56 protein-coding genes and 1 tRNA gene (2 of these 57 running past the window's edge) are annotated in these 56,325 nt (G+C 68.8%); 38 read left to right on the forward strand and 19 right to left on the reverse strand.

From position 1 onward, the window contains the following. Positions 1-4, forward strand: the 3' end of a protein-coding gene (locus CK500_RS03805; RefSeq protein WP_095635921.1) for a sugar porter family MFS transporter. It extends 1,394 nt beyond the left edge of the window; 4 of the gene's 1,398 nt are visible here — the last part of the coding sequence; its start codon lies off the left edge, out of view; it ends in the stop codon at positions 2-4. 79 nt (positions 5-83) lie between these two features. After that, positions 84-482 (forward strand): OsmC family protein, encoded by a 399-nt coding sequence (locus CK500_RS03810; protein WP_095635922.1) that lies wholly within the window; start codon positions 84-86, stop codon positions 480-482. A 103-nt stretch (positions 483-585) separates the two neighbouring features. On the opposite strand, the gene CK500_RS03815 is transcribed toward CK500_RS03810, so the two are convergent. Then, complete coding sequence (locus CK500_RS03815; RefSeq protein WP_095635923.1) at positions 586-3,270, reverse strand: response regulator; 2,685 nt, start codon at positions 3,268-3,270, stop codon at positions 586-588. A 62-nt stretch (positions 3,271-3,332) separates the two neighbouring features. Then, a complete protein-coding gene (locus CK500_RS03820) occupies positions 3,333-3,518 on the reverse strand; it encodes a hypothetical protein (RefSeq protein WP_095635924.1) in 186 nt (61 codons plus the stop codon). Positions 3,519-3,888: 370 nt separating this feature from the next. Between CK500_RS03820 and CK500_RS03825 the strand changes: the two genes are divergently transcribed. Then, positions 3,889-4,077, forward strand: coding sequence for a hypothetical protein (locus CK500_RS03825; RefSeq protein WP_095635925.1), 189 nt, complete (start codon positions 3,889-3,891; stop codon positions 4,075-4,077). Positions 4,078-4,134: 57 nt separating this feature from the next. Next, positions 4,135-4,695: a thioredoxin family protein gene (locus tag CK500_RS03830; protein ID WP_095635926.1), complete on the forward strand. Its 561-nt coding sequence runs from the start codon at positions 4,135-4,137 to the stop codon at positions 4,693-4,695. 128 nt (positions 4,696-4,823) lie between these two features. On the opposite strand, the gene CK500_RS03835 is transcribed toward CK500_RS03830, so the two are convergent. Next, on the reverse strand, positions 4,824-5,999 hold the full coding sequence (locus CK500_RS03835) for a sensor histidine kinase (protein ID WP_095635927.1): 1,176 nt from the start codon (positions 5,997-5,999) through the stop codon (positions 4,824-4,826). A 109-nt stretch (positions 6,000-6,108) separates the two neighbouring features. Next, complete coding sequence (locus tag CK500_RS03840) at positions 6,109-7,122, reverse strand: lysylphosphatidylglycerol synthase transmembrane domain-containing protein (protein ID WP_095635928.1); 1,014 nt, start codon at positions 7,120-7,122, stop codon at positions 6,109-6,111. A 189-nt stretch (positions 7,123-7,311) separates the two neighbouring features. Between CK500_RS03840 and CK500_RS03845 the strand changes: the two genes are divergently transcribed. Both CK500_RS03845 and CK500_RS03850 read left to right on the forward strand, forming a co-directional pair. Beyond that, positions 7,312-8,181 (forward strand): hypothetical protein, encoded by an 870-nt coding sequence (locus tag CK500_RS03845; RefSeq protein WP_095635929.1) that lies wholly within the window; start codon positions 7,312-7,314, stop codon positions 8,179-8,181. 37 nt (positions 8,182-8,218) lie between these two features. Beyond that, positions 8,219-9,211 carry a glycosyltransferase family 4 protein gene (locus CK500_RS03850; RefSeq protein WP_095635930.1) on the forward strand — a complete coding sequence of 331 codons (993 nt, stop codon included), beginning with the start codon at positions 8,219-8,221 and terminating at the stop codon, positions 9,209-9,211. A 10-nt stretch (positions 9,212-9,221) separates the two neighbouring features. On the opposite strand, the gene CK500_RS03855 is transcribed toward CK500_RS03850, so the two are convergent. Beyond that, complete coding sequence (locus tag CK500_RS03855; protein ID WP_095635931.1) at positions 9,222-9,926, reverse strand: hypothetical protein; 705 nt, start codon at positions 9,924-9,926, stop codon at positions 9,222-9,224. 113 nt (positions 9,927-10,039) lie between these two features. Here CK500_RS03855 and CK500_RS03860 point away from each other — a divergent pair, with 113 nt between their 5' ends. Beyond that, on the forward strand, positions 10,040-11,086 hold the full coding sequence (locus tag CK500_RS03860) for a sensor histidine kinase (RefSeq protein ID WP_095635932.1): 1,047 nt from the start codon (positions 10,040-10,042) through the stop codon (positions 11,084-11,086). Between the two features lie 645 nt (positions 11,087-11,731). Here the strand turns inward: CK500_RS03860 and CK500_RS03865 are convergent. Then, positions 11,732-12,544 (reverse strand): SDR family NAD(P)-dependent oxidoreductase, encoded by an 813-nt coding sequence (locus CK500_RS03865; RefSeq protein WP_095635933.1) that lies wholly within the window; start codon positions 12,542-12,544, stop codon positions 11,732-11,734. A gap of 139 nt (positions 12,545-12,683) precedes the next feature. Beyond that, positions 12,684-13,838, reverse strand: a complete 1,155-nt coding sequence (dgoD, locus tag CK500_RS03870) for a galactonate dehydratase (protein ID WP_095635934.1) — start codon at positions 13,836-13,838, stop codon at positions 12,684-12,686. Positions 13,839-14,113: 275 nt separating this feature from the next. Between dgoD and CK500_RS03875 the strand changes: the two genes are divergently transcribed. The 6 genes from CK500_RS03875 (at position 14,114) to CK500_RS03900 (ending at position 20,958) form a co-directional block, all read left to right on the forward strand. Continuing rightward, positions 14,114-14,755: a bifunctional 4-hydroxy-2-oxoglutarate aldolase/2-dehydro-3-deoxy-phosphogluconate aldolase gene (locus CK500_RS03875; protein ID WP_095635935.1), complete on the forward strand. Its 642-nt coding sequence runs from the start codon at positions 14,114-14,116 to the stop codon at positions 14,753-14,755. A 392-nt stretch (positions 14,756-15,147) separates the two neighbouring features. Continuing rightward, the gene (locus CK500_RS03880; protein WP_095635936.1) at positions 15,148-15,981 is read left to right on the forward strand and encodes an MBL fold metallo-hydrolase; all 834 of its coding nucleotides are present in this window, start codon (positions 15,148-15,150) and stop codon (positions 15,979-15,981) included. Positions 15,982-16,089: 108 nt separating this feature from the next. Further along, entirely contained in the window at positions 16,090-17,898 is a 1,809-nt protein-coding gene (locus CK500_RS03885; protein ID WP_095635937.1) for a hypothetical protein, read from the forward strand. 75 nt (positions 17,899-17,973) lie between these two features. Further along, a complete protein-coding gene (locus CK500_RS03890; protein ID WP_095635938.1) occupies positions 17,974-18,879 on the forward strand; it encodes a hypothetical protein in 906 nt (301 codons plus the stop codon). A gap of 671 nt (positions 18,880-19,550) precedes the next feature. Continuing rightward, positions 19,551-19,931, forward strand: a complete 381-nt coding sequence (locus CK500_RS03895; RefSeq protein ID WP_095635939.1) for a DUF5805 domain-containing protein — start codon at positions 19,551-19,553, stop codon at positions 19,929-19,931. Beyond that, a complete protein-coding gene (locus tag CK500_RS03900; protein WP_095635940.1) occupies positions 19,924-20,958 on the forward strand; it encodes a tyrosine-type recombinase/integrase in 1,035 nt (344 codons plus the stop codon). Before CK500_RS03895 ends, CK500_RS03900 begins: the two co-directional genes overlap by 8 nt. A gap of 297 nt (positions 20,959-21,255) precedes the next feature. On the opposite strand, the gene arsB is transcribed toward CK500_RS03900, so the two are convergent. The 3 genes from arsB to CK500_RS03915 all read right to left on the reverse strand — a co-directional run bounded on the left by arsB (position 21,256) and on the right by CK500_RS03915 (position 23,542). After that, a complete protein-coding gene (arsB, locus tag CK500_RS03905) occupies positions 21,256-22,431 on the reverse strand; it encodes an ACR3 family arsenite efflux transporter (RefSeq protein ID WP_095635941.1) in 1,176 nt (391 codons plus the stop codon). A 97-nt stretch (positions 22,432-22,528) separates the two neighbouring features. Continuing rightward, positions 22,529-22,984, reverse strand: a complete 456-nt coding sequence (locus tag CK500_RS03910; protein WP_095635942.1) for a RidA family protein — start codon at positions 22,982-22,984, stop codon at positions 22,529-22,531. Positions 22,985-23,146: 162 nt separating this feature from the next. Further along, a complete protein-coding gene (locus CK500_RS03915; protein WP_095635943.1) occupies positions 23,147-23,542 on the reverse strand; it encodes an ArsR/SmtB family transcription factor in 396 nt (131 codons plus the stop codon). Positions 23,543-23,862: 320 nt separating this feature from the next. On the opposite strand from CK500_RS03915, the gene arsD reads away from it, so the two are divergent. From arsD to hcsS, 4 genes are all read left to right on the forward strand, one after another. Then, positions 23,863-24,192, forward strand: coding sequence for an arsenite efflux transporter metallochaperone ArsD (arsD, locus tag CK500_RS03920; protein ID WP_095635944.1), 330 nt, complete (start codon positions 23,863-23,865; stop codon positions 24,190-24,192). Between the two features lie 3 nt (positions 24,193-24,195). Then, a complete protein-coding gene (arsA, locus tag CK500_RS03925) occupies positions 24,196-26,151 on the forward strand; it encodes an arsenical pump-driving ATPase (protein WP_095635945.1) in 1,956 nt (651 codons plus the stop codon). A 77-nt stretch (positions 26,152-26,228) separates the two neighbouring features. Continuing rightward, positions 26,229-26,579, forward strand: a complete 351-nt coding sequence (gene hcsL, locus CK500_RS03930; RefSeq protein WP_095636243.1) for a halo-CC-star protein HcsL — start codon at positions 26,229-26,231, stop codon at positions 26,577-26,579. Continuing rightward, positions 26,570-26,794, forward strand: coding sequence for a halo-CC-star protein HcsS (hcsS, locus tag CK500_RS03935; RefSeq protein WP_095635946.1), 225 nt, complete (start codon positions 26,570-26,572; stop codon positions 26,792-26,794). Before hcsL ends, hcsS begins: the two co-directional genes overlap by 10 nt. Before the next feature lie 84 nt (positions 26,795-26,878). On the opposite strand, the gene CK500_RS03940 is transcribed toward hcsS, so the two are convergent. Continuing rightward, on the reverse strand, positions 26,879-27,334 hold the full coding sequence (locus CK500_RS03940; RefSeq protein WP_095635947.1) for an arsenate reductase ArsC: 456 nt from the start codon (positions 27,332-27,334) through the stop codon (positions 26,879-26,881). 263 nt (positions 27,335-27,597) lie between these two features. Next, complete coding sequence (locus tag CK500_RS03945) at positions 27,598-28,026, reverse strand: universal stress protein (protein WP_095635948.1); 429 nt, start codon at positions 28,024-28,026, stop codon at positions 27,598-27,600. 152 nt (positions 28,027-28,178) lie between these two features. Here CK500_RS03945 and CK500_RS03950 point away from each other — a divergent pair, with 152 nt between their 5' ends. Both CK500_RS03950 and CK500_RS03955 read left to right on the forward strand, forming a co-directional pair. Continuing rightward, positions 28,179-29,255 carry a radical SAM protein gene (locus CK500_RS03950; protein ID WP_095635949.1) on the forward strand — a complete coding sequence of 359 codons (1,077 nt, stop codon included), beginning with the start codon at positions 28,179-28,181 and terminating at the stop codon, positions 29,253-29,255. A gap of 441 nt (positions 29,256-29,696) precedes the next feature. Then, positions 29,697-30,446 carry a CbiX/SirB N-terminal domain-containing protein gene (locus tag CK500_RS03955; RefSeq protein WP_095635950.1) on the forward strand — a complete coding sequence of 250 codons (750 nt, stop codon included), beginning with the start codon at positions 29,697-29,699 and terminating at the stop codon, positions 30,444-30,446. 62 nt (positions 30,447-30,508) lie between these two features. Here the strand turns inward: CK500_RS03955 and CK500_RS03960 are convergent, their stop codons facing one another. The 3 genes from CK500_RS03960 to cobN are packed head-to-tail and all read right to left on the reverse strand — an operon-like array spanning position 30,509 to position 35,989. Next, on the reverse strand, positions 30,509-31,291 hold the full coding sequence (locus tag CK500_RS03960; protein WP_095635951.1) for a cobalt-precorrin-7 (C(5))-methyltransferase: 783 nt from the start codon (positions 31,289-31,291) through the stop codon (positions 30,509-30,511). Then, the gene (locus tag CK500_RS03965; RefSeq protein ID WP_095635952.1) at positions 31,288-32,082 is read right to left on the reverse strand and encodes a precorrin-8X methylmutase; all 795 of its coding nucleotides are present in this window, start codon (positions 32,080-32,082) and stop codon (positions 31,288-31,290) included. The genes CK500_RS03960 and CK500_RS03965 overlap by 4 nt, the downstream gene beginning before the upstream one ends. Further along, positions 32,072-35,989 (reverse strand): cobaltochelatase subunit CobN, encoded by a 3,918-nt coding sequence (gene cobN, locus CK500_RS03970; RefSeq protein WP_095635953.1) that lies wholly within the window; start codon positions 35,987-35,989, stop codon positions 32,072-32,074. Before cobN ends, CK500_RS03965 begins: the two co-directional genes overlap by 11 nt. Before the next feature lie 33 nt (positions 35,990-36,022). On the opposite strand from cobN, the gene CK500_RS03975 reads away from it, so the two are divergent. From CK500_RS03975 to CK500_RS03990, 4 genes are read left to right on the forward strand one after another with little or no spacing between them, the layout of a single operon-like run. Next, a complete protein-coding gene (locus CK500_RS03975; RefSeq protein WP_095635954.1) occupies positions 36,023-38,245 on the forward strand; it encodes a VWA domain-containing protein in 2,223 nt (740 codons plus the stop codon). Positions 38,246-38,301: 56 nt separating this feature from the next. Continuing rightward, on the forward strand, positions 38,302-38,490 hold the full coding sequence (locus tag CK500_RS03980; protein WP_095635955.1) for a CbtB domain-containing protein: 189 nt from the start codon (positions 38,302-38,304) through the stop codon (positions 38,488-38,490). Next, on the forward strand, positions 38,490-39,212 hold the full coding sequence (locus tag CK500_RS03985) for a CbtA family protein (protein ID WP_095635956.1): 723 nt from the start codon (positions 38,490-38,492) through the stop codon (positions 39,210-39,212). The genes CK500_RS03980 and CK500_RS03985 overlap by 1 nt, the downstream gene beginning before the upstream one ends. Beyond that, the gene (locus CK500_RS03990) at positions 39,212-39,559 is read left to right on the forward strand and encodes a (2Fe-2S) ferredoxin domain-containing protein (protein ID WP_095635957.1); all 348 of its coding nucleotides are present in this window, start codon (positions 39,212-39,214) and stop codon (positions 39,557-39,559) included. Before CK500_RS03985 ends, CK500_RS03990 begins: the two co-directional genes overlap by 1 nt. Before the next feature lie 15 nt (positions 39,560-39,574). Here the strand turns inward: CK500_RS03990 and CK500_RS03995 are convergent, their stop codons facing one another. Then, the gene (locus tag CK500_RS03995) at positions 39,575-40,378 is read right to left on the reverse strand and encodes a DUF7839 domain-containing protein (RefSeq protein WP_095635958.1); all 804 of its coding nucleotides are present in this window, start codon (positions 40,376-40,378) and stop codon (positions 39,575-39,577) included. 150 nt (positions 40,379-40,528) lie between these two features. Between CK500_RS03995 and cbiT the strand changes: the two genes are divergently transcribed. Genes cbiT through CK500_RS04045 form a run of 10 tightly spaced genes read left to right on the forward strand, consistent with a single transcriptional unit; the run spans position 40,529 to position 48,456 of the window. Then, entirely contained in the window at positions 40,529-41,098 is a 570-nt protein-coding gene (gene cbiT, locus CK500_RS04000) for a precorrin-6Y C5,15-methyltransferase (decarboxylating) subunit CbiT (protein WP_095635959.1), read from the forward strand. Between the two features lie 28 nt (positions 41,099-41,126). Next, on the forward strand, positions 41,127-41,870 hold the full coding sequence (locus CK500_RS04005) for a cobalt-factor II C(20)-methyltransferase (RefSeq protein WP_095635960.1): 744 nt from the start codon (positions 41,127-41,129) through the stop codon (positions 41,868-41,870). Next, positions 41,863-42,804: a cobalt-precorrin-4/precorrin-4 C(11)-methyltransferase gene (locus CK500_RS04010; RefSeq protein ID WP_095635961.1), complete on the forward strand. Its 942-nt coding sequence runs from the start codon at positions 41,863-41,865 to the stop codon at positions 42,802-42,804. Before CK500_RS04005 ends, CK500_RS04010 begins: the two co-directional genes overlap by 8 nt. After that, positions 42,804-43,814, forward strand: a complete 1,011-nt coding sequence (gene cbiG, locus CK500_RS04015; protein WP_095635962.1) for a cobalt-precorrin 5A hydrolase — start codon at positions 42,804-42,806, stop codon at positions 43,812-43,814. Before CK500_RS04010 ends, cbiG begins: the two co-directional genes overlap by 1 nt. Next, positions 43,811-44,764 carry a precorrin-3B C(17)-methyltransferase gene (locus CK500_RS04020; RefSeq protein WP_095635963.1) on the forward strand — a complete coding sequence of 318 codons (954 nt, stop codon included), beginning with the start codon at positions 43,811-43,813 and terminating at the stop codon, positions 44,762-44,764. The genes cbiG and CK500_RS04020 overlap by 4 nt, the downstream gene beginning before the upstream one ends. A 2-nt stretch (positions 44,765-44,766) precedes the next feature. After that, on the forward strand, positions 44,767-45,843 hold the full coding sequence (gene cobJ, locus CK500_RS04025) for a precorrin-3B C(17)-methyltransferase (protein ID WP_095635964.1): 1,077 nt from the start codon (positions 44,767-44,769) through the stop codon (positions 45,841-45,843). Further along, the gene (locus tag CK500_RS04030) at positions 45,833-46,132 is read left to right on the forward strand and encodes a ferredoxin (RefSeq protein ID WP_095635965.1); all 300 of its coding nucleotides are present in this window, start codon (positions 45,833-45,835) and stop codon (positions 46,130-46,132) included. The genes cobJ and CK500_RS04030 overlap by 11 nt, the downstream gene beginning before the upstream one ends. Then, the gene (locus CK500_RS04035) at positions 46,129-46,842 is read left to right on the forward strand and encodes a cobalamin biosynthesis protein (protein ID WP_095635966.1); all 714 of its coding nucleotides are present in this window, start codon (positions 46,129-46,131) and stop codon (positions 46,840-46,842) included. Before CK500_RS04030 ends, CK500_RS04035 begins: the two co-directional genes overlap by 4 nt. After that, the gene (locus CK500_RS04040; RefSeq protein WP_095635967.1) at positions 46,839-48,056 is read left to right on the forward strand and encodes a CbiX/SirB N-terminal domain-containing protein; all 1,218 of its coding nucleotides are present in this window, start codon (positions 46,839-46,841) and stop codon (positions 48,054-48,056) included. Before CK500_RS04035 ends, CK500_RS04040 begins: the two co-directional genes overlap by 4 nt. Before the next feature lie 22 nt (positions 48,057-48,078). Then, positions 48,079-48,456, forward strand: coding sequence for a DUF3209 family protein (locus tag CK500_RS04045; protein WP_095635968.1), 378 nt, complete (start codon positions 48,079-48,081; stop codon positions 48,454-48,456). A 425-nt stretch (positions 48,457-48,881) separates the two neighbouring features. On the opposite strand, the gene CK500_RS04050 is transcribed toward CK500_RS04045, so the two are convergent. Beyond that, positions 48,882-48,956: transfer RNA gene (locus tag CK500_RS04050), tRNA-Arg, on the reverse strand. 214 nt (positions 48,957-49,170) lie between these two features. Between CK500_RS04050 and CK500_RS04055 the strand changes: the two genes are divergently transcribed. Further along, complete coding sequence (locus CK500_RS04055; protein WP_095635969.1) at positions 49,171-49,773, forward strand: RAD55 family ATPase; 603 nt, start codon at positions 49,171-49,173, stop codon at positions 49,771-49,773. Positions 49,774-49,835: 62 nt separating this feature from the next. Next, complete coding sequence (locus tag CK500_RS04060) at positions 49,836-50,255, forward strand: CoA-binding protein (protein WP_095635970.1); 420 nt, start codon at positions 49,836-49,838, stop codon at positions 50,253-50,255. Between the two features lie 64 nt (positions 50,256-50,319). On the opposite strand, the gene CK500_RS16775 is transcribed toward CK500_RS04060, so the two are convergent. Together CK500_RS16775 and CK500_RS04070 are read right to left on the reverse strand one after the other, a co-directional pair. Further along, positions 50,320-51,171: a hypothetical protein gene (locus tag CK500_RS16775; protein ID WP_144049515.1), complete on the reverse strand. Its 852-nt coding sequence runs from the start codon at positions 51,169-51,171 to the stop codon at positions 50,320-50,322. Between the two features lie 107 nt (positions 51,172-51,278). Beyond that, positions 51,279-52,259, reverse strand: a complete 981-nt coding sequence (locus CK500_RS04070) for a PLP-dependent cysteine synthase family protein (protein ID WP_095635972.1) — start codon at positions 52,257-52,259, stop codon at positions 51,279-51,281. 111 nt (positions 52,260-52,370) lie between these two features. On the opposite strand from CK500_RS04070, the gene thrS reads away from it, so the two are divergent. From thrS to CK500_RS04085, 3 genes are all read left to right on the forward strand, one after another. Then, complete coding sequence (gene thrS / locus CK500_RS04075; protein ID WP_198951491.1) at positions 52,371-54,350, forward strand: threonine--tRNA ligase; 1,980 nt, start codon at positions 52,371-52,373, stop codon at positions 54,348-54,350. Positions 54,351-54,426: 76 nt separating this feature from the next. Then, positions 54,427-55,590, forward strand: coding sequence for a pyridoxal-phosphate-dependent aminotransferase family protein (locus CK500_RS04080; protein ID WP_095635974.1), 1,164 nt, complete (start codon positions 54,427-54,429; stop codon positions 55,588-55,590). A 90-nt stretch (positions 55,591-55,680) separates the two neighbouring features. Further along, positions 55,681-56,325 carry the 5' portion of a guanosine monophosphate reductase gene (locus tag CK500_RS04085; RefSeq protein WP_095635975.1) on the forward strand. The gene runs 465 nt beyond the window's last position, so only the first 645 of its 1,110 coding nucleotides appear in the window; its start codon is at positions 55,681-55,683; its stop codon lies beyond the right edge, outside the window.

Consider the following 56,325-nt stretch of genomic DNA (forward strand, 5'->3'; position numbering starts at 1 on the left):
CTGAGGGCGGCCGCGATCCGAGCCCCCGCCGCGGGGCGATGCCGGTAACCTTTATCCTCGGGAGACCGAACCAAAGAACGACCATGGCAGACATCGAGACATCCACCGTTTCCGAGGAAGGGTACGCCTGCACGAGCCAGGTCGGTGAGTTCGACCTGCAGATCGACGCGACCGACGAGACGGGGCCGAACCCGAACGCCGCGCTCGTCGCGACGTACGCCTCCTGTTACCTCCCCGCGTTCCGCGTCGGCGGGAGCCAGCGCGGCGAGGAGGAGCTCGGCAAGGTCCAGATCGACGCGAGCGCGGAGCTCGACGACGACGACGATCTGGAGTCCATCGCCTTCGACGTCCACGTCGAGGCCGACCTCGACGAGGAGACCGCGGCCGACATCGCCGAGCGCGCCGAGGGCATCTGTCACGTCCACAGCGCCCTTCGCGACGGCCTCCACGCCGACATCAGCGTCTACCCCGGCGCGTTCTGAGCCGGCGATCCGGCCGCTTCGACCGCTCGGCGAAGACGGCGACTCGAAAATTTTTCGCGACGACGACCGGACTCGGGAGCCGCGGGACCGCCCGAGGTGCTCCTCAGGGCCGATCGACGCCCGTGAACTCGAAGCGGGCGCCCCCGTCGTCGCCCTCGGTCAGCGTCACCTCCCAGCCGTGGGCCTCCGCGATGCGCTCGACGATCGCCAGCCCGAACCCGGTCCCCGACTCGGAGGTCGTGTGGCCGCTCTCGAACACCTCGTCGCGTCGGTCCTCCGGGATCCCGGGGCCGTCGTCGGCGACGTAGAACCCGTCCGGCAGGTCGCCGACGACGATGCGGTCTCCGCCGTGTTCGGCGGCGTTCCGGAAGAGGTTCTGCAGCAGGCGCTTGAGCCGGCCGGGATCCGCGAGCACGTCGTGCTCGGTCTCGACGGCGACTTCGATCGGCTCCGCCGATTCGTCGCCCTCGTCGCCGTCGATTGACCCGACCGCGTCCTTCGCGTAGCGGGTCGCCAGCTCGTCGAGGGGGACCGGATCGACCGATCCGACGGCGTCGCCCTGCCGGGCGAGGGTGAGCACGTCGTCGATCAGCCGCTCCATCTCGTCGAGCGCGGTGTCACAGCGGTCGAAGTACGAGTCGTTTCCCGTTTCTCGGGCGAGCCGGAGGTAGCCGGAGAGCACGTTGAGCGGGTTCCGGAGGTCGTGCGAGACGATGCTCGCGAACTCGTCGAGCCGCTCGTTCTCGCGCTCGATCCGGCGCTCGTACGCCTTCCGCTCCGAGATGTCGCGGCTGGTGGCGAGGAACCGGTCGTCCCCCTGCACGTCGACGCGGCGGACCTGCACCTCGACCGGGAAGGTGGTGCCGTCGGCCCGACGGAACGTCGTCTCCAGCCGGCGCGTCTCACCCATCTCGATGCTCTGCCAGAGGTCGATCCCGGTCTGTGGGTCCAGCTCCGTGTCGATCTCCCAGACGTCCATCCCCACGAGCTCCTCGCGGTCGTAGCCGAGTTCCGCCGCCATCACGGGGTTCGCGTCGACGATCTCGCCCGCCTTGTCGTGGATGTCGACCATGTCCGGGGAGTCCTCGAAGAGGGCCTCCAGCCGGGCCGAGGTGCGTTCGAGCGCCCGCTGGCGGCGGCGCTTCTCGGTCACGTCGCGGCTGACGGCGAGCACCCCGTCGAACTCGCCGTCGATGACGAGCCGCCGCAGGGTGAAGTCGATGATCGCGTCGGACCGCTCGGGGAGGTCCAGCTCGATCGTGCCGGACACCGCCTCCCGGTCGCCGGCGACCAGCGCCGCGAACGGGTCGTCCTCGCGGGTCTCTCGGAGCCGCCGTAACAGGGGACTCTTCCGACCGACGAGCTCCTCGGGGGTCGACTCGTACACCTCGGTCAGCCGGTCGTTGACCACCGCGAACCGACTGTCGGCGTCGTAGAGTGCCACCGGGTTCGGAAACTCGTCGACGAGTCGCCGGTAGCGCTCCAGGTCGCGCTCGCGCTCCTTCTCCTCGGTCACGTCGATGTGGATCCCGACGGCGCGGACCGGCTCGCCGTCGTCGTTGCGCTCGACGACGCGGCCGCGGTCGCGGATCCACTTCCACTCGCCCGACTTCGCCTCCATCCGGTGATCGCACCGGTAGTACTCCGTCTCGCCGGCGAAGTGCGCCTCCAGCGCCGCCCACACCTCGGCGAGGTCGTCGGGGTGGACGCGGTCTTCCCACTCCGAGAGCTCGAAGGCGATCTCGGATTTGTCGTATCCCAGCATGCCGGCCCACCGCTCGTCGAACCGCACCTCGTCGGTGCGGATGTCCCAGTCCCAGACCCCGACGTCGGCGCCCTCAACCGCGAGGCGGAACCGCTCGGAGAGTTCGCGGAGCTCGCGCTCGCGTTCGCGCTCGTCGGTCACGTCGCGGAAGTACACCGAGAGGCCGGTGTCGGAGGGGTAGGCGTCGATCGCGAAATCCAGGTCGGGACCCTCGAAGTGGTACTCGAAGGCGGTCGGCTCTCCGGAGGCCACGGCGTCGCGGAACTCCGTCTCGATCCGAGTCCCGCGGAGCGTCGGAAACCGGTCCCAGATCCGCTCGCCGAGCAGCTCTCCGGCGTCGCGTTCGAGCAGCTCACGCGCCCGCTCGTTGAGGTACGTGAGCCGCCAGGACTCGTCGATGCCGCAGAACGCGTCCGTCATCCGGTCGAGGTGCTCTGTCTCTTGGTGCTCGGTCCGCGACCGGGACACGGCGCGGTCGACGCGCTCCGCGAGCGCGGCGTAGGGGTCGGCGTCTGTCGGCTCGTCGTCCGGACGGTCGGTATCTGTCGTCTCGTCGTCCGGACGGTCGGTATCTGTCGTCTCGTCGTCCGGACGGTCGGTATCTGCCGGCTCGTCGTCGGCCGTCCCGTCCTCCGCGACCCCGTCGGCGTCACGCAGCGGGAGGTACTCGTCGACGCCCGCGGCCACCGCCCTGCTCGCGACCGCCTCCGACCCGCGGGCCGTGAACAGCACGAAGGGGAGGTCCCCGACCCGGTCCCGGACGGCGCGGAGGAACTCCATGCCGTCCATCCCGGGGAGGTCGTAACCGCTGACGACGCAGTCGACCTCGCCGGCGTCGACGGCGCCGAGCGCCTCGGCGGCGTCGTCCGCCGACGTCACCGCGAACCGCTCGCCGCGGTCCTCGATGGCCGCCGCCGCGCGGTCTCCGACTGACGGCCGCTCGGCGACGAGAAGCACTCGCACCGGGTCGGACCCCGCGTCGGCCGCGAGCGCCTCCGACTCGTACCGGTCCCGTGTCGTCATCCGTTCGTGTGTCGTTTCCCCGACATAGTAACTATTGGCATTTTGCTTGTCACGTCGCCGGGTCACGCCGACGCGTACGCCACGACGGCGCTGGACGCCGCGTACCCGATCGCCGCCAGGACGAGGGCCGCAACGAGCGCGACCGCGAACTCCCGGGCGACCGCGAACGCGAGCAGGAATCCGGCCATGCCGACCGCGTTCGCGCACAGCAGCCGGAGCGTTCGATACGACGGCTCTCGGGTGGACATACCCGCGGTACGAACCGTCGGACCAAAAAGCCACGAGTCGCCGGCAGATCGCGGGCCGTCGACGGAATTTGTCCCGTCGGGAGCCACGCGCCGCCGGTCGCGGTGCGGGACGGCTTCGGCCGAAACCGGGGAACGGTTTAGGGCCGATGCCGCGGCCACCCGCCCCATGCGACCGCGAGACGATCCGACTGATCGGGGGCGGCGCCCGGCGGAACGCGGGCGGTGCTCGGCGGAGCGGCGGCGGCCCCCGCCGGCGGAGAAACGGTCTCCGGCGGAGCGGCGGCGACTGAGGCCCCGAGCGGGTCTCCGCTTCCGGCGAGCGGCGGAACGGGACCGAAGCGTCTCCGCGCCGCGGTGGCTCGCGTCACCGATGCTCGTTCCGGGCGGAACCCTCGCCGCGCTCGTCGTCGCCTGGGGGTTCGCGGCGGTGCGGACGGTGAGCGCGGCTCTTCGGGAATGGTCCCTCGCGATCGCGGCGGTCATCGCCGCCGCGGGCTGTCTGCTGGCCGCCGTCGCCGTCGCGCACGCCGCGGCCGTGGTCGCCGCCGCCCGGGCCTGAACGGCCGACGGGGACGCCCCGCGGAACGGTTTTGGGGACGGCGCCGGAAGGCACGGTATGGTCGCGACTGAATCCGACTCGGAGCTCGACCGCGGCGACGCCGCGCCGCCGTTCGAGCTCCCGGGAACCGACGGCGAGACGTACGCCCTCGACGACTTCGACGCGGACGCCCTGCTCGTGGTGTTCACCTGTAACCACTGCCCGTACGCGCAGGCGAAGTTCGACCTCCTCAACGACCTGGCGGCCGAGTACGACGACCTGGCCGTCGTGGGGATCAACCCGAACGACGCCGAGGAGTACCCGGACGACTCCGTCGAGGCGATGCGCGACCGCGTCGCCGACGGGGCGATCGGGTACGACGCGTACCTCCGCGACGAGACCGCCGCGGTCGCGGACGCCTACGGCGCGGTCTGTACCCCCGACCCGTTCCTGTTCGGCCGCGACGGCGACGGGTTCCGGCTCCGGTACCACGGCCGCCTCGACGACGCGTTGAACCCGGACGACGAGCCCACCGAGTTCTACATCTGCGACGCCGTCGACGCCGTGCTCGCGGGCGAGGAAGTCGACGTTCCGGACCGCCCCTCGCGGGGCTGTTCGATCAAGTGGCCGGGGGAGTGAGTGCGGAGAGCGAGGGACGGCGCCGACGAATTCGTCGATCGCGCGGTAGCGCCCGCCGCCGAGTGCCTCGGTAGACCTGGTTCGGAGCGATTCGATGACCTCGAGCCGGAACCTCCCGAGACCCGGCGCTACGGAACGACCACGCCGGCCACCTCGAACCGCGCGCCGCCGGCGGCGCTCTCTTCGACCTCGACCGTCCACCCGTGGGCGTCGACGACCCCCTCGACGATCGAGAGGCCGAGCCCGATCCCGTCCGTGGCGGTCGTGTATCCCGATTCGAAGACGCGCTCGCGGTCTGCCTCCGGAATTCCGGGACCGTCGTCCTCCACGTAGAACCCGTCTCCGCCGTCGAGCGGTCCGACCCGGACGGACACGTCCGCGCCCCCGTGTTCCACGCTGTCGCCGGACTTCGTCCGGCTGCCAGTCGAGCCGTGCTCGACGCTGTTCCGGAACAGGTTCTCGAAGAGGTGCCGGACGCGGTCGGGGTCCGCCTTGAACTGCAGTTCCTCCGCGACGGCCACCGTCGCGCCGTCGGTGTCGGTCCCCTCCCAGCACTCCTCGACCATCGCACTGAGGGAGACGAGCTCCGTCTCCCCGATCTCGTGTCCCTGTCTGGCGACGGTGAGGACGTCGCCGATCAGGTTCTCCATCCGGTCCAGCGACCGCGAGACGATCTCTAAGTTGTCGCTGTCGCAGGTCGATCGCTCGAGGTTGACGCGTCCCTGTGCGACGTTCAGCGGGCTTCTGAGGTCGTGCGAGACGACGCTGGCGAACTGGTCGAGCCGGTCGATCTTCGCCTCCGTCCGCTCCGCTTGAAGCTCCGTCTCCAACATCCGCGCGATCAGCTCCGCGAACAGCGTCTCGGCGTCGTCGAACGGCTCGGCGCGCGGATCCGCGGAGACGAAACACAGCGTCCCGAAGAGCTCGTCGTCGACGGTGATCGCGCTGCCGTGGTAACAGTGGAGGCCGTGCCGCTGAAACGCGGGGTCGTCGTCCCATCCCTGGTTGGGCGCGTCGTGCAGTCTGACCGGAGCCTCTCCGCCGATCGTCCGCCGGCAGTACGTCTCTCCGAGGTCCAGCTGGAGCCCGACCGGGAACGCCCCGTCCGCCGGGTCCGTGCTGGCGATCGCCTTCCAGTAGTCGCTCTCGGGGTCGATCCGCGTCAGGTGTCCGTTCTCCACGTCCAGATACGCCTCTCCGACGGAGAGCGCCAGCGTCGCCTTCTCCTCGAACGGCAGGTCCCGGTCCATCACCTCGTAGAGCCGCTCCCGGGCCGCCGCCGCGCTGAGAGCCTCGCCACCCATGGGTAACGTCCGAGGTACCGACCCCACCGACAAAAGTGGCCCTGTTATCTGGGAGTAAATTCTCTACTTTTTACACTACTCGTGGCGTTCCGGCGGTACGAATGCGAAATCACCGGACCGTGCGGACTCCGAGCACCGAGGCCGACGCGCCGCCGATCGCCACCGGCATCCAGTAGACGCCGCCGCGGAAGACGAGCACCGCCGCGGTGACCGCTGACGCCGGGACCCCGGTCGTCGGGACGAGCAGGGCGACGAACGCCGCCTCGATCCCCCCGAGTCCGCCCGGGAGGGGCGTCGCGCCCGCGACGTACGCCAGCGGGACGGCGAAAAGCGGGATCACCGGCGAGATCCCGTGGCCGACGGCGGCGAACGCGACCGTGAGCGCGGCCGCTTGGAACACCCACCCGGCGAGCGAGAGCCCGACCGCGGCGGCCAGCCGCCCGGGGCTCGTCCCGACGCGCTCGATGTCCTCGAAGAAGTTCCGCAGCCTGTTGGCGATCCCGGCCTCGACCGTCTCGGCGTCGAACCGGTCCAGTCGGCCGGCCACCGCGCCGACCGCGCCGGGAAGCCGATCGACGACGACACGCCGGTACCGCCAGCCGAGCGCGATCCCCGAGACGATCGCCGCGATCAGCGCGACGGCGACGCCGACGGCGATTTCGAGGCGTTCGCCGACCGCGGCGCTCGTCGCGTAGTAGCCGACCCCGAGGAACACGAGCGAGATGGAGGGGACGACGTTGAGCACGTCGACGCTGGCGATCCCGACGAGCCCCGTCTCGTAGCGCGACCCGGAGACGCGGGAGATGAGCGCGGCGGCCACCGGCTCGCCGCCCGCTTGCCCGAACGGGGTGACGTTGTTCGCGAAGACGGCCCCGGCGTACACGAGGAACGCCGTGCCGACCGAGAGGGAGACGTCGAGCGACCCGAGGACGGTCCGGAGCATGAGGCTCCACGCGACCAGCCAGCAGAGCGCGAACCCGAACGTCGCCGCGACCAGGGTCGGGTCCGCCGAACGCAGCGTCCCGATCACGCGGTCCGCCCCAACGACGACGAAGAGGACGGCGAGGACCGCGAGCGCCGCGATCCCGCCGATGACCACTCCCCGCCGCTGGCTCCCGTCCATGGGGGGTATGACGCGCTGGCGGACTTGAAACGTCTGATCGGTTCTCGCTCCCCGTTTGGGGGCTCCCCCGATGCGAGGTCAGCGGAGAGAACGCCGAGAAGACGACGCTGAGGGCGTGTGTAGCCGAATTATGTCACGAGAGCGGCACCAACAAGAATACAACCGTCGGGGGGGTACGGGGGCGTACTTATGGACGATCAGCGGTTCCTCGAGTCGGAGTGGGACTACTGTCTGGTGTTGGACGCGTGCCGCTACGACGTGTTCGAGGACGTGTACGACGAGTACCTCGACGGCGACTTAGAGAAGCGCCGGAGCGTCGGATCGTCGACGCCGGAGTGGGCCTACCGGACGTTCACGGGCGACCACGACATCGCCTACTTCTCGGGGAACCCCTTCATCAACGACCTCGGCATTCCGCTGAACGAGCTGAAGTGGGGCGCGAGCTGCGACTACGACTGGACCGCCTCCGACCACATCAGCGACATCCACGACGTGTGGAAGACCGGCTGGGACGACGACCTGGGCACCGTCCCGCCGGAGGGGCTCGCCGAGGCGTACCGGAACAACCGCGACGCCGTCGAACGCGCCGACCGCACCGTCCTCCACTACATGCAGCCGCACGCTCCCTACCTCTCCCGCGGGAAGGGACAGAAGCTCAAGCAGATCCAGAAGGGGATCAAACGGCAGGAAGAGGAGGAGGCGAACGGCGGCGACGCGGGCGACGACGGCGGCCTCCTCTCGTCGCTCAGCGACTCGGTCCGACCGAAGATCGAGAGCCGGCTCGACGACAGCGAGTTCGCCCAGAAGGCGGGGCTGTGGCTGGAGCTCGACCCGAAGGACCTCGTGAAAGACGGCACCCGCGTCACCGCGTTGAGCATGTACGAGGAGAACCTCCGGATCGCCTTAGAATCCGTCGCGGATCTCGTCGAGGAGCTCGACGGGAAGGTGGTCGTCACCGCCGACCACGGCGAGGCGTTCGGCGAGGAGGGCGTGTGGGAACACCACATCGAGACGTACATCCCGCCGCTGATGGAGGTCCCGTGGCTGGAAGTGGAGTGACCGTCGCCGCTTCGCGTTCCAATTCCGAGACCGCGCCATGAAGGTCAGCCACTACTTCGAGTTCGAGGAGCGCGTCACCGGCGGCATCCGCGAGTCCGTCGTCCACCAGCGGAAGATGCTCGACCGCGAGGGGATCGCCTACACCACCGAGCCGACCCTCGACGCCGACGTGCTCCACTGCAACCTGATGGGGCCGCGCTCGGTGTGGTACGCGAAGCGAGCGAGCGACCGCGGGGTCCCCGTCGTCGCGCACACCCACGTCACCGCCGAGGACTTCGGCGACAGCTTCCGCTTCACCAACGCCCTGGCGAAGCCCCTCAAGCCCTACCTCAGCCGCGCGTACGGCCTCGCCGACGCGCTGGTCTGCCCCTCCGAGTACAACCGCGGCGTGATCGCGGAGTACGCCGACGCGCCGACGACCGTCATCTCGAACGGCGTCGACCGCGAGAAGCTGGCCGGCTTCGAGTCGCTGGAAGCCGAGTACCGCGACCGGTACGACCTCGACCCGCCGACCGTCTTCCTCGTCGGCCACGTGATCAAGCGGAAGGGGTTGGAGACGTTCGTCGACCTGGCCCGTGCGCTCCCCGACATCGACTTCGCGTGGTTCGGACCGCTCGACCTCTCCTTGAAGGGCCGCGAGACCACCCGGCTCATCGAGGAGTCGCCGGACAACTGCACGTTCACCGGCTTCGTCGACGACGTGCGGGGCGCGTTCGCCGCCGGCGACGTGTTCCTCTTCCCGACCCACGAGGAGAACGAGGGGATCGCGCTGCTGGAGGCGATGACCGCCGGGAAGGCCGTCGTCGTCCGCGACATCGAGACGTTCTCGTGGCTCGACGACGGCGAGGACTGCCTGAAGGTCGACCCCGCCGCCGGGGACGACGAGACCGCGGCGTTCGCCGACGCGATCCGGCGCCTCTCCGACCCCGCGCTCCGGGAGCGGCTCGGGTCGAACGCGGAGGCGCGCAGCGAGTCGTTCTCGCTCGACGCGATCGCGGAGCGGTACCGCGAGCTGTACGAGTCGCTGTGACCGCCGCCCCCTACTCGCTTCCGTCGTCGCCGCCGATCGTCGCCTCATCCCTCTCGACCGAGAGCGACCCGTCGTCGGCGAGCGCGAGCGCGAAGCCGAACGTCGCCTCGGACTCGGGGGCGTCGTCTCCGGGTCGTCCGCGGTGTACCGTCACGTCGTCGCCGAAGGCGTAGGTTCCGGCCGGGAGACACGACTCGTTCTGGTACCCGTACACGGCGTATCGCTGACGCAGCGCTTCTCCCGGAGCCACCGCCGTGTACGCCCCCATCTCTTCGATCACGGCGTCTCGCGTCGCGTTCCAACACCCGCTCTCGACCGTCTCGGAGATCCGGTCGGTCCCGTCGGACCACCCCAAGGGGCTCTCGTCGGCCGGGACCTCGGGAACGAGAACGAGTCGGTTCGCGTCCGGGTCGCCGTCGCTCAGGTAAGAGGTGAACGGCGGCGTCACGCCCGTGAAGACGGAGATCGGGTCGGCGGCGGTGTTCCGGAGCTCGGCCCGGATACGCGCGGGGTGATCCGCGGTGAACGGCTCCGTCGCGCTCGCCTCGAACGCGACGTCGTCAGCGGTCACCGGCGCCGGCGTCGACGTGTCGGTTCCGTTCGCGGAGCCGTTCGACTCCCCGGGCCCTCGGTTCGCGCCGCAGCCGGCGAGCGCGAGCGCGACGGACGACCCGACGACCCGAAGGGCGGTCCGCCGATCGAAGCGGGAGGGCATTCGCGATCCGCTTGCGGGGTCGGCGAGGTAAGCGTTCCGCCGATCCGCGGTCGGAAACTGCGACGTGCGGATCCACGACCGGCCTTTATCACTTTCGGCGTGGAAACGCCGGTATGACTCACGGCTCGCTCGGGAAACGGCGCGATTTCCGAGCCCTGTTCGACCACCTCGACGGCGTCGCGCTGTGGACGGCCACGCAGCCCGGCGAGTTCGACTACATCAGCGCCGGATTCGAGGACATCTGGGGAATCCCTCCCCAGGAGATCAAAGACGACGTGTCCCTGTTGATCGACAGCATCCACCCCGAGGACCGCGATCGGGTGCGAGAGAACATCGAGGCGGCGGCCCGAGGGACCAGAGACGAGGCGTACGAGGGTCGCGTCGTCCGGCCCGACGGATCGGTTCGCTGGGTGCTCACGCGACAGGTCGCGCTCCGAGACGAGGACGGCGAGATCGCGGAAGTCGTCGGTATCTGTACGGACATCACCGAACAACGCGGCCGGGAACAGGAGCTCGAACTGCTGAACCGGATCGTCCGCCACGACATCCGCAACGACATGGCGGTCGTTCTCGGCTGGATGGAGATGCTCGAGGACCACGTCGACGCCGAAGGGGAAGAGTACCTGCGGAAGATCCTCGCCAGCGCCGAACACGTCGTCGAACTGACCGAGGTCGCGCACGACTACGTCGAGGCGGTCGTCTCGAACGAGGACATCGCCGTCGAGCCGGTCTCGCTCCGCTCCGTTCTGACGACCGAGCTGTCGCTCCGCGAGGAGTCGTTCCCACAGGCGGAGTTCGTCGTCGAGGGGTCGATCCCCGAGGTCGCGGTGGCCGCCGACAGCATGCTCAGTTCGGTGTTCCGGAACCTCCTGAACAACGCCGTCCAACACAACGACAAGGACGCCCCGCTCGTCGAGGTGTCCTGCGAGGCGCGCGACGACGACGTCGAAGTCCGGATCGCCGACAACGGCCCCGGCATCCCGGACGACAAGAAGGACATCGTGTTCGGCAAAGGCGAGCGCGGTCTCGGGAGTCCCGGCACCGGAATCGGGCTGTACCTCGTGGAGACGCTGGTCTCCCAGTACGGCGGCCGCGTCTGGGTCGAGGACAACGAGCCGACGGGCGCCGTTTTCGTCGTCGAGCTTCCGCGCGTCGAGTGACGCCGACCGTTGGAACGACGCGTCTCCGTCGAAGGCGTCCGACGCTTGAGTGACCGGGGATCGGAGCCGTATCCGTCCCACTCGAATATACATAATAAATACTATCATTCAAGATTAACATACTATTTCTATCATAACATGAGTCGATCCCGAACCGGTCACCACCGAGATCGCGGTTTCTGCACTCTCTCGAAGGGACGTTGACCGATCGAATCGAGAGACGACGGACCGATCAGAGCGTTCACACCGCCCTCGTCTCGGCAGTTTGAGAGACTTCGGTCCGCGAAGACGGTCGAGCTCGTTTCGCCCGACATCGAATGAGACTGCCGTTTCGATTCGGGACCGGCGTGGGCCGGCGATCCTACTGCCATCCCCGATCCGAGTCGCGGTCGATGCGAACACCTCTCGGTTCGGAGTCGGCCCGACGGCGGCCGCCGACCCGTCCCTAGTCGAAAACGGCCGATCGATCGGAGTGGAAAATCATACCATATTTCAAAGATATATTTTAACCTGACACATGACGTCGAATTCGGTGCACATTCCCGTCGGCGGCGATGGTGTGACCTCTCCACAAACGCTGTGGCCCGGTCGGTTCTCCGGTCGCGGCAGCCCCACCGTTGGCCCGAGAGCCCCACCGCCGATCGATCACGCGTCGCGGCGGTAGTCGAGGTAGACCTCGTCTTGCATCACCTGCGAACGCCCGCCGTCGATCAGAATGCTCTCGCCGGTGATGAAGCTCGCGTCGTCGCTCGCGAGAAAGGCGGCGAGCCCGGCCACGTCGGCGGGCGTTCCGAGCCTCCCGACCGGGTGGATCTCCTCCGTGTACTCGTACTCGTCGCCCAGCTCAGCTTCGGTGCGGTCGATCTCGATCCAGCCGGGGTTGATCGTGTTCACCGTGAGCCCGTCCGGCCCGAGCTCCAGCGCCAGCGCGCGAGTCATCCCGTTGATCCCGGCCTTCACCGCGTTGTAGGGGAACAGCCCCGGCATCGTGAGGAACGCGTGGTTCGAGGAGGTGTTGAGGATCGTCCCGCCCTCAGGCATGTGGTCGGCGGCGTGTTTCGCGCACAGCCAGAAGGACCGGAAGTCGGTCTCGACGACGAACTCCCAGTCGTCGATCGTCGCCTCGCTCGCGGTCGTCTCCGTCTGGACGCCCGCGTTGTTCACTAACACGTCTATCCGCTCGTACTCCGCGACGGCGTGCTCGACGAGCGCCTCGATCTCCGCGGGCTCGCGCATGTCCGCCCGGACGAACGTCGCCTCGCCGCCCGCCGACTCGATCTCGTCGACCACCGCCTCGCCGCTGTCGGCGGAGCGACCGGTCACCACGACCGAAGCGCCCTCGGCGGCGAAGCGACGGGCGACGCCCTCGCCGATTCCCCGCGTCGATCCCGTGACGACGGCGACGGTGTCCGCGTGTCTGTTCGCGACGGCGTTCTCGGTCGGGTTGCCCGGCGACATACCCCTAACTGGTGATGCCCCCGGCAAATAATCACCGTCTGCGGGGCCGCCGTCGCCCGACTTGCTCGGCGGCGCTTGCGGTCCGGCGGTGCTCACCGTCCGGCGGCGCTTGCGGCCCGGCGATACTACCGGCCGGCGCTCACCACTCGGCGACGCTCCCGTCCGCGTGGCGCCACACGGGGTTGTGCCAGTCTACGTCCTTCTCGGCCTGCGCGCGCACGTGCTCCTCGTCGATCTCGATCCCGAGGCCGGGCGCGTCGGGGATCTGGACGGAGCCGTCCTCGTAGTCGAAGACGGAGGGGTCCGCGAGGTAGTCGAGCACGTCGCTCGTCTCGTTGTAGTGGATGTTGAGGCTCTGCTCCTGGATGAAGGCGTTCGGAGAGACGGCGTCGACCTGCAGGCAGGAGGCCAGCGCGATCGGCCCGAGCGGGCAGTGGGGCGCCATCGCCACGTCGTACGCCTCAGCCATCGCGGCGATCTTCTTCACCTCGGTGATCCCGCCGGCGTGCGACAGGTCCGGCTGGATCACGTCGACGGCGCCGTCCTCGAACACCTCCTTGAAGTCCCATCGGGAGTACATGCGCTCGCCGGTCGCGATCGGCGTCGTGGTGTGCTCGGCGATCTTCGGGAGGGCGTCGTTGTGGCCCGACAGAACCGGTTCCTCGACGAACATCGGGTCGTACGGTTCGAGCGCCTCGACGAGCCGCTTCGCCATCGGCTTGGAGACGCGCCCGTGGAAGTCGACGCCGATGCCGACCTCGTCGCCGACCGCCTCGCGGACCTCTCGCAGCCGCGTCGCGGCGGCGTCGACGGTGGCGGGGTCGTCGACCCGTTCGATCTCCTCGGTCGCGTTCATCTTCAGCGCCGTGAAGCCCGCGTCCACCTGTTCGCGCGCCTGCTCGGCCACGTCGGAGGGGCGGTCGCCGCCGATCCACTGGTACACCCGGATCCGCTCGCGCGCCGCGCCGCCGAGCAGCTCGTAGACGGGGACGCCGAGCTGTTTGCCCTTGATGTCCCAGAGGGCCTGATCGACCCCGGCGATGGCCGACATGAGAACCGGGCCGCCGCGGTAGAACCCGCCGCGGTACATCGTCTGCCAGTGGTCCTCGATCCGACCGGCGTCCTCCCCGAGGAGGTAGGTGTCGAACAGCTCCTCGACCGCGGTCCGCACCGTCTTCGATCGCCCCTCGACGACCGGCTCCCCCCACCCGACCGTGCCGTCCGCGGTCTCGACCCGCAGGAAGAGCCACCGCGGGGGCACTTCGAACAGCTCGTAGTCGACGATTTCGCTCATTCGTGAGCAACCTACCCCGTCGGCTCTGTTAGTCGTTACGGGACGGCGGGTTCAGAAGCGACGCCGTGTCGGCTCCGTCGGCGGAAATCGGTGTTCGCGCGTGTTCGATCTCGCGTCGAACCTGTCTCGGATTGGTCGCAAGTGCCGCTCCGCGTCCGTCGTGAGGCCGCGTATCCGTATCGCGTCCCGGAGAAACTCCATTACAGAATTATCTCTGTAAGTAATATCGTTCGCGAGCCGTCCAATTTATTACGGCCGCAGTTCCCGGTAGCCGTATGCATGCACGACGAGTCGATCAGATCCGGGAGGGCGGCGTCGTCGCGATCCTCCGCGGTGTGGGCCCCGAGTCCGCGATCGACGTGGCGGACGCCGTGGTCGACGGCGGCGTCACGGCGCTCGAAGTGACCGCGGACACGCCGCGGGTCACGGAGACCATCGGCGCGCTCTCCGACCGGTTCGACGACGTGCTCGTCGGCGCCGGGACGGTGCTGGACGCGGAGACCGCCCGGGCGGTACAGCTCGCGGGCGCCGAGTTCCTCGTCACGCCGACGGTCGACGCCGGCGTCATCGAGACCGGGAACCGCTACGGGACGCCGGTCGCGACCGGGGCGTTCACCCCGACGGAGGCCGTCCGCGCGTACGAGGCCGGCGCCGACCTCGTGAAGGTGTTCCCGGCGAAGACCGGTGGACCGGACCACGTCGCGGCCCTCGGCGGCCCGCTCCCGCAGATCCCGCTCGTCCCGACCGGCGGGGTCGGTCCGGAGAACGCCGGCGCGTACGTCGAGGCGGGCGCCGCGGCGGTCGGCGTCGGCAGCGCGATCGTCGACGACGACGCGGTCGCGAACGGAGACTACGAGGCGATCACCGAGAACGCGCGGCGAACGGTCGACGCGGTCGCGGCCGCGAGAGAGAACTAGCCCGACGGCCGGGCGACCGATTCTCCTCGGACCACGAACCGAAGCGGAGACGCCACTCCTCGGCCGCCAGACGTACGCATCGATGCCGCTCCCGGACCTTCCTGCTGGGGGTGGCCCCCGAGTTGCCGAACGATTTCGATCGGGCGCGGATTCTCACCTTCTGCTCGTCGCTGAAATACCGCCGTTGACCCGGTTGCTCTCGCCGGATCCAGTGCGTCGCTCGCTTTCGCGATCGCCTCCGATTTTGTATCGCGGTATATGATTTATCCGTCGTGCGTCGGACAGTTCAGAGTCGCCTCCGAAGCAACTGAATTCGCTCTCACTCTGAGGATAACGATCGAATTCCAGCCGAGAGCGGAACGATTACCCCGGACGCACGCCCAACGTCGGCCATGACCGATTCCGACTGGGGCGACTGGCTGCCGCGCGCGGTCGCGGACGCCGACCCCGACACGGTGGCGCTGTGGTACCTCGGCTGCAACGGCTTCGCGATCAAGGGGAGCGAGGGGACGGTGCTCTGGATCGACCCGTACGTCGGGACCGGCGACCCGCCGCGCACGGTCCGGATGATCCCGGTCCCGTTCGATCCCGAGGACGTCGACGAGGCGGACGCGGTGCTGGCGACTCACGAACACACCGATCACGTCCACGGCCCCTCGCAGGCGCCGATCCTCGCGAACACCGACGCCGACTTCGTCGCGCCAGACGACTCGCTCGCCGTCGCTCGCGAGGAGGAGCGCTGGACCGAGCACTGGGACGTGGCGGCGGAGGCGTTCCTCGAAGTGACCGAGGGCGACGAGCTGAAGATCGGCGAGTTCACGGTTCACGTCGTCGAAACGCAGGACTCCGACGCGACGCACCCGGTCGGGTACGTGATCGAACACGAGTCGGGCACGCTGTTCCACGCGGGCGACAGCAAGCCCTCGGCGTCGTTCTCGGGGCTCGGCGAGGAGTTCGACATCGACCTCGGAATCCTGGCGTTCGGGTCCGTCGGCCGGGTTCCGGACAAGGAGACGGGCGAGCCGGTGGAGACGAAGTGGTACAGCGACGAGAACGAGATCGCGGCTGCCGCCGAGGACCTCGCGCTCGATCGGCTCGTCCCCACCCACTGGGACATGTGGAAGGGGCTGACCGCGGACCCGACCGCGCTCCACGAGCACGTCCGGAGCCGATCGCACCCGAACCGGCTGGAGATAGTCGAGATCGGCGACCGGATCGACCTGTAGGTCGTCGGCCTCGAGAGGGCCGATTCCGCGTTTTTTCACCGATCGGTGGTTATCAGCGCCGAAAGGCGGCCCGTGGAATTTAAGCCCCTGCTCCGGGTGAGTCCCCGTATGAGCGAACGGACGGCAGAAGCGACGACGACCGTCGACGAGGACGGTATCCGCGTCGAGAAGTCCTTCACGGACGACGCGTTCCCCGTGCCCGCGGTGATGTACGAGCTCTCCTCGACCCGCGAGGACCCCGTGCGCGTGCGCATCGTCGACCGGATCCCCGAGTCGTTCCCGATGGACCGGATCGGGTTCCACCCGGAGTACGAGAGCGAGAACTGGACCGCCTACAAGGACCACCGCGTCGAGTTCGAACGCGTGATCGATCCCGACGAGGAGGTCGAGACCGTGTTCGGGATCCGCGACGACGACCCCGACCTCGACGGCTTCCTCGGGACGCCGGTGATAGAGCACGTCCCGGTCGGCGAGGAGATCGAAGACGTCCTCGGCGCCGGCGACACCGACGCCGTCAGAGAGGTGCTCTCCGGCGACCGCGCGACGCTTCCCGGGATGGAGGAGCCGCTCGCGTCCGACGACGAGCCCGCAGTCGACGACGAACCGGCGGCCGATACCGAAGCGGCGGACCCGGACGCGGCTGTCGAAGCGCCGGAGGTCGCCGAAAGCGACGACACAGACGATGTAGAAGCGCCGGAGGTCGCCGAAAGCGACGACACAGACGATGTAGAAGCGCCGGAGGTCGCCGAAAGCGACGACACAGACGATGTAGACGGCGAGGCCGCCACTCCCGAACCGCGGAAAGTCGCCGCGGGAACGGCGGCGGTCACCCCGCGAGACGGGGAGGAGACCGCGGAGGCCGACGCCGAGGAATCCGAGATCGGTGAGTCGGACGAGCCCGAACCGGAAGAATCCGAACCGGAAGCGGCCGATTCGGAGGCGGTCGAGTCGGAGGAGCCCGAACCCGAAGTGACCGAACCGGCGGCCGACGAGGCCGCAGAGCCGACCGAGGCCGCGGAAACCGCTCCCGCGTCCGCCTCCGGGGAGGGGCTCGCCGCGACGCTCGCCGCGGAGATCCGCGCGGGCGAGGTCGACGACGAGGACCTCGAGACCATTCGGTCCGAACTCGACGCGGGCGTCCCCCGGAGCGTCGACGTGCGGATCGGCCGGCTGCAGTCGAGCGTCGCCGACATCGAGGCGTACGCCGACGCGCTCGCGGAGTTCATCGACGGCGAGGGGACCGCCCGCGAGATCCTCGACGACCTCGACGAGAAGGTCGCCGCCGTCGAGTCCGAGATGGCCGCGATCGACGACCGGTTCGCGTCCGCCGACGCCGACCGGAACGACCTGCGCGAAGAGGTCTCGCAGGTCGACGAATCGGTGTCGGCCGTGACCGAGGACGTCGACGCCGTCACCGGGCGCGTCGAAGAGGTCGACGGGCGCGTCGACGGCGTCGAATCGGACGTATCGACCGTCGAGGAGTCGGTCGCTGACGTCGAAGAGACCGTCTCCGGCGTCGAAGAGTCGGTCGCAGACGTCGAGGAGACCGTGGACGGCGTCACGGACGACGTGTCGCGGCTCGACGACGAGACGACCGGACTCGACGAGGCGGTCGACGACCTGGGCGACGACGTGGAGACCTTATACGAGGAGGTCGACGACGCCGCCGCGGGGCTGGAGGCGACCGAGAACCGGATCGAGGACGTCGAGGCCCGCGTCGAGCGGTTCGACGAGGAGTTCGACGACCTCTGGGACGACCTCGCGGAGGTCGACACCCGGCTGACCGACATCGAGGACCGGCTCGGCGAGGACCTCGACGACGTGGCGGCGGAGCTCGACGCGATCGACGACCACCTCGAGGAGCTCGAAGCCTTCAGAAAGCGGCTCAACGAGGCCTTCGGTCCGGGCGGACAGTAGGCCGCGAGGAACCCCCCGAACTCACGCCGACCGAAAAGCGCAACCCGTTTTACCCGCGGCCACCCAAATCCGGCAATGAGCGAACCGGTACCGGTCGCCGTGCCGCGGAAAGGCCGACCCCTCGAAGCGGTCCTCGAACGGATCGCGGCCGTCGGCCCGGACGACCGGCTCGACGGGCTCGCGGACCGCGTGAGCAACACCCTCCGGTACGAGAAGGCCGTCACGAAGGGCCGCGTCGACGCCGAAGACGGCCCGTACGAGCGACTGACGGAGTACTCCGACCCAGACGACCCGCGCCGGCCAGAATTCACGCTGCTGCGCGACGACCGGGACGGGAAGCCCCGGCGGATCGTCTTCGACGCCGCCACCGTCGACCTCGGCGACGTGACGCTGAAGCTCGTCGGCCGCGAGGAGCCGTTCCGAGCCCTCCGAACCCACGAGTTCGCGCTCGGGTTCGACTCGGCCGACCTCGTCTTGGAGGAAGTCGTCGGGATCCGACCGGAGGGACTGGGACAGATCGCCGACATCAACGAGCGGATCGACCCCGTCGACACCGACGTGCGCGTGGTCAACGGGCTCGGAGACACCGTCTACCACACGCTGATGGGAAAGCTGGAGGGGACCGATCCCGGGACCGACCTCGATCGGCGCTTCGTCGCGGAGTACGAGGGACCGCTTTGCATCTCTCCGCGCTACGAGCGGCTCGTCACCGCCGTCCTGGGAACGGACGCGCTGGAGGGCGTCGAGTTCGTCTATCCGAACGCCGACGAGGAGGAGGAGGCCGCCATCGCCCGGACGGGGATCGGCGTCTACCTCACGGTCACCGGGTCGACGGCCCGCGAGCACGGGCTCGTCGTCGGCGAACACCTCTTCCCCAGCGAGACCGTGCTGATGCGGAACGCGGCCGAACACGACCCGCGCGTCGAGCGCGCGCTCGACGCGCTCGCGGTCGAGGAGTCGTCCTCGGAGATCCGGGTCTGATCCCAACACTTTCTATAGCGATATACAATATATACGTCGGCGATCGATCGTCCCCGCGTGTACTCGCAACGGCCGATCACGGGAGAAAAAGTCTGATTGCCCGGATATTTCGGTCGGAGACGGGGTAGTGTGGAGTCGTGAGGGGTTCGATGTCCCCTTTGTCCGTTTCTGGTACAGATTCCATCAGTGGCGCGAGAACGGCCACAACGGTCCGAGAGACACGCGGTGGGACAGACGGGACCATCGACCGGTTCGAACCGTAATCGACGTGACTCCGCCGAGGCGACCGAGCGTTCGCGATCGATAGGCTCGTCGATGGAGTCACGGGCGTGTCGACTGCGGTACACGCCAGGCCACCACGGTCGACGAGCCGGGTCGATGAACGCGCGAACCACGGGCGGCGCTCGACAGCAGCCACGGGCTCCTACCCATGTCGTCGTCCCGCCCCACAGGGGAGTCCCGCTTCGTCCCCGGCCGTCAACGAGCGCCGGCGACGATCGGGCGTCTGAATATCCGTGATTCTATGACTACACATTGAATCTTGTAGTACCACAAAGACAGATATTCAATATTCACCGGGCAAATAGTGGACATACAGTACTGTATAAGTGACCTTATCCGGGATTGTGGGATAGATTGAAGATGGCGGGCCGAAAAGGCTCGGACGAGAGATGAGCGACGACCGCCGCTCCGTGAAGACGTACGTCCCCAAGGATCAGAAGGCGATCTGGCAGGACCACGCCGACGAGTTGGGGATGTCCCAAAGCGAGTTCGTCAGAACGATGGTACAGGCCGGGAGACGCGGGTTCTCGATCGAGGGCGACGAAAATCCCGTCGAACCGGATCCGTCGGGGTCTGACCCTGGGGGTAACAACCTCGAAAGGCGAGTCGAGGCGGCCCTCGCCGACGGGGTCCTCTCGTGGGAGGAGCTCGTCGACGCCGTGTTCGACGACTTCGAGGGGCGGCTGGAGGACGCGCTCGACGCGCTCCAGGACCGCAACCGCGTCCGGTACAACGGGCGGGAAGGAGGGTACACGCTGATCGATGAGTAGCGCGCGCGCCCCCGCCGAGGTCGACGACCCGATCGGGTACTTCATCGAGGACCTCACCTATCACGGGAAGACCGAGCGGACCCGGGACTCCTACGAGCGCGTGCTCCGCCGGTTCGAGGCGTTTCTCGACGCCGAGACGACGCCGTCGTCGGCCACCCATCGCGACTGTATGGCGTTCGTCCACTCGCTGCGCGGCGACGTGGCCGACAGCACCGTGGCGACGTACGCGGCGTATCTGCACCGGTTCTACGGGTACATGACCGAAGTCGGCGTCTTCGAGGGGAACCCGATGACGCTCGTGATGGAGGAGATGGACGAGACGGTGGACAAGGACCCTGCGCGGCGAGACGTGTCGATCCCGGCGATGCGCGAGTTCGTCGCCGGGGTTCGCCATCCCCTCCACCGCGCGCTCGTCGTCACACTGTTGAAGACCGGAATGCGGGTCGGCGAACTCTGCAACCTCGATCTCCGCGATCTCGCCGTCGACGACGAGGAGGTCAGGGGGGCGTTCGCGCTCGGGACCCGGCCGGCCCTCGCGGACCGACCGAACTCGCTGTACGTCACGCCGGACGCGACGGTCGGAGAGGAGCTCAACGGCGAGGTCCGCACGGCGTCGAACAAGCGCAAGCGGGCGACCGTGATCCCGGTCGACGACGAGCTGGCGCGGACGCTGAAACGGTGGCTCGCGGTGCGGCCGGACAGCCCGTCCCCCGCGGATCCGCTGTTCGTCGGCACCGCGGAGGGATGGGGAGAGCGGCTCGACCCGCAGGCGGTCAGACACGTCGTCGAGCGCCACGCCCGCGACGCGGGGTGGTACCGCACGGGCGGCGGCGCCGCCGAGAACGTCACGCCCCACTACTTCCGGCACTTCTTCACGACGCATCTCCGGGACCGGACGGGCGACCGCGGCGTCGTCAAATACCTCCGCGGCGACGTCGCCGACGACGTGATCGACACGTACACCCACAACTGGGGCGATCAGGTCCGCGAGACGTACGAAGCGAACGTCTATCGGCTGTTGACGTGAGCTGACACTCGATCGGGCGTAGTCGTTGCAATTTTGTTGATAGTATTACAACCCAATTGAGACCGATTCCGATCAGATAAATCGCATGCCGCTATACCGAATTCACGGCACAGCTTCGCGACCGACCCGAGGATCGTCGCGAAGACGGCGGTGCCCCATATCACCCGTCCGGGGAAGGTACAGGAGCCGTTGGGTGTGAACACGTCTCGACGTTGATCGACCTGTGTCTACGGGATCCGTTCGAACCCCGGATCGACATCAAATGGCCGGCACGTCGGTGAGCAGTCCCGTGGGGAATCAGTCGTCGTCTAACGCGGGTTCGCTCGGCGATTCGTTCGCCGGTGCATCGAGGCGTCCGGTCGTGTACCCCTGCCAGTCGTACCGCTTCTGGAGCCACAGCGCCACCTTGACCAACGCGAGCAGGACGGGCACCTCGATGAGCGGACCGATCACGGTCGCGAACGCGACCCCGGAACCGACGCCGAACACCGCGACGGCGACGGCGATCGCGAGCTCGAAGTTATTTGAGGCCGCGGTGAAGCCGATGGCAGTCGTCGTCGAGTAGTCGGCGCCGATCCCGCGGCCCATCCCGAAGCTCACGAAGAACATCACGACGAAGTAGATCGTGAGCGGGACCGCGATCAGGAGGACGTCGCTCGGCTGCGCGACGATCCGCTCGCCCTGCATGGCGAACATCACGATCACCGTGAACAACAGCGCGACCAGGGTGAGCGGACTAATCGTCGGCTCGAACGTCTCCTCGTACCACTCGTCTCCCTTCGTTCGCGTCCCGACGAACCGCGAGACGACGCCCGCCGCGAAGGGAATCCCGAGGAAGATCGCGATCGCCTCGAACACCTGTCGCGGGCTGATCCCGAACTCGGAGATCCCCGCGACGAGCGACTCCATACCGAGCAGCGGCGGGAGGAACAGCGCGAAGAACCAGACGTACACGCCGTAGGTGAGGATCTGGAAGACGCTGTTGAACGCGACCAGCCCGGCGGCGTACTCGTTCGACCCCTCGGCGAGTTCGTTCCAGACGAGCACCATCGCGATACAGCGGGCCATCCCGATGAACACCAGTCCGAGGAAGAACTCGGGACGGGCCGGGAGTCCGGGAACGAGACCGCTGAAGAACACGATCGCGAGCCCGAACATGAGGGTCGGCCCGATGAGCCAGTTCTGGACGAGGCTCAGTCCAAGCACCTTCACGTTCTTGAAGACGGCGGGAAGCTGTCCGTAGTTGACCTTCGCCAGCGGCGGGTACATCATCACCACCAGTCCGATCTCCACGAGGTGGAGGTCCTGTATCGGCCCCGTGACCGAGGGTGCGACGTAGCCCAGACCGATTCCGACCGCCATTGCACCGAAGATCCAGACGGTGAGATACTTGTCGAGGAAGTCCATCGAACGCGGGTCGCCGCAGGCTTCGCAGTCGCAGTCCGGCCCGTGTTCGTGGGGAGCGTCGCTCACGACGGCCGCACCCCCGTAGCGACGAGCGAATCGACTGGCGGGCGATACCGGCGTGTAAGCGGATGAGCGTTCATAAGTGGTGTCTCGGACGAGGCGACTACTCTTCAGCCGCGATCACGTCGAGCTGTACGTCCGCACCGCCGGGCAGCGAGCAGACGCCGACGACGGTCCGCGGCGGAAGTTCGACATCGTCGAACCGCGACTCGTAAACGTGATCGATCGCCTCCGCAGCGCTCGGGTCCGTGAGCTGGATCTCGAGTTTCATCACGTCGCCGAACGTCGCGTTCCGGTTGTCGGCGAGCGCGGATTCGAGGTTGTCGAGCGCGGTCGAGAACTGCTCTTCGATTGAATGATTACTCAATACTTCTCCGTCAATTTCGGGGAGGATCCCCTCGAAAAAGCGCAGGTCTGACGACCCGGTTCGCTTCCCGAACGCTCCTGTATTGTCCGAACCGCAGCGCTGTCCCTTGCTCTCTTCGCTCAGCGTCGGATCGATGTTCATCTCGGTGTCGCGATTCTCGTCCGAGCCGACCTCCGTCGTGCGGTGCCCCATATCAAATGAACAAATGCTCAGATATTAAAATATTGTGAAAGCCCGGAGGTGCGTCTCTGAGTAACGTCGGCAGCTGGGAAACCTTCCGGCGGGCCGCCGGTTGAGAGCGCCCGCTCGCAACGCCGATCTACTCCGAACCGATCAGCTGCGGGATGACCCTTTCTACAGCGAGCGAGATCCGTCGAGTGCGACGAGGACAGCGTTCGCGCGCGGCGTGGCGCGGTACATCCGCCATTTCCCCTCCTTCCGGCGCGTGACGAGACCGGCGTCGGTGAGCTTCGAGAGGGCGTGGCTGATCGCGCTGTCGCTCACGTCCAGCAGCGGCGAGAGCTCGCAGACGCACAGCTCGTCGTCGTCGGCCGCGTGAAGCATTCGGACGATCTTGTACCGCGTCTCGTTTCCGAGCGCCGACAGCAGCTCGATGTCGGTCTCGAGGTCCGACCCGCCGATGCTCTCGTTCAGTTCCTCCAGCTCTGCGAGCCGCTCGGAGAGGTCCTCGTCGGTACAGGAGCCGCACTCGTCGGCGACGTACCGCTGGAGCCGATCGGTCGATGACATACTCACAATTGAATCGATGTGAGATTAAGCGTTATGGCCCATCACGCAATTGCAGTTACGATTCGACGAACAGTTTATCACTCCCTTATTCCTGACGCAGTCTCGTTTCGGGCGGCTCAAATGAGTAGGAGCGGAACCCTCGCTTTAACCCCGTTTAAATGCTTCACCACGATATTTTTTTGATGTGCGCAACGGACAGACCGATCGGAGGGTTTATATTTATCTGAGAAATTGTTCAATTGAATCGATCAGAAAGGGAACGCAGCGTTAGCCCTTGTCGCGACGGCGACTCAGGCGATCGACGACACTCCGACACCACCATGACCGAACTCACCCTCTACGAAGAAGCGATGTGTTGCTCCACCGGCGTCTGTGGCCCCGACCCCGACGACGAGCTCGTCGAGGTCAGCGCGGCGCTCGACCAGCTCGAGGACGCGTTCGACGACCTCGAGGTGACGCGGGCGAACATGCAGCACAACATCGACCAGTTCCTCGAGACACAGCGCATCTACGACCGCGTGCAGGAGAACGGCCCGTCTGTCCTCCCGATCACGGTCGTCGACGGCGAGGTCGTCGCCGAGGGGGAGTACCTCTCGTACGACGAACTGACAGCCGCCGTCGGCGGGGACGCCGCGACCCAGGAGGCCTGACAGATGGCACGGTCACAGTCGAACCAGTCGACGAGCGCGCGGGACATCGTGGAACCGAGCGGCGAGGAGACGGAGTTCGTCTTCTTCAGCGGGAAGGGCGGCGTCGGCAAGAGCACGGTGAGCTGTGCGACCGCGGCGTGGCTCGCCGACAACGACTACGAGACGCTCCTCGTCACGACCGACCCCGCGCCGAACCTCTCGGACATCTTCGGGCAGTCGATCGGCCACGAGGTCACCGCGATCGACGGGATCGAGAACCTCTCGGCGATCGAGATCGACCCGGACACCGCCGCCGAGGAGTACCGCCAAGAGACGATCGAGCCGATGCGGGAGCTGCTCGGCGACGAGGAGATCCGGACGGTCGAAGAGCAGCTCAACAGCCCCTGCGTCGAGGAGATCGCCGCCTTCGACAACTTCGTCGACTTCATGGACAGCCCGGAGTACGACGCCGTCGTCTTCGACACGGCGCCGACGGGCCACACCATCCGGCTGATGGAGCTCCCCTCCGACTGGAACGCCGAACTGGAGAAGGGCGGCTCGACCTGTATCGGCCCGGCCGCCTCGATGGAAGAGCGCAAGCGGGACTACGAGCGCGCGATCGACACGCTGCAGGACGACGAGCGCACCTCCTTCGCGTTCGTCGGCAAGCCCGAGGACTCCTCGATCGACGAGATCGAACGCAGCGCTGGCGACCTCGCCGAGCTCGGGATCGAGTCGCAACTCCTGATCCTCAACGGCTACCTCCCCGAGTCGGTGTGTGAGGATCCCTTCTTCGAGGCCAAGCGCGCGGACGAGCGGGCGGTCATCGAGCGCGCCCGCGAGGAGTTCGACGCGGACGCGACGGCGACGTACCCGCTCCAGCCCGGCGAGATCGCCGGCCTCGACCTGCTCGCCGACGTGGCCGGCGTCCTCTACGACGGCGACGAGGCGACGGTCGACATCGGCGCGGCGACCGACGTCGACGACGGGGGCCGCGGCGACGGGGCGGTCGACTTCGACGCGACCGCGGACGCCGACGCGGTCGTCGAACAGCTGACGCCCGGCGAGGAGACGCAGTACCTCTTTTTCACCGGCAAGGGCGGCGTCGGGAAGAGCACGGTCGCCTCGACGGCGGCGACGAAGCTCGCCGAGGCGGGCCACGAGACCCTCGTCGTTACGACCGACCCGGCCGCGCACCTGGAGGACATCTTCGGCGAGCCCGTCGGTCACGAGCCGACCTCGGTCGGGCAGGACAACCTCGACGCGGCGCGGATCGACCAGGAGGAGGCCCTCGCCGAGTACCGCGAGCAGGTCCTCGATCACGTCACGGAGATGTACGAGGAGAGGGAGGACACGCAGATCGACGTCGGCGCCGCGATCGCGAACGTCGAGGAGGAGCTGGAGTCGCCCTGCGCCGAGGAGATGGCGGCCTTAGAGAAGTTCGTGAGCTACTTCGACGAGGACGGCTACGACGTCGTCGTCTTCGACACGGCACCGACGGGCCACACCCTCAGACTGCTCGAACTCCCGTCCGACTGGAAGGGGTTCATGGACCTCGGCTCGCTGACGAAGGGCGCCGCCCCCGCGAAGGGCGACCAGTACGACGAGGTCATTGAGACGATGAAAGACCCCGAGCAGAGCACCTTCGCGTTCGTGATGTACCCCGAGTACACGCCGATGATGGAGGCGCACCGCGCGGCCGCCGATCTCAGAGATCAGGTCGGCATCGAGACCTCGCTGGTCGTCGCCAACTACCTCCTCCCCGAGGAGTACGGCGACAACGCCTTCTTCGCGAATCGCCGCGCGCAACAGGCGCAGTACTTAGCGGAGATCCGCGACCGCTTCGACGCGCCGCTCATGTTAGCCCCGCTCCGCCGAGACGAGCCGATCGGGATCGACGAGCTGAGCGCCTTCGGCGAGGAGATCACCGGGCTGGCGGACATCGCCGACGCGGACGCGCCGGAGGTGACTCCATCGTGAGCGACGCCGGCTCCGGCGGCTCGGGCGGTCCCGACGACGCGACGGAGAGCGTCGCGGCGGCGCCAGCGGACGCAGACGTGGAAGCGAACGTCGAGGCGGCGCTCCGCGAGTTCCTCGACGCCCTCGGCGAGTCGGAGACGTACCGGCGGTTCGTCGCGGCCGACGAGGCGCTCCAGGAGGACGCCGACGCGATGGCGCTGCTGCGCGAGTACCAGCGGAAACAACAGCAGATGCAACGCGGTGGCTTCGACGAGTCGGTGATGGAAGAGCTGAAAGAACTCAACTCGGAGCTGTCGAACAACGAGACGATCCAACGCCAGCAGGCCGCACAGGCTGAGCTCGTTGACCTCCTCCAGCAGACGAACGACGTCATCAGCGAGGAGATCGGTGAGGAGTTCGCGCAGTCTACCGGAGGTGGGTGCTGTTGAGCACCTCCGAGCAGAATCCCGATGCGGACGGAGCCACCGACGAGGAGGTCCTCGCGGCCGCCGAGGCGCTCGGCGAGGAGCTCGCCGCGGCGAAAGCGGAGTCGGCGGAGTTCGCGTTCACCACGATGGTGATGCAGTGTAACGAGGCGATCGGCGACGAGACGGGGATCGATTACGGTAGCGTCTGCGGCGCCGACGACGACGGCTGCTGTTAGCGGAGATCGGCCGCCGGTGGTACAGATCGGCTGCCGGGAGCGGCGTTTGATAGGGGCCGAGTCCGGTCGACTACTCTCCCCGCCTCATTCCGCAGACGGCGTCTCTGACAGGAGCTCGTCGAACAGCGCGACGACGCGTTCGTCGATCTCGTCGCGGATCTCGCGGACCTCCTCGATCGGGCGCTCGTGCGGGTCGTCGAGCCCCCAGTCGCGGTTCTCCCCGTTCCACGTCGCCGGGCACACGTCCGAGGCCGAACAGCCCATCGTGACGACGAGGTCGACCGCCTGTAGCTCCTCGGGCGTCACCTCTCGGGGCGTCCGGTCGCCGATGTCGATGTCTACCTCCGCCATCGCCTCGACGACGATGTCGTGGACGTGATCCGCGGGCTGTGTCCCGCCGGTGACGATCTCGATCCGGTTACCTGCGCCGCGTCGGTCGCGTTCCCGCTCGGCGAACGCGGCGGCCATCTGGCTCCGTCCCGCGTTCTGGACGCAGACGAAGGCGACGCGATGGCCCGACTGTTCGCTGTGTTGAGTCACGACTTGCTATGCGGGTGCCACCAGTATAGTCGTTGCTTCAGACCGCTACGGAGCGCTATAGAGCGCTATAGAGCGATATACACCGGGGATACACCGATATTTGAGCCCTTTCCGACGTGTTCGCCGAAACGGCGACTACCTGCGGGGTGCGCGTCGGTCGGGGCGCGGAAGCACCAAACGACACGACGCTGGACCGCACGGCGGACGCCCCGAGACGGGTGAGCGTCGGGGCGCCGACCGATCGCGTCGCCGCCGACCGTCCGTCACTTCACCAGGGTGGTCGGGACGGCGGTCTCCCGGGTCACGGCCTCGGCGACGCTCCCGATCAGCGCCCGCGAGAGCCCCGAGCGACCGTGCGTCCCGAGCACGACGTGATCGAAGTCCCCCTCCTCGGCGTACTCGGCGATCCGGCGCTCGGCCTCGCCCGTGAGGAAGGTGACCGCCACGTCGCGGTCGGCGGCGACCTCTCGAACGGTCTCGAACACCGACGCGGCGGTCTCGTCGCCCACGCCGTCGAGGTCGTCGAGCGCGGCGCCGACGACCTCCTCCGTGTCCGCGGGGAGCATGTCGAGGTCGGGGGCGGCGACGTGGACGACGGTCACGCGCGCGTCCGGGAACGTCTCGAGGGCGAACGCGAGCGCCTCGCTGCTCAGGGGCGAGTCGTCCATCGCGACGAGGACGGAATCGGTCATACGCGACCTTCGACCGGTGCCGGTATCAAACTGTGGGCCGTGGACCGCTCGGGGTTCGGGGACGGCCCCTCCCGGTCCGTTCCGAGCACTTCAACCGTGAACACGTTCGGGACGGGAGCCAAAGGGATGGAACGCGACGTTCAAGTAGGCCGATGTTCGACGACCTCGACACGGACCGGCGGCCGCTGGTTCTCATCTGGGAGGTGACGCAGGCGTGCGGGCTCGCCTGTCGTCACTGCCGCGCCGACGCGAAACCGGCGCGTCACCCCGACGAGCTGACGACCGAGGAGGGGAAGCGGCTCCTCGACGACGCCGCGGAGTTCGGGGAGGGCCAGCTCGTCGTGCTCTCCGGCGGCGACCCGCTCGCCAGAGACGATCTCCTGGAGCTGGTCTCGTACGGCGACGATCGGGGACTGCGCATGACGATCACCCCCAGCGGGACGGGGTCGCTGACGCCCGATCGGGTCGAGGCCCTCGCCGACGCCGGGATCCGGCGGATGGCGCTCAGCCTCGACGGCGCGTCCCGCGAGAGCCACGACCGGTTCCGGGGCGAGGAGAGCTTCGAGAGCACGCTGGAGGCGGCGGAGGCGGCGTCCGACGCTGGGCTCCCGCTCCAGATCAACACGACCGTCTGCGCGCAGACGGCCGACGAGCTCCCCGCGATCCGCGACCGGGTGCGGGAGCTCGGCGCCGTCCTCTGGAGCGTGTTCTTCCTCGTCCCCGTCGGCCGGGGGCGGATCCTCGATCCGATCCCCCCGGAGCGGGCCGAGGACGCGATGGAGTGGCTCCACGAGGTCGCCGAGTCGGAGCCGTTCGGGGTCAAGACGACCGAGGCGCCCTTCTACCGCCGCGTCGGGCTGCAGTCCGACGGGGACCAGGGGGCGATCCGGCGGCGCGGCGGGATCACCGCCGGCCGCGGGTTCGCGTTCGTGAGCCACACCGGCGAGGCGTATCCCTCCGGGTTCCTCCCGGAGTCCGCGGGCAACGTCCGCGACCGGTCGGTCGTCGACATCTACCGGAACGCGGACCTGTTCGAGTCGCTCCGCGAGCCGGACCGGCTGAAGGGGAAGTGCGGCGCCTGCGAGTTCCGACAGGTCTGCGGCGGGAGCCGCTCGCGGGCGTACGCGGCGACGGGCGACCCGCTGGAGAGCGATCCCCTCTGCCCGTACGTCCCCGACGGGTACGACGGCGAGTTACCGACCAGGCTCGGCGGGGGCGCGAGGGTCTAGCCGCGTATACCCGAGCGCGCTATATCGAACCGATCGCGGGGTGGTCGTGTGACCTGGCGGACGGCGGTGAATCGCGCGATCCCGGCGGGCGCTACCGGGCACATCTGTCTCGTCGCGTGCGAGGGCTTTCGCGTGAACGGACGTGCCTCGAGGGACGTATCGCGCACGAACAACGGGGCATATGCGGGACTCGCCGCCTTCGAGCGTGCCGAGATCCATCGTTTTTCCCGGCGATGCCGCCGAATCGGCGTGTTCTCACCGGCGAATATCCGGATGTCCGTGGCGGCTCTTTGCGAGGCGACGAGCGCGGGAGGACGCGTCGACAGTACGAGTTGTGAGCGTGGGGGGCGACTCGAACGACGGTCGTGGGTAAGCTATTTATCTGAAGCTCGCTACTCGTTTAACAAGTCCGATTGGAGTAGGACAATAAAAATTGTATTTATGCCACGAGAAACACTGCTGCTCGTCGGACGGGACCCGGTCCGCCCCGTCGCAGAACGGCACGCCGAACGGTTGCGTGACGCTGGTATCGCCGATAGGGTCGTCACCGCCACGTACGAGCGCGAGCCGGAATCGGAGCTCGGCGAGGCGCTCGCGGACGTCCGGGGGGAACGAATCTACGCCGTTCCGCTGTGTTTCGCCCACACGTACGAGACGCTGAAAGCGGTTCCCAGAGCGCTCTCTCGGCTCGCCGGTGAGGTGCGGTACTGCGATCCGGTCGGGCGGAGCCCGGCCGTGACCGAGGCGATCCGGACCCGTGCGCGGGCGGCGAGCGACGCCGACGCGCTCGTGCTCGTCGCGTTCGGCAACAGCCGTGACGACCACGCGCGCAGGGCCGCCACGTTCCACGCGGGGCGTCTCCGCGGCGAGTTCGACGAGGTGCGAACCGCGTATCTCGTCCAGAATCCGGCGGTCGAGTGTGCCCGCTACACGCTGGAGGGCGACCGAGCGGTCGCGTGTCCCCTGTTCGTCGCCGACTGCGAGGCGACCCGGAATCGGATTCCGGAACAGCTCGAGTTACACCGCGGCGGGATCGATTACGCCGACCCCTTCGGCGCGGACGACGCCGTTACTGACGCGATCTCCGTCGCGGTCGAGCGCGCCCGTGCGAACGCGGACATCTCGACGCCGAGTCCCGACCTCGTCGCCGACGCCGACCCCGTCGCCACGGACGGCGGTGGCCGCGACTGACCCGCCTCGTCGGTCCGCGGTCGTCCGGTGCTGACGCCCGCGCGCTCTCCTGTTTCTCGGCGCTACCGACGAACGACGAGCACCGACAGATCGGAGAACGGCGAGTCGCCCCGCCCGTCGCCGCCAGCGTGTTCGGCGAGCGCGCCGAGGGTCGTTCGGGTCACGGTCTCGTCGTCGTGAGTGAGCCGTTCGCAGACGAGCGCTTCGGCGGCCGGGTCACCGCCGTGGTCGAGCAGGTCCGCGGCGACGTCGCCCGGCATCCAGTCGAACGGACGAGGCAACACGAGCAGATGCCGGTCGCCGACGTCCCGCCGGAGACGGGCGAAGCCGTCGCTGAGGGCCCCGCTCTTGTGGAGCGTGACGAACGTCGCGTCCTCCATCGGCGTCCGCGCTCGGCTAGCCGCGATCTGTATCGACGAGATTCCCGGGACCACGCGGAGGTCGACCGACCCGTTCGTCGCGGCGTCGACCGCCCGTTCGACCTTCCCGACGAACTGGTATCCCGAGTGGTTCGGATCGCCCATCAGCACCGCCGCCCCCCGCTCGCCGTCGGCGACCCGCTCGGCGAACGCCGCCAGCGCGGCCGATTCGTCGCGGTAGCCGCACGTCAGGCAGTCCGCGTCGGTCCGGTCCTCGACGAACTCGACGACGGTCTCGAACCCGACCACGACGTCCGCTTCCCGGAGCGCGCGCTCGGCCCTCGGGACGAGGTACTCCGGATTCCCCGGGCCGATGCCGACGGCGTGAACGGTTCTCGCCGTGTCGGCTCCCCGGTCGACTTCCGGGTGATCGGCGGCGTACGCCGCCGGGTCCGGGCCCGAGTCGAGGTCGTACGCGTCGGTCACGGGGTGTCCTCGCGAAGCGCCTCGAGCGTGGTCCCGCCGGTCCGGACGTCGCTCGCGGCGTGGACGAGCTCGTTGGTGAGGCCGGCCGCCAGCCCGGATCCGCCGCGTCGCCCGACGTTCGTGATCGCTGGGACGCCGTACGCGTCGGCGACCTCGCGGACGCGTTTCCGGCTCTCCGCGGCCTTCACGAAGCCGACCGGCGTCGCGACGACGACCGCCGGCCGCGTCCCCTGTTCGATGCAGTCGGCGAGCGCGAGCGCGGCGGTCGGCGCGTTACCGACGACGGCGACCGCGCCGTCGTAGACGCCGCGCTCGTCGAGTTCGAGCACGCTCGCGGCGGTGCGGGTCATCCCCGTCTCCGCGGCGAGCTCCGCGCCGTTTCCGATCGCCTTCCTGACCTCGCAGTCGTGGCCGCGCCCCGTGACTCCCGATTTGACCATCGTGATGTCGGTCACGATCGGTCGCTCGTCCAGCACGGCTTCGGCGCCGGCCGCGACCGGGTCGTTCGCGAACCGCATCAGGTGCGCGAACTCCGGGTCGCCGGTGGCGTGGACGGCCTTCGCGCGCAGCCGGTCGGTCGGGGTCTCCTGCGCGACGAGTTCGTGAACCCGGTCCATGCTCGTCTCGGCGATCTCCATCGCGTCCTCGGTCGTCGCGCCGAGGTCGGCGTACGCCGCGGTCTCCCCGCGGTCGCTCGCCTCGCCGCCGTCGGTCGCCTTCCCGGGGTCGGTCGCCTCGCCGCCGTCGGTTGCTCTCCCGCGGTCGGTCGCCTCGTCGCCGTCAGTCGTCATCGCCGGGCACCTCCGTGGCACCGCGGGACGCGCGCTTCTCGATGTCGCCGTCGACCTCGAGGTTGCGGTCGCGAAGCTCCCCGACGACCTCCTCGTCGGCGTCCCAGAGCCCGCGGTCGACCGCCTCCAGGAGCGTGTCCGTGATCGATTCGAGCGCCCAGGGGTTGACGTCGCGCATCCAGTCGGCCCGGTCGTCGTCGAGGGCGTACTTCTCGGCGACGTCCCGCCAGAGGCGGTCGGAGACGACGCCGGTCGTCGCGTCCCAGCCGAGCGCCACGTCGACCGTCTTCGAGAGGTCGCCGGCGCCCTTGTAGCCGTGTTCCTCCATCGAGTCGAGCCAGTCCGGGTTGAGGACCCGCGCCCGCATCGCCTTTCGGACCTTCTCTTCGTTCGTGTAGACGTCGACGTTGTCGGGGTCCGAGGAGTCCCCGACGTACGACGCCGGCTCCTCGCCGGCCACCTCGGTGACGGCGGTGATGAACCCGCCGTGGAACGCGTACCAGTCCGAGGAGTCGAACTCGTCTTGCTCCATCGTGTCCTCGATCTTCACCGTGGCCTCGACGTTGCCGAGCCGGCGCTCGAACGCGTCGTGGGCCGCCGAGGCGGTGCCGCGGGAGCCGAGGGCGTAGCCGCCCCACTGGACGTACACGTCGGCGAGGTCGGCCGCGTCCTCCCAGTTCCCCTCGTCGACCGCCTTGTTCGTCCCCGCGCCGTAGCCGCCGGGCCGGGTCGTGAACACGCGGTGTTTCGCCGCCGCCTCGGGGTCGTCGTGCCCCCCGGCCGACAGCTCCTCGGTCTCCTCCTCGACGTGCTTTTTCACGTAGTTCATCTCGTGCGGCTCGTCGAGTTCGACCACCGCGTCGACGGCGTCGTGGATGACGCTCGCGGCCTGCGGGAACGCGTCTCTGAACAGCCCGGACACGCGGGTCGTGGCGTCGACGCGGGGCCGGCCGAGCTCGTCGAGCGGGATCGGCTCCACGTCGTCGATCCGCCCCGCGTCGGTCCAGACGGGCTCGACGCCCATCACCGCGAGCACCTGCGCGATCGTCTCGCCACGGGTCCGGACGGTCGGCGTCCCCCACGCGACGACGCCGATCTCCTCGGGGTACTCGCCCTCCTCTTCGCGGTGGCGGGCGAGCGTGTCCGCGGCGATCTCGCTGCCGACCTCCCACGCCGCCTTGGCGGGGACCTTCCGCGGGTCGAGCGTGTAGAAGTTCCGCCCGGTCGGGAGCAGGTCGACGCCGCCGCGGGTCGGCGCGCCGGAGCCGCCCGGCGGGACGTACTCGCCGGCGAGCGCGTCGGCCGTGCGCGGGATCTCCGCTTCGGCGCCGCGGACGCGGGGCGCGGCCTCTTCGGCGATGAACCGCAACGCCTCTCGGAGGTCGTCGTGGGCGCCCCCGCGAACCCGGGCGTCGCCGAGCGGATCGATGTCGACGATCAGCAGGTTGATCGTCGTCCCGTCGTCGGGGCCGGCGTCGGTCTCCGACTCGGGCACGTCGAAGCCGTGGTCGGCCAGCGTCCGGACGAGTTCCTTGCTCGTCTCGTACACCTCGTCGGCGGCCTCCCCGTACGTCATGCCCAGCGTCTCGTCGTACTCGCCCGGCGCGTCGAGCATCCGCTCGTAATCGACGCCGAGCACGCCGGCGACCGACTCGCGGAGGCTCGGCCCGCCCGGATTCTCCAGCCGGGTGAGCGCGACGAGGTACTCCACGAGCCGGTCGTCGACCGGCGGCTCGCCCATCGTGTGGAGCCCCAGCCGGATCTGGGTGTTCTTCACGTCGGTCAGGTAGGCGTGGATCCGCTCGACGAGCTCCTCGACGGGAACCTCGTCGCCGTCGACCTCGCCGTCCGCGAGCGTCGAGCCGGCCGCGTCCGGCCCGCGGACGTCGGCTCGCTCGTCGACGTCGCCGGCGATCCCGAGTTCGACGGCGAGGTCGAGCTCGTCCACGCGCTCGCGGATGAGCTCTCCGAGGCGGGCGCCGTCGTCGGTGCGGACCTCGGTGCCGCCGGCCTCGCGGTAGCGGCGGGCGAGGTCCTCCAGCTCGGCCAGCTCGTCGTAGCTGCCGGCGCGACGCATGACCGGGGTTAGGTAGTCCACGACGGCCGCGTACGAGCGGCGCTTCGCCTGCGTCCCCTCGCCGGGGTTGTTCACGATGTACGGGTACACGTTCGGCAGGTCGTCGATCAGGCCGTCCGGCGCCGATCCGGACCCGAGCCCGACCGTCTTTCCCGGCAGCCACTCCAGCGAGCCGTGCGTGCCGAGGTGGACCACGGCGTCGGCGGCGAACTCGTTGCGGAGCCATCCGTAGAAGGCGACGTAGTCGTGCGGCGGCCACAGGTCGGAGTCGTGGTACACCTTCTCCGGATCCATCCCGAACCCGCGCGGGGGCTGGACGGTGACGAGGACCTTCCCGAACTCGACGCCGGGGATCGCGAACGGCCGGTCGGGCGGCTCGCCCCACTCGTCGAGGACGCCGTCGCGGAACCGGTCGCTCCGCGCGTCGAACCACTCGGCGTACCGCGCGGACGACACGGTGTCGACGCTGCGGTCGCGCACGTCGCCCGGCGCGACCCACCGGTCGTCGAGGGTGAGCTGGCCGGTCAGGGCGTCGATGAGCTTCTCGCCGTCGACGACGGGAGCAGTTTTCGTCGCACCGCCGCCACCCCCCGAACCGAGGTCGTACCCGCGACTCGCGAGCTCGTCCAACAGGTTGACCGTCGATTCCGGGGAGTCGAGGCCGAACGCGGTCCCGATCCCGTCGTCGCTGGGCGGGTAGTTGTGTAACACGACGGCGACCTTCTTGTCGTCGTTCGGCGTGTGTCTGAGGTCGGCCCAGTTGACGGCGAGCCGCGCGGCGTGGTCGACGCGGTCCTCGATCGGGAAGTGCTGTTTCGGCGCGGAGCCGATTCCCGCGGCGTCTTCGGTCCGCTCTTTCCCCGAGACGGGGTGCGTGATCACGTTGCCGTCGAACTCCGGGAGCGCGACCGAGAGCGCGAGCTCGAAGCCCATCACGCCGGTGTCGCTCGACTCGTACCGGGAGCGCGACCGCATCGTCGTCACGGTCTGGATCACCGGGACGCCGAGCTCGTCGAGGAACACGCTCTCGGCGTCGGCGCCCTCGTCCGCCGCGTCGCGGCCGCGCTCGCTCATCGACAGCGAGAACATGAATGACGAGAGGACGGCGTCGACGACCGCGTCGCCGCGGTCGTCGGTGAAGTAGTTCTCCGCCGTCCACTTCGCGTCCTCCTGTCCGTCCTCGTCGCTGACGGGGTTACAGAACACGGGCAGCGCGTTCGCGCCGAGCGCCTCCAGCCGGCGGACCTGCGCGTCGATGTACCGGACGTTCTCGTGGGTCCAGTGCGACTCGTAGAACCAGACGCCGACGGTCGGCGCGTCGGGGTCGAACGTCGCGGTCAGTTCCTCAGCGTCCGTGCCGGGGTGGTCGGGGTGGTAGACGCCCTCCGTCGGGAGTTCGATCGGGTCGTCGATCTCGCCCGCGGCGTCGGTGGTCCCGTACTCCCGGGCAAGGAACCGAATCCCGTTCGCGATGTTGACCGCCCCGCCGTAGTCGAGGTACTCGGAAACCGTCGTTCGGTCGCCCGTCGCGACGGTGGTGTCTTCCAACGCGAACGCGTCGCCCGTCGCCTTCACGACGAGCGGGACGCCGGCGTCTCGGAGCTCCTCGACCGCGAACTCGTACGCCGGCATGCTGTCCTGTCCGCCGTGGAGCCAGAGGACGACCGCGGCCGCGTCCCCGAGCTCGTCGACGAACGACGCCACGTCGCGCTGCTCGTCGAGGTCGCCGTCGGACCGGACCGCGAGGTCGATCCCGGTCAGCTGCTCCGCGGCCGTCTGGACCGCCCCCAACTCGTTCTCAGTCGCCGTGTAGAGGCCGATTTTTGTCACAAGTTATTAAACCTCCTCTGCAATAACACAAGTATGGTTGATTTGGGGACAAACAAAAAGGTTTCCACCCCCCTTCCGGCGGTCGTCGGCCAAGCGGATCTCAAACGGGTGCTTCTCGCGTTGGCGGTCGAACCGGGCCTCAGCGGCGCCCTCCTAAGCGGCGAAAAGGGGACCGCCAAATCGACGGCCGTCAGGGCGCTCGCGGACCTGTTGCCCGAACAGACGGTCGTCGCCGATTGCCCGTACGGCTGTCCGCCGCCGAACGAAACGGGACCCGCCGGGAACGCGACCGGAACCGCCGCCGACCACTCCGACAGCGGTCGGTGCGCGTCGTGTCTCGGTCGCGAGGATCCGCCGGTTGAAACGAGACGAGCCCCGCTCGTGACGCTCCCGCTCGGTGCGACCCGCGACCGAGTGGTCGGGACGCTCTCCGTCGCCGACGCGCTCGACGGCGACGCCGAGTTCGACCCGGGGCTGCTCGCCCGCGCCAACCGGGGCGTCCTCTACGTCGACGAGGTCAACCTGCTTCCGGACCACCTGATCGACGTGCTGTTGGACGCCGCCGCGACGGGGACGAACCGGGTGGAGCGCGACGGCGTCAGCGTCACGCACCCCGCCGACTTCACGCTGATCGGGACGATGAACCCGGAGGAGGGAGAGCTCCGACCCCAGCTGCGCGACCGCTTCGACCTCCGTGCCGAGGTCACCGGCAGCGACGAGATCGACGAGCGCGTCGAGATTCTGGACCGCGTCGTCGACGACGGCGGCGGCCGTGACCTCAGTGCGGAGTTCGCGTCGGAGACGGCCGCCCTCCGGGAGCGCGTTCACGAGGCCCGCGAGCGCTGCCCCGCGATCCCCGAGGAGTTCAAGCGCGACATCGCCGAGCTCTGCCGCGACGCGGACGTCGACGGCCACCGCGCCGATTTCGCCGTCGCTCGGGCCGCCCGGGCGTTCGCCGCGCTCGACGGACGTCCGAAGGTCGTCGAGTCGGACGTGGCGGACGCCGCCGAGTACGCGCTGAGCCACCGGGTACGGAGCCGCCCGTTCGAGGAGACGGTCGACCCGGAGGAGCTGGTGGACGACCACTTCGGCGACGGCGCCGCCGAGGGCGACGGGGAACGGGAGAGCGACGGCGAATCGGAAGCCGACAGCGAACCGGAGGGCGACGGCGAACCGGAGGGCGACGGCGAATCGGAAGGCGACAGCGAACCGGAGGGCGAGACCGACCCGCGGGGAGCGGGCGACGAGACGGATAGCGGGGATTCCGGCGCGGACGGGAGCGACCCGGACGGGGGCGATCCGGATGGGGACGACCCGACCGGAACCGACCGCGATCGGTCCGGCGCTCCCGGTGCCTCCGGATCGCGAGGGTCCGACGGCAGCGAACGACCGGCGAGCGACGGGGCGACCGCCGACCGCGGCGACGAAGCGGACGGCGGCGGCGACGCCGACGGCGACGAGGAGGCCGCACCGATCCCCCTCGGCGGCGCTCGTGCGGGGGTCGCTGACGCAACGGCCCCGGCGGTTCCGTCGCCCGAGGACCGCGGTGACGCGGCGGGCGACTGCGGCGGCCGACACGCGGCGGCGCCGTCCCCGGACGGTCGCGGGCCGAGAGTGCGAGCGGAACACGCGGGGGAGTCGGCGTCCGTGGACCCGGCGGCGACCGTCCGGGCGGCCGCGCGGAGCGGCCGATCGCGACCGGCCGACACCGACCTTCGGCGGGCGGTTCGGGCCGACGACGCCCGCACGCTCACAGTGTTCGTCGCGGACGCCAGCGCGTCGATGGCCCCCGCGATGCGCTCCGCGAAGGGCGTGGCGTTGGAACTGCTGCGCGACGCGTACGCCGAGCGGGACGAGGTCGCGCTGGTCTCGTTCGGCGGCGACGGGGCCGAGGTGCTGCTCCCGCCGACGACGAGCGTCTCGCTGGCCGCGCGTCAGCTGAAGGAGCTCCCGACGGCGGATCGGACGCCGCTCCCGGACGGACTCCGCAAGGCCGCGGCGCTCATCGAGCGGAAAGAGCCGGCCGCGGCGACCGTCGTGCTCGTCTCCGACGGCCGCGCGAACGTCGCGGAGGGCAGTCCGACGACCGCGACCCGGCAGGCGGCGAAACGGGTCGCGGAGACGGACGCGTCCGTCCTCGTCGTCGACGCGGGCGAGTCGAGGGCCGGCGTTCTGGACATCGTGTGCGAGACGACGGACGCGAGACGGACCCCGATCGCCGCGCTCTCACCGGAATCGGTGCTCGGAGACCACTAGAATTTCCGAGGAGCGTAAGTTTTACAATCTAACTTTACTTTCTCCAAATCGGATTTATGTCGACGAACACCGACACCGTCGCCGACCGGTTCGCCGCGGCCGGGGCACAGATCGATCCATTGACCGCGCTCACCGCGCTGGCGCTCGCCGCGGCGCTGGGCTTCACGCTCCTGTTCCTACAGGAGCCGCTCGCCCACGACGCGTTACACGACTTCAGACACGGGGCCGGGATCATCTGCCACTGATGATCGATCGGCTCCGCTCCGGCGTCGCCGCCGGAGCGCTCGCCGGGCTGGCGTACGGGCTGTTCACGTGGGTGGTCGTCTCGCCGCTCATTCACCACTTGGAGCACCTCGCGTCTCACGGCGGCGACCACGCGCACGACGCGGCGCCCGCCGTGAGCGAAACCGCGACGGCGGTCGTCAGCGCCGGCGGCGGCGTCCTGTGGGGCGTCCTGTTGGGGGCCGCCTTCGGCGTCGCGTATCACCTGTTCGAGCCGGCGCTCCCCGGCGGAACGCTGAAACCGTACGTCCTCGCGGGGGCCGGATTCCTGACGGTCTCGGTCGCCCCGTGGACGGTTCTCCCGCCGGCCACGCCCGGCATGGAACCGCTGTACGGGTCGTCGCTTCGCGTTCCGCTCTACCTCGGTCTGGTCGGTATCGGCGGGCTCGTCGCGGCGACGAGCGTCCTCGGGTACGCCCGCGCGAGCCGTACTCGCGGCCGCGGCACCGGGGCGTTCGTCGCGTTGCTTCCGCTGGTAGCGCTCGGGATCCTCTCGATCGCCGCTCCGCCGACGCTGACCGGCGGCGCCGCTCCGGCCGGGGTCTCGGCCGCGTTCCGGTGGCTCGTCGGCTTCTCGCAGGCGGGGCTCTGGGCGCTGATCGCCGTCGCCTTCTCGCGTTTCGACCGGCGCGTCGGTCGGCCTGACGCGAACTCACCGACCCCGACCGCGAGGGGAATCGACTGATGGAGCGACGAACGGAACGGATGCGCGAGCGCGGCGTGAGCGCGACCGTCCTCGTCTGTACCAACGAACGGACGGAGTACGCCGCCTGCGCCGCCGTCGACGGCGTCGACGTCGCCAACGCCGTCCGCGACTGGCTCCGCGAACGCGACCGCTACTGGTCGGAGGTCGCCGTCGCGGAGACGTCCTGTCTCGGGATGTGTAGCGAAGGCGGCGTCGCCGTCGTCGTCCACCCGCACGACGAGTGGTTCGCGGAGGTGACGGTGGACGACGTGCCGACGCTCATGACCGAGCTGTTCGGCGCCGCTACGGGCGACACCACCGCGGCGGAACCGACGACGACCGGCTGAAGGGCCCGCAGGAGGCTAGAACGCGTCGGAGTCGAGGACCCGGTGCGGCACGTTCCTGTCCCGGAGCTTGGAGGTGTGACGGGGGATCTCGTCGGTCACCGCGACCAGCAGGACGTCGAGGCCGAGCGTGCCCGCCTCGGCGACGCCCTCCGCGGTCCCGAACCTGATGTCCGGGTCGACGCCGCTCCGAGAGACGAGCGCGTACGCCTCCGTCCCGGCGACCGCGACGAGTCCCTCGTCCGGGACGTGCGTCGAGACCACGCTCGGGTCCAGGCGGTCGTCGTCGGTGACGGTCGGGACGGGCAGCACGGAGACGGTTCCGGTGTCGTAGTCGACGACGCCCTCGAAGTCGGCGATGCCGACGGCCTCGCCCTCCGCCGCGCTCGTGACGGTGACCGCGGTCGCGGTCCCGCCGGCGGGGTTGGCGTGGAGGACGCCGTTCCGCATCACCAGCCCGACCTCTCTCCCCTCCGCCACGTCGTCGAGCGCGACGGCGGCGTCGACCTCGACGCTGCCGAGGACGTCGGAGTTCACCCGTTCGAGGTAGGTCTCGAGGTCGTCGGTCCGGGAGATGAGCCAGTCGACCCCCTCCTTGGTCACCTCGTACCGGCCGCGGCCGCCCTTCTCGACGTAGCCCGCCTCGACTAAGTCCCGGACGTAATCGCTGACCGCCTGCGAGGTCACGCCGATCGTGTCCGCGATCTCCCCCTGGCTCACGGCCGGCTGGCGGGCCGCGATCTCGACGAGCACCTGGTAGCGCGTCGCGCTCCGCTTGTTCTCGAGGACGTCCGGCGATCCGCCGTCCGCTGAGTCTCCCATTATCGGACGTTCAGATGCCACAGATAAAGTCTTGTTGTCTATTTCACGGCGTACTTGGCTAAGTACGGCTCACAGCGCCGCTTTTGTAAAGCAGACTTTTCTTAACACAACCAAAATTGTTTTGTGGCGCGGTGTAATTGTATATCGCGAATGCAGGCGACAAAGCTTCCGAACGACGCGAAAGCGGGACCGACCAAGCCGGAGGTCCGTGCGGTGTTGGCGCGAAAGCTCGCGCTCGGTCCCGACGACCACTTCGTCGAGGTCGGCTCCTGTACGGGCGCGGTAACGATCGAGGCCGCTCGCCGCGCGGGGCGGGTGACGGCGCTCGAACGGAACGCGGACCGGCTCGAGACCACTCGAGCGAACCTCGCCGCGAACGAGTACGAGGCCGACGTGCGCCTCGTCAACGCCGAGGCCCCGGAGGGGCTTCCGGACGACGGTGACGTGGTCTTCCTCGGCGGATCGCGGAACTACGAGCGGGTTCTCGACGCCGCCGTCGACGCCGGCTACGATCGGATCGTCATGAACGTGTCTCGTCTCGAGGTCGCGGGAGAGGCGGCTCGGGCCTTCCGCGACCGCGACCTCCTCGACGAGGCGCTGTGCCTCCAGATGGCGACCGGCTATGACCTCGCGGGCGCGACGAGCTTCGACGCCGACAACCCCGTGTACATGCTGGTCGGCGAGCCGGGATCGGCCGGGAAACCGGGTGAGGACGAATGACGCGGGAACTCCGGACCGGAGGCCGCGAATGACCCTGTACGGCGTGGGACTCGGTCCCGGCGATCCCGACCTGATCTCCGTCCGCGGCCGGGAGATCCTCGACGGCGTCGATGTCGTGTACTCTCCGGGTCGGCTCTCGCGGGCGGTCGCGACCGAACACGTCCCGGAGAGCCGGATCGGCGACCTCGATTTCCCGATGACGAGCGACGAGGAGCGGCTCCGCGAGGCGTGGAAGCAGGCCGCGGCCGAGATCGCCCCCGAAGCGCGGGCGGGCGACGCCGCGTTCGTCACGCTCGGCGACCCGAACGTGTACTCCACGTTCGGACACCTCAGACGGACGCTCGACGCGTTCCACCCCGACGTCGACGTGGAGATCGTGCCCGGGATCAGCGCGATGACGGCGTTCGCGACCGCGCTCGACGTCGAGATCGAGGCCGGCGCCGGGCTCGCGCTCCGCGAGGCCGCCGGCGGACGCGCGCCCACCGGCCCCGACAGGATGGTCCTGTTCAAGGTGACCGACGCCCCCGAGACGGCCCGCAAGCTCCGCGAGGCGGACTACGACGTGCGGTTCGGGCGCCGGCTCTTCATGGAGGCCGGCGAGACGACCGTCACCGAAGACGCGGACGCGCTCGCGGACCGGGACTACTACACGCTCGCGTACGCGGAGCGCCGCGGCCTCGAGACCTCGAGGGCGACCGACGAGTTCGCGGTCGACGCGGACGCGAAGGGTCGCGCCTCGGCGACCGCCGACGCGGAGGCCGGCGATGACTGACGGTCCGACCGACTCGCAGGCGGGCATCGACGCCGTCGGCGACCGGACGGGGGGCGAGCTCGACCCGCGGGTCCGCGAGCACACCGCCGGCGAGGAGCAGGAGGGGATCCCGTTCATCGGTGCCGGTCCGGGCGATCCCGGGCTCCTCACCGTGCGCGGCAAAGAGCTGGTCGACGACGCCGACCTCGTCGTCCACGCCGGGTCGCTGGTCTCCAGCGCGCTCTTAGAGGAGCACTGCGCGGACGCGGAGCTGGTGAACTCGGTGGGGAAGGACCTCGAGGAGCTGGTCCCGCTGATGCGGGACGCCCACGAGAGCGGGCGCACCGTCGTCAGACTCCACAGCGGCGACCCCGCGGTGTACGGGGCCGCCCTCGAACAGATCGACGCGCTGGAACGCGAGGGCGTTCCGGCGTACGTCGTCCCCGGCGTCACGTCGTCGTTCGCGGCGGCGGCGACGCTGCGCACCCAGCTCACGCTGAACGGCGTCGCGAACCACGTCGCGTTCACGCGTCCGCGGGGGAAGACGCTCGACGCCGAGGACGACCACGTCGCCGAGTTCGTCGAGATGGGCGACGTGACGACCTGCATCTACCTCGGCACCCACGCGGTGAGCGACACGATGGACCGCCTGCTCGACCGGGACGGGGTGGACCCCGACACGCCGGTCGCGGTCGTCTACCACGCCTCGTGGGACGACGAGGACGTGATCACGGGAACGATCGCCGACATCGGCGAGAAGGTGGAGGCGGCCGGCTACCGCGCGTCCGCGATGGTCCTCATCGGCGAGGCCGCGACGGGCGCGGGGTACGACCGCTCGTACCTCTACGGCGACTGGGCGAACGGCGGAACGGCGGACGCGGACAACGGCGAAACGATGGACGCGGCGGACGCGGCCAGCGACACGGAGACGACCGAAACGGAGGCGGACGACTGATGAGCACCGACAGCAACGACGGGAACGCGAGTGGCACCGACGCGGCCGACGCGACCGACGACTCCGGCGGCGGCCACTGTTCGACGGCGGACTCCGACGGCGAGGTGGCGGAGGAGATCGCGGTCGTCAGCTTCGAGCGGAAGCTCGACACCGCCGCGGAGATCGTTGACGGGATCGGCGACCGCTACGAGTCGATCGACGTGATCGAGTACCACGGCGACGTGTTCGCCGAGCATTGGGGCGAGTACGACTGCTTCGTCGGGCTGATGGCGTCCGGAATCGCCATGCGGAAGACCGCGCCGCTGCTCGACGACAAGTGGGACGACCCCGCGATCGTCGTGGTCGACGAGGCGCTCACGTGGGCGATCCCGATCACCGGAGGCCACCACGGTGCCAATCAGGTGGCGGACGACCTCGCGAGCCTGGGCGCCGTGCCCGCGATGACTACCGCCTCGGAGGCGGCGGACAAACAGGGCGTCGAGAAGCGGGCGAAGGCGCTGTCCGCACACGTCGTCAACGGCGACTCCACGGTCGCGACGAACCTCGCCGTCCTCGACGACGAGCTCGGCCCCGTCGAACGGCTCGACGGGCCGCGGGCGGTGCTGGTCGACGACGACGTGACGGTCCTCAAGCGCAACCGCGACGACGGGATCGTGCTCGGCACGGGCTCCGTCTCCGGCGCGGACGAGGAGCGGTTCATCGAGGCCTGGGACCGTGCGCTCGCGGCGGTCGACCGCGACTGGGACGACGTCGAGTTCGTCGCCACCGCGACGCGAAAGGCCGACGAGGAGGGTCTCCTCGCCGCGGCCGCCGCGCGCGATCTCGGGGTCGTCGCGTTCGACAGGGAGACCCTGCTCGAGTTCGAGGGGCCGACGCCGTCGAAGGCGAAGGAACTCATCGGCTGGCCGGGCGTCGCCGAGGCGAGCGCGATCGCCGGCGGGGCCGACCACGATCTCGTCGCGGAGAAGACCAGCCACGAGAACGAAGTGACCGTCGCGGTGGGGCGATGACCGGGACCGGCTCGGCGCCCGGCGGCGCGGACGACGCCCCCGACGGGATGGGAACGCTGTACGTCGTCGGCATCGGCCCCGGCCTCCCGCACGCCATGACCCAGCGGGCCCGCGACGTGATACGCCACGCCGACTGCGTCATCGCGTCGAACCTCTACCAGGAGTTCCTCCGTCAGGACGGCACGATTCCCCCCGAGTCGCGGACCGAGGACGCCGCCACGGACGGCGGAGCCGCGGTCGGCTCGGCCGACGGTGGTGCCGGCGACGACGCCGGCTGGGCGTCCGGCAACGTCGGCACCCATCCCGACGGCGAGACCGTCGAGGTCGTTCGATCCTCGATGGGGCAGCAGATCGAGCTCGCCCGCGAGGCGTTCGAGCGCGTCAGGGCGGGACAGGACGTGGCGCACGTCTCCGGCGGCGATCCCAACGTGTACGGGAAGTCCGACCTGGTGTACCTGATGGCCGACGAGGACGACGCCGACGACGTCCCGATCGAGATCGTGCCCGGCGTGACGGCCGCGCTCGGCGGCGCCGCGATGGTCGGCGCGCCGCTCTCGAACGACTTCTGTACGGTCTCGCTGTCCGATAAGTGGCGCGGCTGGGAAGAGATCGCGGAGAAGCTCCGCGCCGCGGCGGTGTCGGGGTTCACGATCGTCCTCTACAACTGCTGGCGCGACTACGAGCGCGCCATCGAGGTGCTCCGGGAGCACCGCACCGACGACGCCCCGGTCGCGATCGTCAACGACGCCGACCGCGGCGAGGCCGGCCGCAACCTCGACGACGAGACCTACACCCTGACGACGCTCGGAGCGGCGACCGACCACGACGACGAGGTCGGCGGGATGGGAACCTCCCTGATCGTCGGCACGCACGAGACCGAGGTCTGGGAGAACGACTACGACCGATTCCTCGTCACGCCCCGCGGCGGGCGAGACGTCGACGACTTCTGACAATGAGTGACACAACCTGCGGAGCGACGGACGACCCGAACTCGAACAGCGACGGAAGCGACACCGAGACGGCGACTGACGGTGGGTGCGGTGCGGAGACGGCGACGGATAGCGGATGCGGCGCGGAGACGGACACTGGTGCGGCGACGGAGACGGCGACTGACGGCGGGGCCGCGACGGAGACTGGGAGCGGCTCGTCGTCCGCGTGCGGGGCGAGCGACGCGTCGAGCTCCTCGTCGTGCGGCGGCTCGAAGTCGGCGACGACCGACGAGAAGGTCGGTTCGACCGCCGACGACTTTGACGCCGACCCCGGTCGGCTCGTCGCGGTCGGACTGGGGCCGGGGCAGCCGGAGGGGATGACCGGCCGCGCTCGGGCGGCATTGCTGGAGGCGGACCACATCGTCGGGTACACGACGTACATCGACCTTGTACCCGACGAGATCACCGACGCGGCCGACGAGCTGTACGACACGCCGATGTGCGGCGAGGTGTCTCGGACGGAGGAGGCGGTCGACCGCGCGCTCGCGGGCAACGACGTCGCCATCGTCGGCTCCGGGGATCCGAACGTGTACGCGCTCGGGGGGCTCGCGCTCGAGATCGTCGAGTCGAAGGGGGCGACGGCGTCCGCGCTCGACTTCGAGGTCGTCCCCGGCGTCCCGGCCGCGCAGTCGTGTGCGGCCCGCGTGGGCGCGCCGCTCGTCAACGACTCGGTGTCGATCTCGCTGTCGGACCACCTCACGCCGATGGACGAGATCGAATCGCGGCTCCGCGCGGTCGCGGCCGAGGGCTTCACGGTCGCGATCTACAACCCGTGGAGCCGGAAGCGGCGCGAGAACTTCGAGCGGGCCTGCGAGATTCTCACGGAACACCGGCCGGCGGACACGCCGGTCGGGGTCGTCCACGGGGCCGGACGCGACGACGAGCGCGTCGAGATCGTCGAGCTGGGCGAGTTGGAATCGCTCGGCGAGACGGACCTGATCGACATGACGACGACGCTGCTCGTCGGCAACGAGGAGACGTACGTCTGGGACGGCCGGATGATCACCCCGCGCGGCTACGAGAGCAAGTATGACTACTGAGACCGCGGCCGACGAGACGACGGACGCCGCCGAGCCCACGTACCGCGTCTCCGTGGACCTGACCGCCTGTGACGGCGTCTTCGCCTGTCTCGTCCGCGACGACCGGTTCGTCGAGGCCGACGAGGGGCTGGTCGGGTTCGACCGGGCCGACGCGGTCGCGCCGATCGAACGCGCCGCAGACGAGGTCGCGGCCACGTTCTCCGACGGGCGTCTCGACGAGGCGCGCTCCGCCGCGGCGGCCTGTCCGCTGGACGCGATCACCGTCGAGGAGCGGGAGGGCGACGCGTGAGCGCTCCCGACTCGACGCCGGACGACCTGCTCGCTCGACACCCGGAGACAGCCTACTTCTGGGGTCACGTCGCGGGCGGCGGCCGGGTGACCGACCGGAGCGTCGAGGTGACCGTCACCGACGAGGACGCGGCGCGGCGCCTGTCCGCGATCGCCGGCGGGGGCACCGTCGACCACCGGATCGCCGAACGCGAGTTCGCGCACGACACGTCGGTGACCCGGCAGTCGGACGAGTACACGGTGCAGATCGTCGATCCGACGCTGGCCGCGAACGCCGCCGCGGCGTTCGGTCTGCCCGTGGGGTCGGACCCCGGCGGCTACCGGTTCGACGCGTTCCGTGCCCACCGACGGGCGCTGCTCCGAGGGCTGTTCGAGGCGTGCGGCGTCGTCTGCTTCCGCGAGTCGAGCGCCGCCGTCGGCGTCTCGTTCGTCCACGACGACGCCCGGCTGCTGGCGCGGATCCGAACGGCGCTCGACGCGGAGGGGTTCGACGCCGAGGAACCGCAGCCGTCGGCGTCGGGTGGCCACTGGTTCGGCGTCGCCGACCCCGACACGGCCGCCTTCGGCGAGTGGGTGTACGAGGGGGCCGACGAATCCGGGCTGTACGCGGCCGACCGCCGACGCAAGACGCTTCGGAGCGTCGAACGGGCCACGGGGGTCGCGGTCGGAAGCCTCATTGGGCCCCGTGAAACGGAGGAGGCGAAGCCGTGAGCCGAGCGGCGGACGCCGTCGGGATCGGCGACGACGAGACGGCGCTCCTCGTCGGGCACGGCTCTCGCCGCGAGCAGTCGAACGAGGCGGTCCGAACGCTCGCGGCCGGGCTGGAGGACCGACTCGGCGTCCCGACCGACGCCGCGTTCCTCGAACTGGCGGAGCCGTCGATCCCCGACGCGATCGAGACGCTCGCGCACGGCGCGGCGCGGGTCACGTTGGTGCCGCTCTCGCTGTTCGCGGCCAGCCACGTCAAAAACGATCTGCCGCTCGCGGTGAAGCGCGCCCGAAGCGAGCACCCCGGCGTCAGGTTCCACGCCGGCGGACACCTCGGCATCCACCCCGCGATACTCGACCTCCTCGACGACCGGGCGCGGGCCGTGGAGACGGAGTTGGGCGTCGACCGCGAGGACGACGACGTCGCCGTCGTCCTCTGTGCCCGCGGCTCCTCGGACCCGGACTCGAACGCGGACGTGCACAAGCTCGCCAGACTGCTGTACGAGGGACGATCGTTCGACCGGGTCGAAGCCGGGTTCATCGGCGTCACCGAGCCGCTCCTCGACGACGCGCTGCACGACGTCGCGAAGACGCGACCGGACGCGATCGTCGTGTTACCGTACATGCTCGGCGACGGCGTCCTGACCGGGCGGATACGGGACGGGGCCGACGAGTTCGACGCGGAGTACCCGTACGTCGACGCCGCGGCCGGCGACCCGCTCGGGACCGACACCCGGCTGTTGGACGTCCTCTCGGACCGGTGGCAGGAAGCGCGCACCGACTCGGTCGACATGTCGTGTGACACGTGTAAGTACAAGGTCGAACTCGACGGCTACGAGGAAGACGAGGGCGGCGCGCGGGCGATGCTCCGCGCGCTGACCCACCAGCGGGCACACGAGGACCGAGACGACGTCGCCGACGAACCGCACGCCCACGACGCGCCGGAGACGCACCTCGCCGTCTGTACGAACCAGACCTGCGCGGCGAGCGGCTCTCCGGCCGTCCTGGAAACCCTGCGGCAGGCCGCCCGGGACGCGGACGCCGACGTTCACGTCACCCGGTCGTCGTGCTTCGACCAGTGCGGCGACGGCCCGATCGTCGCGCAGTACCCCGACGGCGTCTGGTACGGGGGCTGCGGCGACGGGGACGCGGATCGGATCGTCTCCGCCGTCGAGCGGGACCGAATCGTCAGCGACCTCGTTCACCAAACGCTGTGAGACGCACCTACCACGATACACAATGAGCTGTGATGAGATCGAAGCCCTACGACTCGGCCTGATGAACACGCTCGGAACCGCGGACGACGCGGTCCGACGCCACGCGGAACAGGAGCTCGGCGACGCCCTTGACGGCGACACGCCGATCGCCGCCCTCGCGGCGGCGGAGTCCGTGACCGAGCTCCGACGGCACCTCGACGCCGCGCTCGTCGATTTGGAGGAGGAAGTCGCCGCCCTCGACGCGGACGACCCGGAGTACGGGTACGCTCGCGGGCGGCTCGTGGCGGTCCGGGACGCCGAGCGATCGCTGGCCCGGTTCGCCGACGTCGGCGAGTCGTTCCTCGACGACCTCGGCGACGCACACCACACGCTACACGAGGTGTTCCCGGTCGAGGAGTGACCGATCGCCGCACCGCCGACGTGACGGCGGTGAGTCTGTCAGAAAGCCCGTGGGCTCACGTTCTCCACCAGAACCTCGTCCCGAGAGCCGGACCGGTTCGCGAAGGGGTAACGCGATTCTACACATTCGCCATCCTCCGAACTGCATGGTGGCGCCGACTCACATCACGAGAAGTGATGGAATCTTCTGCGGTAAGCGGGGGCATTTTATAAGGACGCCGCCGCTGTCTGGGGAATCCTCACCATCACGAAAACGGATGGGCGCCGATTTGCGGAGCGAATCGCACGACTGCGAGGGGCCGTTTTTTGAGACCAACTGGTCGCCAGAAATCCGGCGATTTTGAGAAGCGCGAATCGGCCGAATTGAGAGCCGTAGAGGGCTCTAGAGGTGGATTTTATTTTACTCCAACCCGACTTAATTTCGGATGGGCGCTGCAGGATTTGAACCCGCGGCAACTTGGTCCGAAGCCAAGCACTCTATCCAGACTGAGCTAAGCGCCCGTACGCATCGCTACTTCGGTGAGGATGTTAAGTCCCGCGATTCGAAATCGCTTCGGACTGGCTGGCGTCGACCGAGGGAGCGCTGACGCCACGGCCGATCAAAAAGAATATTATCGGGACCCGGCATGGTTTCCGTAGTAGATGTGTCTTGGTCGTACGGCGTCACCGCCGAACGAGTGGCCCGAGTCGGTTCCGTCGTCGCTGAGGTACGCCCATGTATGACCTGAGGCCACACTTCGACGAGGAGGTCGAACCAGGGACGAACCTCCTTCTCACCGGGCCGCCGCTCACCGGCAAGCGGTCGCTGATGATGGATCTCTTGGCCGCCGGGACCGAGCGCGGCGACGGCGCGATCGTCGTCACCACGAAGGACGGCGCCGAGCGCGTCCTGAAAGACTACGCGAAGCGGACCCCCTACGAGGGGAAACCCGTGGCGGTCGTCGACTGCGTCACCCGCCAGCAGGGCGTCAACGACGCCCCGGAGTCGGACCGGATCAAGTACGCCTCCTCGCCCGTGGACATGACGGGAATCGGGATCAAGCTCTCCGAGTTCCTCCAGGCATTCGGCGACCGCGGCATCGAGGAGAACCGCGTGATGGTGCACTCGCTGTCGACGCTGCTGATGTACTCGGACCTCCAGACCGTGTTCCGATTTCTCCACGTGTTCACCGGTCGGATCCAGAGCGTGAACGGGCTCGGCCTGTTCAGCATCGACTCGACCTCGCACGACGAGCAGGCGATGAACACCCTCAAGCAGCTCTTCGACGGCGTCATCACCGTCCCCGAGGACGGCGAACCGGAGATCCGGCTGCCCTGAGCGACGGGGAGCCGCTGAGCACCGGGGAGTCTTTTAATCCGCGCGACCGCGTACCCGCGAGCATGCCAATCACCGACGATGAGGGACTGGATCGATTGCTTGACGCCGACACGATCGCCGTGATCGGCTGCTCGACGACGCCGGGGAAGGCGGCCCACGACGTGCCGGCGTACCTCCAGCGCAACGGGTACCGCGTGGTCCCGGTGAACCCCTTCGCCGACGAGGTGCTCGGCGAGCGGGCCTACGACGCGCTGGCCGACGTCGAGGCCGAGGTGGGCCTCGTGGACGTGTTCCGGCCGAGCGAGGAGGTGCCGGGGGTGCTCGACGACGTGCGCGAGCGACACGCGGAGCGCGGCGACGCGGGCGCGGTATGGCTCCAGCTCGGGATCAGTCACGACGAGGCGGCCGCGGAGGCGGAGTCAGACGGGATCGAGGTCGTTCAAGATCGCTGTATCAAGGTCGAACACGGCCGGTTGCGATAACTGAACTTCGTTCACACGTCGGACCAGGTAATTTGGACAGAGTTCGGGCTGTGATCCGTAACGCTTACTCACAAACCTCGGTCTCTTCGGTGAACTTTCGTTCGACGGTCACGCTCACATCTGCGGGAACCACATCCTGTGATACAGCCTCAAATTCCCATCGCCAGTTGCCCGACGTTAGCGTTGCCGTGTTCTCCCATCGGAAGTAATATTCGCCATCGTCGGGTGCCGTAAATTCGTCGTCGATCACTGCGGCGACGGCTTCTTCTTCGAGGATGTCTCGATTCTCATTTTCAATGACGAGCTTCGGCCGCGCACCGTCGCCTAGCTGTCGAATAAAGTAATCGACAGAGTCTCCTTGATTGAGGGTAATCCATCCGGAATAGTACTCGCCGGCCGAGAGCGTGTCCGTATCTGACCAGATCTCAGTCCGTTGCTCGTTCGTTACGGTTCCGACATTGGTCATGATGAGTCGGCCATCACCACTCGTACTAAATCCAACTTCATTGGAGAATTCGGTTACGGTGCCCTCAAACTCGGAGCCGCCGATCGGCGACTCAATAGTCAGATCGATCTCTTGTTGATTCCTCGAATCGATATCGAACGCGATACGATCTTCTTCTTCGATTGCAAAGCTACTTTCCACGGTTGAGCCTTCCGAAGGTAGTTCGTACGATCGATCGATCAGCAGTTCCTGACTAGATTCTTCGATCGTTTCACACGTTTCCTCATCATCCGCGACGGATGTTTGTTCAGTGTCTGTTCCACTCGCTGAGTCTGAACTCTCATCGGACGTTGACGACTCTGGTTGAGTGTCGGGATCGTCTGATTCGTCGGAACCTGACTGTCCTGTACACCCGGTAAGGCTGGTTGCTCCAACTGTACCGACGATTGCGAGATACGTTCTTCGTTCCATACCAAAATTCGAATTGCCCTCGTATTTAAAACATGTCTCTCTAGTTTCAAATCAGATAATGTTGATTTCTGATGCGTGCCCCTTACTCTGATCTCCCCAAAGAATGTTCAGTTTTCCCACTCCTCGAAGCTGCGATAGACGCCCTTCGAGAGGTATCGCTCCGAGGAGTCGGGGAACACGGTGGCGACCGTCTCGTGCGGCGCGTCGATCTCGCCGTCTCGGATCGCCCGCGCGACCCGCTTGGCCGCGATCGCGTTCGCGGCCGCGGAGGAGGCGACGAGCTGTCCCTCCTCGGCGGCGAGCCGCCCCATCTCCTCGTGGACGGCGCGGTCGGGGATCGACTGGATGTCGTCGACGAGGTCCGGGTCGAACAGCTCGTTCCGCTCGATGTCGTGGGTCCCGATCCCCTCGGTCTTGTACTCCTCGTGGGCAACGTCCTCGCCGAGGAACTCGCGGTACGCGGAGCCGGCGGGCTCGACGGCGACAACGTGGGTGTCGGGGTGTCGCTCGCGGAAGTAGCGGGCCATGCCCATCAGCGTCCCGCCGGTGCCGCAGCCGGCGACGACGGCGCCGACCTCCCCGTCGAGCGCGTCGCCGATCTCGGGGGCGGTCGTCGCGTAGTGCGCCTCGGCGTTGAGCGGGTTCGAGAACTGCTGGGGGACGACCGCGTCGTCGAGCTCCTCGGCGATCTCGTGGGCGCGGTCGATGGCGAACCCCATCCCGTCCTCGCTCGGCGTGTTGACCACCTCGGCGCCGAGCGCGCGCATGAGCTGCTGTTTCTCCACCGAGAACCGCTCGGGGACGACGAACACCGCGTTCAGCCCCAGCTGCTTGGCCGCGACCGCCAGCCCGATCCCGGTGTTGCCCGCCGTCGGCTCGACCACGGTGCCGCCCTTCCCCACGTCGCCGCGCTCGAGCATGCGTTCGAGCATGTACTTCCCGATGCGGTCCTTGATGCTCGCACCGGGGTTGAACGACTCCAGCTTCGCGTACACCGGCACCTCGTCGGGCGAGTCGTGCACCCGGACGAGCGGCGTCTCCCCGATCGTCTCCAACACCGACGACAGGGGCTCCCGATGGGTCGTCATATTCCCGCAATCGTTGCCGGCCCTTTTGCGTGTTTCCATGCCCGGCGCGGGTGCCCCGTCTCGTCGGCGACGGCGTGCGTTGCCGGGAACGGAGCGGGATCGAACAAACTTATGCCCCTCGTCCGGTTCCGAAGACGTATGAGCGAGACCGACGGGCAGGCGGACGTGACGGTCGTCCTTCCGGACGGATCAGAGCTGGACGTTCCGGCGGGGGCGACAGTCGAGGACGTCGCCTTCGAGATCGGTCCCGGGCTCGGTCGCGACACGGTCGCGGGGAAGATCGACGGCGAGCTCGTCGAGAAGCAGGCGACGGTCCACGACGGCGCGCGGATCGAGATCGTCACCGACCAGTCCGACGAGTACCTCACGGTGCTGCGCCACTCCGCGGCCCACGTCTTCGCCCAGGCCCTCCAGCGGCTCCACCCGGAGGCGACCCTGACCATCGGCCCCCCAACCGACGAGGGGTTCTACTACGACGTGACCGGCGTGGACCTCGACGAGGAGGACTTAGCCGCCATCGAAGACGAGATGGACGACATCATCGCGGCCGACTACGACATCGAGCGCGAGGTCCGGTCCCGCGAGGAGGCCAAGGAGATCTACGCCGACAACGAGTACAAACGCCAAATCCTCGACGACGAGGCCGACGAGGAGGAGGTCACCTTCTACGTGCAGGACGGCTGGCGGGACCTCTGTCAGGGCCCCCACGTCGAGTCGACGGGCGAGATCGGTGCGGTGACGCTGCTGAACATCTCCTCGTCGTACTGGCGCGGCGACGAGGACAACGACACGCTCACGCGCGTGAACGGGACGGCGTTCGCCTCCGAGGCCGACCTCGAGGACTTCCTCGAACGACGCGAGGAGGCCAAGGAGCGCGACCACCGGAAGATCGGGCGGGAGATGGACCTCTTCTCGATCCCGGACCACTCGCCGGGTGCCGCCCACTACCACCCGAACGGGATGCGGATCCGCCGGGAGCTGGAGGAGTACATCCGGACCAAAAACGACGAGCTGGGGTACGAGGAGGTGTGGACCCCGGAGCTCAACAAGGCCGAGCTGTGGAAGCCGACCGGCCACTACGACGCGTTCAAAGAGCAGGGCGAGATGTTCGCGTGGGAGCAGGACGAGACGGAGTACGGCCTGAAGCCGATGAACTGCGCGAACCACGCGCACATCTTCGCCGACTCGCAGCACTCTTACCGCGACCTCCCGCTGCGGTTCTCCGAGTTCGGGACCGTCTACCGCAACGAGCAGTCCGGCGAGCTCTCCGGCCTGCTCCGCGTGCGCGGGCTCACGCAGGACGACGGGCACGCGTTCGTTCGCCCGGACCAGATCGAAGAGGAGATCCGCCAGACGCTGAGCGTCATCGAGGACATCTACTCGCAGTTCGGCCTGGAGATCATCTACAAGCTGGAGACGAAGGGCGACAACTCGGTCGGCAGCGACGAGATCTGGGAGCAGGCGACCGACGCGCTCCGCGGCGCCCTCGAGAGCGAGGGACTGGAGTACGACTTAGAGGCCGGTGAGGCCGCCTTCTACGGACCGAAGATCGGGCTCGACGCCCGTGACGCGATCGGCCGCGAGTGGACGATCGGCACGGTGCAGGCCGACTTCAACATCCCCCAGCGGCTCGACCTGACGTACGTCGGCGAGGACAACGAGGAGCACCACCCCGTGATGATCCACCGCGCGCTGCTCGGGAGCTTCGAGCGCTTCATGGGCGTGATGATCGAGCACTTCAAGGGGAACTTCCCGCTGTGGCTCGCGCCGACGCAGGTCCGCGTGCTCCCCGTCTCCGACGACACCCTCGGCTACGCCCACCGGGTGAAGAACGCGCTCGACGACGCCGGCCTCCGCGTCGAGGTCGAGGACCGCGACTGGACGGTCGGGCGCAAGATCCGGCAGGCCCACGACGACCGCCTCCCGTACATGGTGATCGTCGGGGGCGACGAGGAGGAGGTGGGGACCGTCTCGGTCCGCGACCGCTTCGAGAACGAGGCGAGCGGCGTCGAGCTCGACGCGTTCGTCGACCACCTCGTCGACGAGCGCGACGAGAAGCGGACGGAGCCGGACTTCGTCGACGCGGAGTGAACTCGCGGAGCCGGGCGTCCCGGCCCGCCTCTCGGGTTTCGTCGTACTTTTGCCGTTGGTCCGGGTAGGGTCTCGCATGAGTGACGCATCCGCGCTGACCGAGCGAGAGGACGCCCCCGACGTAGGTGAGCTGACGCCGCCGGACCGGACGCTGATGGGCCCCGGTCCGAGCGACGTTCACCCGCGCGTGCTCCAGGCGATGAGCACGCCGCTTGTCGGCCACCTCGACCCCTCGTTCGTCGAGATCATGGACGAGGTCCAGGAGCTGCTGCGGTACACGTTCCGGACGGACAACAAGTGGACGATCCCGGTGTCGGGGACCGGGTCGGCGTCCATGGAGGCGGCGATCGGCAACCTCGTCGAGCCGGGCGACACGATGTTAGTTCCGACGAACGGCTACTTCGGCGGGCGGATGAAGTCGATGGCCGAGCGCGCGGGCGGCGAGGTCGTCGAGGTGGAGGCGCCGTGGGGCGAGCCCCTCGACCCGGTCGACGTGGAGCGCGCGTTCGACGAACACCAGCCGGACGTGTTCGGCTTCGTTCACGCGGAGACCTCGACCGGGGTCCTCCAGCCGAACGTCCCCGAGCTGACCGGCATCGCGCACGACCACGACGCGCTCGTGATCGCCGACTCCGTCACGTCGCTCGGTGGCGTCGAACTGCGCGTCGACGAGTGGGGGATCGACGCGGCCTACTCCGGGCCGCAGAAGTGCCTCTCGTGCCCGCCGGGCGCGAGCCCGCTCACGCTCAGCGACCGCGCGATGGACAAGGTGCTCGACCGCGACGAGCAGCCCCGCTCGTGGTACCTCGACCTCTCCCTCCTTGAGGGGTACTGGGGCGACGACCGCTCGTATCACCACACCGCGCCGATCACGAACGTGTACGCGCTCCGCGAGGCGCTCCGCCTCGTCGCCGAGGAGGGGATCGAAGCGCGGTGGGCGCGCCACCGGGAGGTCGCCGGCGAGCTGAAGGCGGGCCTCCAGGAGCTGGGCTTAGAGATGAACGCGCCCGACGAGTACTGGCTTCCCAGCCTGAACGCCGTTCGGGTGCCCGACGGGATCGACGACGGCGCCGTCATCGACCACCTCCTCGCGGAGTACGACCTGGAGATCGCGTCCGGGCTCGGCGACCTGGAGGGCGACATCTGGCGGATCGGCTGTATGGGCCACTCCGCCCGCCGGAAGAACGTCGAGTACGTCCTCGCGGCGCTGGAGGACGCGCTGGCGGAACAGGGGTTCTGAGCGGTCGAAAGCGGCGCGGGACCGTCCGGCCCCACCCCCGACCGCCTGCCGAGTGATTTATCAGTGAGCGTCTCTCCCCTCGGTAGGGGTATGAACGATCTACGAACCGGACTGAGCTACGGGGACGTGCTGCTCGTCCCGCAGCGCTCGCCCGTCGACAGCCGGAGCGACGTGGACCTCTCGACGCGGCTCACGCCGGGCGTCGAACTGGAGACGCCGCTCGTCTCGGCGGCGATGGACACCGTCACGGAAGCGGAGCTGGCGATTGAGCTCTCCCGCGTCGGCGGGATCGGGGTCCTCCACCGATTCCTCACCGTCGACGAGCAGGCGACGCAGGTCGAAGCCGTGGCCGCGGCGGGCGAGCAGGTGGCCGCCGCGGTCGGCATTAACGAGGACTACATGGGCCGGAGCGCCGCGCTCGTCGACGCCGGCGTCGACGCGCTCGTCGTCGACGTGGCGCACGGCCACCTCGAACGGGCCCTCGCGGCGGTCGAGGAGATCGCCGAGGCGTTCCCGGAGACGGGTCTCGTCGCCGGCAACGTCGCGACGCCCGCGGGCGTCGAGGACCTGGCGGCCGCCGGTGCCGACTGCGTGAAGGTCGGGATCGGCCCGGGGTCGCACTGCACGACGCGGAAGGTCGCCGGGGCCGGCGTGCCGCAGCTGACCGCGGTCGACGACTGCGCGACGGCGGCGGAGGACCTCGACGTGACGATCTGCGCCGACGGCGGGATCCGC

This window comes from Halorubrum salipaludis (assembly GCF_002286985.1).
In the GTDB taxonomy this organism is placed as follows: Archaea; Halobacteriota; Halobacteria; order Halobacteriales; family Haloferacaceae; genus Halorubrum; species Halorubrum salipaludis.

Coding starts and splice junctions, on each gene's coding strand:
- CK500_RS03860 (WP_095635932.1), top strand. CDS start 10,040: ATGACTCACGGCTCGCTCGGGAAACGGCGCGATTTCCGAGCCCTGTTC.
- CK500_RS03875 (WP_095635935.1), top strand. CDS start 14,114: ATGCATGCACGACGAGTCGATCAGATCCGGGAGGGCGGCGTCGTCGCG.
- CK500_RS03810 (WP_095635922.1), top strand. CDS start 84: ATGGCAGACATCGAGACATCCACCGTTTCCGAGGAAGGGTACGCCTGC.
- CK500_RS03985 (WP_095635956.1), top strand. CDS start 38,490: ATGATCGATCGGCTCCGCTCCGGCGTCGCCGCCGGAGCGCTCGCCGGG.
- CK500_RS03980 (WP_095635955.1), top strand. CDS start 38,302: ATGTCGACGAACACCGACACCGTCGCCGACCGGTTCGCCGCGGCCGGG.
- CK500_RS04045 (WP_095635968.1), top strand. CDS start 48,079: ATGAGCTGTGATGAGATCGAAGCCCTACGACTCGGCCTGATGAACACG.
- CK500_RS03895 (WP_095635939.1), top strand. CDS start 19,551: ATGAGCGACGACCGCCGCTCCGTGAAGACGTACGTCCCCAAGGATCAG.
- CK500_RS04005 (WP_095635960.1), top strand. CDS start 41,127: ATGACCCTGTACGGCGTGGGACTCGGTCCCGGCGATCCCGACCTGATC.
- CK500_RS16775 (WP_144049515.1), bottom strand. CDS start 51,171: ATGGAACGAAGAACGTATCTCGCAATCGTCGGTACAGTTGGAGCAACC.
- CK500_RS03880 (WP_095635936.1), top strand. CDS start 15,148: ATGACCGATTCCGACTGGGGCGACTGGCTGCCGCGCGCGGTCGCGGAC.
- CK500_RS03955 (WP_095635950.1), top strand. CDS start 29,697: ATGCCACGAGAAACACTGCTGCTCGTCGGACGGGACCCGGTCCGCCCC.
- CK500_RS03950 (WP_095635949.1), top strand. CDS start 28,179: ATGTTCGACGACCTCGACACGGACCGGCGGCCGCTGGTTCTCATCTGG.
- CK500_RS03835 (WP_095635927.1), bottom strand. CDS start 5,999: ATGGGTGGCGAGGCTCTCAGCGCGGCGGCGGCCCGGGAGCGGCTCTAC.
- cbiT (WP_095635959.1), top strand. CDS start 40,529: ATGCAGGCGACAAAGCTTCCGAACGACGCGAAAGCGGGACCGACCAAG.
- CK500_RS03855 (WP_095635931.1), bottom strand. CDS start 9,926: ATGCCCTCCCGCTTCGATCGGCGGACCGCCCTTCGGGTCGTCGGGTCG.
- CK500_RS03915 (WP_095635943.1), bottom strand. CDS start 23,542: ATGTCATCGACCGATCGGCTCCAGCGGTACGTCGCCGACGAGTGCGGC.
- CK500_RS03830 (WP_095635926.1), top strand. CDS start 4,135: ATGGTCGCGACTGAATCCGACTCGGAGCTCGACCGCGGCGACGCCGCG.
- CK500_RS03815 (WP_095635923.1), bottom strand. CDS start 3,270: ATGACGACACGGGACCGGTACGAGTCGGAGGCGCTCGCGGCCGACGCG.
- cbiG (WP_095635962.1), top strand. CDS start 42,804: ATGAGCACCGACAGCAACGACGGGAACGCGAGTGGCACCGACGCGGCC.
- dgoD (WP_095635934.1), bottom strand. CDS start 13,838: ATGAGCGAAATCGTCGACTACGAGCTGTTCGAAGTGCCCCCGCGGTGG.
- CK500_RS03885 (WP_095635937.1), top strand. CDS start 16,090: ATGAGCGAACGGACGGCAGAAGCGACGACGACCGTCGACGAGGACGGT.
- CK500_RS03850 (WP_095635930.1), top strand. CDS start 8,219: ATGAAGGTCAGCCACTACTTCGAGTTCGAGGAGCGCGTCACCGGCGGC.
- CK500_RS03820 (WP_095635924.1), bottom strand. CDS start 3,518: ATGTCCACCCGAGAGCCGTCGTATCGAACGCTCCGGCTGCTGTGCGCG.
- CK500_RS03910 (WP_095635942.1), bottom strand. CDS start 22,984: ATGGGGCACCGCACGACGGAGGTCGGCTCGGACGAGAATCGCGACACC.
- CK500_RS03900 (WP_095635940.1), top strand. CDS start 19,924: ATGAGTAGCGCGCGCGCCCCCGCCGAGGTCGACGACCCGATCGGGTAC.
- CK500_RS03965 (WP_095635952.1), bottom strand. CDS start 32,082: ATGACGACTGACGGCGACGAGGCGACCGACCGCGGGAGAGCAACCGAC.
- CK500_RS04060 (WP_095635970.1), top strand. CDS start 49,836: ATGCCAATCACCGACGATGAGGGACTGGATCGATTGCTTGACGCCGAC.
- CK500_RS04080 (WP_095635974.1), top strand. CDS start 54,427: ATGAGTGACGCATCCGCGCTGACCGAGCGAGAGGACGCCCCCGACGTA.
- CK500_RS03890 (WP_095635938.1), top strand. CDS start 17,974: ATGAGCGAACCGGTACCGGTCGCCGTGCCGCGGAAAGGCCGACCCCTC.
- cobJ (WP_095635964.1), top strand. CDS start 44,767: ATGAGTGACACAACCTGCGGAGCGACGGACGACCCGAACTCGAACAGC.
- CK500_RS03865 (WP_095635933.1), bottom strand. CDS start 12,544: ATGTCGCCGGGCAACCCGACCGAGAACGCCGTCGCGAACAGACACGCG.
- CK500_RS03990 (WP_095635957.1), top strand. CDS start 39,212: ATGGAGCGACGAACGGAACGGATGCGCGAGCGCGGCGTGAGCGCGACC.
- CK500_RS04020 (WP_095635963.1), top strand. CDS start 43,811: ATGACCGGGACCGGCTCGGCGCCCGGCGGCGCGGACGACGCCCCCGAC.
- arsA (WP_095635945.1), top strand. CDS start 24,196: ATGGCACGGTCACAGTCGAACCAGTCGACGAGCGCGCGGGACATCGTG.
- CK500_RS04030 (WP_095635965.1), top strand. CDS start 45,833: ATGACTACTGAGACCGCGGCCGACGAGACGACGGACGCCGCCGAGCCC.
- CK500_RS03945 (WP_095635948.1), bottom strand. CDS start 28,026: ATGACCGATTCCGTCCTCGTCGCGATGGACGACTCGCCCCTGAGCAGC.
- thrS (WP_198951491.1), top strand. CDS start 52,371: ATGCCCCTCGTCCGGTTCCGAAGACGTATGAGCGAGACCGACGGGCAG.
- CK500_RS04055 (WP_095635969.1), top strand. CDS start 49,171: ATGTATGACCTGAGGCCACACTTCGACGAGGAGGTCGAACCAGGGACG.
- CK500_RS03975 (WP_095635954.1), top strand. CDS start 36,023: ATGGTTGATTTGGGGACAAACAAAAAGGTTTCCACCCCCCTTCCGGCG.
- CK500_RS04010 (WP_095635961.1), top strand. CDS start 41,863: ATGACTGACGGTCCGACCGACTCGCAGGCGGGCATCGACGCCGTCGGC.
- arsD (WP_095635944.1), top strand. CDS start 23,863: ATGACCGAACTCACCCTCTACGAAGAAGCGATGTGTTGCTCCACCGGC.
- CK500_RS03995 (WP_095635958.1), bottom strand. CDS start 40,378: ATGGGAGACTCAGCGGACGGCGGATCGCCGGACGTCCTCGAGAACAAG.
- CK500_RS03845 (WP_095635929.1), top strand. CDS start 7,312: ATGGACGATCAGCGGTTCCTCGAGTCGGAGTGGGACTACTGTCTGGTG.
- CK500_RS04070 (WP_095635972.1), bottom strand. CDS start 52,259: ATGACGACCCATCGGGAGCCCCTGTCGTCGGTGTTGGAGACGATCGGG.
- CK500_RS03825 (WP_095635925.1), top strand. CDS start 3,889: ATGCTCGTTCCGGGCGGAACCCTCGCCGCGCTCGTCGTCGCCTGGGGG.
- CK500_RS03840 (WP_095635928.1), bottom strand. CDS start 7,122: ATGGACGGGAGCCAGCGGCGGGGAGTGGTCATCGGCGGGATCGCGGCG.